Annotated in this window: 48 protein-coding genes (2 of these 48 only partly in view); 39 read left to right on the plus strand and 9 right to left on the minus strand. The window is 39.6% G+C overall.

Features of this window, described 5'->3' with window-relative positions; translation table 11 throughout:
• On the minus strand, window positions 1-392 hold the start of the coding sequence (locus tag J1899_RS10745; RefSeq protein WP_214478626.1) for a hypothetical protein. Its footprint begins 415 nt before the window's first position; only the first 392 of its 807 coding nucleotides appear in the window; the start codon lies at window positions 390-392; the stop codon falls past the left edge of the window.
• Between the two features lie 108 nt (window positions 393-500).
• Entirely contained in the window at window positions 501-941 is a 441-nt protein-coding gene (locus J1899_RS10750) for an ASCH domain-containing protein (protein ID WP_214478627.1), read from the minus strand.
• Between the two features lie 128 nt (window positions 942-1,069).
• Between J1899_RS10750 and J1899_RS10755 the strand changes: the two genes are divergently transcribed.
• The 7 genes from J1899_RS10755 to J1899_RS10785 all read left to right on the plus strand — a co-directional run bounded on the left by J1899_RS10755 (window position 1,070) and on the right by J1899_RS10785 (window position 10,849).
• Window positions 1,070-1,600, plus strand: a complete 531-nt coding sequence (locus J1899_RS10755; protein WP_214478628.1) for an STM3941 family protein — start codon at window positions 1,070-1,072, stop codon at window positions 1,598-1,600.
• Between the two features lie 29 nt (window positions 1,601-1,629).
• Window positions 1,630-2,484 carry an SDR family oxidoreductase gene (locus J1899_RS10760; RefSeq protein WP_214478811.1) on the plus strand — a complete coding sequence of 285 codons (855 nt, stop codon included), beginning with the start codon at window positions 1,630-1,632 and terminating at the stop codon, window positions 2,482-2,484.
• Between the two features lie 126 nt (window positions 2,485-2,610).
• Window positions 2,611-3,627, plus strand: coding sequence for a Wadjet anti-phage system protein JetD domain-containing protein (locus J1899_RS10765; protein ID WP_214478629.1), 1,017 nt, complete (start codon window positions 2,611-2,613; stop codon window positions 3,625-3,627).
• Window positions 3,618-5,129, plus strand: coding sequence for a replicative DNA helicase (locus J1899_RS10770; protein ID WP_214478630.1), 1,512 nt, complete (start codon window positions 3,618-3,620; stop codon window positions 5,127-5,129). The genes J1899_RS10765 and J1899_RS10770 overlap by 10 nt, the downstream gene beginning before the upstream one ends.
• The gene (locus J1899_RS10775; RefSeq protein WP_214478631.1) at window positions 5,119-5,859 is read left to right on the plus strand and encodes a DUF6063 family protein; all 741 of its coding nucleotides are present in this window, start codon (window positions 5,119-5,121) and stop codon (window positions 5,857-5,859) included. The genes J1899_RS10770 and J1899_RS10775 overlap by 11 nt, the downstream gene beginning before the upstream one ends.
• Window positions 5,843-10,252: a coiled-coil domain-containing protein gene (locus J1899_RS10780; RefSeq protein WP_214478632.1), complete on the plus strand. Its 4,410-nt coding sequence runs from the start codon at window positions 5,843-5,845 to the stop codon at window positions 10,250-10,252. Before J1899_RS10775 ends, J1899_RS10780 begins: the two co-directional genes overlap by 17 nt.
• Before the next feature lie 399 nt (window positions 10,253-10,651).
• Window positions 10,652-10,849, plus strand: a complete 198-nt coding sequence (locus J1899_RS10785; RefSeq protein ID WP_066445992.1) for a DUF2187 family protein — start codon at window positions 10,652-10,654, stop codon at window positions 10,847-10,849.
• Between the two features lie 457 nt (window positions 10,850-11,306).
• Here J1899_RS10785 and J1899_RS10790 read toward each other — a convergent pair whose 3' ends face one another.
• On the minus strand, window positions 11,307-12,221 hold the full coding sequence (locus J1899_RS10790) for a nuclease-related domain-containing protein (RefSeq protein ID WP_214478633.1): 915 nt from the start codon (window positions 12,219-12,221) through the stop codon (window positions 11,307-11,309).
• Window positions 12,222-12,296: 75 nt separating this feature from the next.
• On the opposite strand from J1899_RS10790, the gene J1899_RS10795 reads away from it, so the two are divergent.
• From J1899_RS10795 to J1899_RS10835, 9 genes are all read left to right on the plus strand, one after another.
• Window positions 12,297-12,644 carry a hypothetical protein gene (locus tag J1899_RS10795; RefSeq protein WP_214478634.1) on the plus strand — a complete coding sequence of 116 codons (348 nt, stop codon included), beginning with the start codon at window positions 12,297-12,299 and terminating at the stop codon, window positions 12,642-12,644.
• 110 nt (window positions 12,645-12,754) lie between these two features.
• Complete coding sequence (locus J1899_RS10800) at window positions 12,755-13,624, plus strand: pirin family protein (protein WP_214478635.1); 870 nt, start codon at window positions 12,755-12,757, stop codon at window positions 13,622-13,624.
• Window positions 13,625-13,650: 26 nt separating this feature from the next.
• Window positions 13,651-14,700 (plus strand): LLM class flavin-dependent oxidoreductase, encoded by a 1,050-nt coding sequence (locus J1899_RS10805; RefSeq protein ID WP_214478812.1) that lies wholly within the window; start codon window positions 13,651-13,653, stop codon window positions 14,698-14,700.
• 112 nt (window positions 14,701-14,812) lie between these two features.
• The gene (locus J1899_RS10810; protein WP_214478636.1) at window positions 14,813-15,286 is read left to right on the plus strand and encodes a PaaI family thioesterase; all 474 of its coding nucleotides are present in this window, start codon (window positions 14,813-14,815) and stop codon (window positions 15,284-15,286) included.
• 199 nt (window positions 15,287-15,485) lie between these two features.
• On the plus strand, window positions 15,486-16,034 hold the full coding sequence (locus J1899_RS10815; protein ID WP_214478637.1) for a cysteine hydrolase family protein: 549 nt from the start codon (window positions 15,486-15,488) through the stop codon (window positions 16,032-16,034).
• Between the two features lie 14 nt (window positions 16,035-16,048).
• Complete coding sequence (locus J1899_RS10820; RefSeq protein ID WP_214478638.1) at window positions 16,049-16,819, plus strand: class I SAM-dependent DNA methyltransferase; 771 nt, start codon at window positions 16,049-16,051, stop codon at window positions 16,817-16,819.
• 78 nt (window positions 16,820-16,897) lie between these two features.
• A complete protein-coding gene (locus tag J1899_RS10825; RefSeq protein ID WP_214478639.1) occupies window positions 16,898-20,032 on the plus strand; it encodes a DEAD/DEAH box helicase in 3,135 nt (1,044 codons plus the stop codon).
• A 135-nt stretch (window positions 20,033-20,167) separates the two neighbouring features.
• Window positions 20,168-21,037 carry a proline iminopeptidase-family hydrolase gene (locus J1899_RS10830; RefSeq protein WP_214478640.1) on the plus strand — a complete coding sequence of 290 codons (870 nt, stop codon included), beginning with the start codon at window positions 20,168-20,170 and terminating at the stop codon, window positions 21,035-21,037.
• Between the two features lie 11 nt (window positions 21,038-21,048).
• Complete coding sequence (locus J1899_RS10835; protein ID WP_214478641.1) at window positions 21,049-21,483, plus strand: NUDIX hydrolase; 435 nt, start codon at window positions 21,049-21,051, stop codon at window positions 21,481-21,483.
• A 144-nt stretch (window positions 21,484-21,627) separates the two neighbouring features.
• Here J1899_RS10835 and J1899_RS10840 read toward each other — a convergent pair whose 3' ends face one another.
• The 3 genes from J1899_RS10840 to J1899_RS10850 form a co-directional block, all read right to left on the minus strand.
• On the minus strand, window positions 21,628-22,695 hold the full coding sequence (locus J1899_RS10840; RefSeq protein ID WP_066445960.1) for a hypothetical protein: 1,068 nt from the start codon (window positions 22,693-22,695) through the stop codon (window positions 21,628-21,630).
• A 2-nt stretch (window positions 22,696-22,697) separates the two neighbouring features.
• Window positions 22,698-23,153: a hypothetical protein gene (locus J1899_RS10845; protein ID WP_214478642.1), complete on the minus strand. Its 456-nt coding sequence runs from the start codon at window positions 23,151-23,153 to the stop codon at window positions 22,698-22,700.
• A gap of 163 nt (window positions 23,154-23,316) precedes the next feature.
• Window positions 23,317-24,228, minus strand: coding sequence for a Ppx/GppA phosphatase family protein (locus tag J1899_RS10850; protein WP_246586639.1), 912 nt, complete (start codon window positions 24,226-24,228; stop codon window positions 23,317-23,319).
• Window positions 24,229-24,442: 214 nt separating this feature from the next.
• Here J1899_RS10850 and J1899_RS10855 point away from each other — a divergent pair, with 214 nt between their 5' ends.
• The 6 genes from J1899_RS10855 to J1899_RS10880 all read left to right on the plus strand — a co-directional run bounded on the left by J1899_RS10855 (window position 24,443) and on the right by J1899_RS10880 (window position 32,321).
• On the plus strand, window positions 24,443-26,620 hold the full coding sequence (locus tag J1899_RS10855; protein WP_214478643.1) for an RNA degradosome polyphosphate kinase: 2,178 nt from the start codon (window positions 24,443-24,445) through the stop codon (window positions 26,618-26,620).
• 122 nt (window positions 26,621-26,742) lie between these two features.
• Window positions 26,743-27,192, plus strand: a complete 450-nt coding sequence (locus J1899_RS10860) for an HIT family protein (protein WP_156495783.1) — start codon at window positions 26,743-26,745, stop codon at window positions 27,190-27,192.
• A complete protein-coding gene (locus tag J1899_RS10865; RefSeq protein WP_066445948.1) occupies window positions 27,185-27,991 on the plus strand; it encodes a PP2C family serine/threonine-protein phosphatase in 807 nt (268 codons plus the stop codon). The genes J1899_RS10860 and J1899_RS10865 overlap by 8 nt, the downstream gene beginning before the upstream one ends.
• Before the next feature lie 31 nt (window positions 27,992-28,022).
• The gene (locus tag J1899_RS10870) at window positions 28,023-28,904 is read left to right on the plus strand and encodes an aminoglycoside 6-adenylyltransferase (protein WP_214478644.1); all 882 of its coding nucleotides are present in this window, start codon (window positions 28,023-28,025) and stop codon (window positions 28,902-28,904) included.
• Window positions 28,905-29,326: 422 nt separating this feature from the next.
• Window positions 29,327-31,072, plus strand: coding sequence for a polysaccharide deacetylase family protein (locus J1899_RS10875; protein ID WP_214478645.1), 1,746 nt, complete (start codon window positions 29,327-29,329; stop codon window positions 31,070-31,072).
• Complete coding sequence (locus tag J1899_RS10880; RefSeq protein ID WP_214478646.1) at window positions 31,065-32,321, plus strand: glycosyltransferase family 2 protein; 1,257 nt, start codon at window positions 31,065-31,067, stop codon at window positions 32,319-32,321. The genes J1899_RS10875 and J1899_RS10880 overlap by 8 nt, the downstream gene beginning before the upstream one ends.
• Window positions 32,322-32,499: 178 nt before the next feature.
• On the opposite strand, the gene J1899_RS10885 is transcribed toward J1899_RS10880, so the two are convergent.
• Window positions 32,500-33,516, minus strand: coding sequence for a YeiH family protein (locus tag J1899_RS10885; RefSeq protein ID WP_214478647.1), 1,017 nt, complete (start codon window positions 33,514-33,516; stop codon window positions 32,500-32,502).
• Between the two features lie 210 nt (window positions 33,517-33,726).
• Between J1899_RS10885 and J1899_RS10890 the strand changes: the two genes are divergently transcribed.
• A complete protein-coding gene (locus J1899_RS10890) occupies window positions 33,727-35,076 on the plus strand; it encodes a DUF4026 domain-containing protein (RefSeq protein WP_214478648.1) in 1,350 nt (449 codons plus the stop codon).
• 117 nt (window positions 35,077-35,193) lie between these two features.
• Window positions 35,194-36,372, plus strand: coding sequence for an RtcB family protein (locus J1899_RS10895; protein WP_214478649.1), 1,179 nt, complete (start codon window positions 35,194-35,196; stop codon window positions 36,370-36,372).
• A 386-nt stretch (window positions 36,373-36,758) separates the two neighbouring features.
• Here the strand turns inward: J1899_RS10895 and J1899_RS10900 are convergent, their stop codons facing one another.
• Window positions 36,759-37,901, minus strand: coding sequence for a GntR family transcriptional regulator (locus tag J1899_RS10900; RefSeq protein ID WP_214478650.1), 1,143 nt, complete (start codon window positions 37,899-37,901; stop codon window positions 36,759-36,761).
• Window positions 37,902-38,137: 236 nt separating this feature from the next.
• Between J1899_RS10900 and araB the strand changes: the two genes are divergently transcribed.
• The 15 genes from araB (at window position 38,138) to J1899_RS10975 (ending at window position 56,180) form a co-directional block, all read left to right on the plus strand.
• Complete coding sequence (araB, locus tag J1899_RS10905; protein WP_214478651.1) at window positions 38,138-39,832, plus strand: ribulokinase; 1,695 nt, start codon at window positions 38,138-38,140, stop codon at window positions 39,830-39,832.
• Window positions 39,826-40,521 carry an L-ribulose-5-phosphate 4-epimerase gene (gene araD, locus J1899_RS10910; protein ID WP_214478652.1) on the plus strand — a complete coding sequence of 232 codons (696 nt, stop codon included), beginning with the start codon at window positions 39,826-39,828 and terminating at the stop codon, window positions 40,519-40,521. Before araB ends, araD begins: the two co-directional genes overlap by 7 nt.
• Before the next feature lie 70 nt (window positions 40,522-40,591).
• Entirely contained in the window at window positions 40,592-42,076 is a 1,485-nt protein-coding gene (gene araA, locus J1899_RS10915) for an L-arabinose isomerase (protein WP_214478653.1), read from the plus strand.
• 471 nt (window positions 42,077-42,547) lie between these two features.
• Window positions 42,548-44,053: an arabinosylfuranosidase ArfA gene (gene arfA / locus J1899_RS10920; RefSeq protein ID WP_214478654.1), complete on the plus strand. Its 1,506-nt coding sequence runs from the start codon at window positions 42,548-42,550 to the stop codon at window positions 44,051-44,053.
• Window positions 44,054-44,129: 76 nt separating this feature from the next.
• Window positions 44,130-45,494, plus strand: coding sequence for an ABC transporter substrate-binding protein (locus J1899_RS10925; RefSeq protein WP_214478655.1), 1,365 nt, complete (start codon window positions 44,130-44,132; stop codon window positions 45,492-45,494).
• 68 nt (window positions 45,495-45,562) lie between these two features.
• A complete protein-coding gene (locus J1899_RS10930) occupies window positions 45,563-46,516 on the plus strand; it encodes a carbohydrate ABC transporter permease (protein ID WP_246586640.1) in 954 nt (317 codons plus the stop codon).
• Window positions 46,516-47,352: a carbohydrate ABC transporter permease gene (locus J1899_RS10935; protein ID WP_214478656.1), complete on the plus strand. Its 837-nt coding sequence runs from the start codon at window positions 46,516-46,518 to the stop codon at window positions 47,350-47,352. Before J1899_RS10930 ends, J1899_RS10935 begins: the two co-directional genes overlap by 1 nt.
• Before the next feature lie 39 nt (window positions 47,353-47,391).
• Entirely contained in the window at window positions 47,392-48,036 is a 645-nt protein-coding gene (locus J1899_RS10940) for a YesL family protein (protein ID WP_214478657.1), read from the plus strand.
• A gap of 24 nt (window positions 48,037-48,060) precedes the next feature.
• Window positions 48,061-49,236, plus strand: coding sequence for a family 43 glycosylhydrolase (locus J1899_RS10945; protein WP_214478658.1), 1,176 nt, complete (start codon window positions 48,061-48,063; stop codon window positions 49,234-49,236).
• A gap of 82 nt (window positions 49,237-49,318) precedes the next feature.
• The gene (locus tag J1899_RS10950; protein WP_214478659.1) at window positions 49,319-50,524 is read left to right on the plus strand and encodes a sn-glycerol-1-phosphate dehydrogenase; all 1,206 of its coding nucleotides are present in this window, start codon (window positions 49,319-49,321) and stop codon (window positions 50,522-50,524) included.
• A 248-nt stretch (window positions 50,525-50,772) separates the two neighbouring features.
• Window positions 50,773-50,955: a hypothetical protein gene (locus tag J1899_RS10955; RefSeq protein WP_080846200.1), complete on the plus strand. Its 183-nt coding sequence runs from the start codon at window positions 50,773-50,775 to the stop codon at window positions 50,953-50,955.
• Window positions 50,956-50,957: 2 nt separating this feature from the next.
• Window positions 50,958-52,433, plus strand: coding sequence for a sodium:solute symporter family protein (locus J1899_RS10960; RefSeq protein ID WP_214478660.1), 1,476 nt, complete (start codon window positions 50,958-50,960; stop codon window positions 52,431-52,433).
• Window positions 52,434-52,796: 363 nt separating this feature from the next.
• Window positions 52,797-54,104, plus strand: coding sequence for an alkaline phosphatase family protein (locus J1899_RS10965; protein WP_214478661.1), 1,308 nt, complete (start codon window positions 52,797-52,799; stop codon window positions 54,102-54,104).
• A gap of 91 nt (window positions 54,105-54,195) precedes the next feature.
• Complete coding sequence (locus J1899_RS10970; RefSeq protein WP_214478662.1) at window positions 54,196-54,687, plus strand: PH domain-containing protein; 492 nt, start codon at window positions 54,196-54,198, stop codon at window positions 54,685-54,687.
• Window positions 54,687-56,180, plus strand: a complete 1,494-nt coding sequence (locus J1899_RS10975; protein ID WP_214478663.1) for a PH domain-containing protein — start codon at window positions 54,687-54,689, stop codon at window positions 56,178-56,180. Before J1899_RS10970 ends, J1899_RS10975 begins: the two co-directional genes overlap by 1 nt.
• A 280-nt stretch (window positions 56,181-56,460) precedes the next feature.
• Here J1899_RS10975 and J1899_RS10980 read toward each other — a convergent pair whose 3' ends face one another.
• Window positions 56,461-57,671: the 3' portion of an amino acid permease gene (locus J1899_RS10980; RefSeq protein WP_214478664.1), read on the minus strand. The gene runs 154 nt beyond the window's last position; only the last 1,211 of its 1,365 coding nucleotides appear in the window; the start codon falls outside the window, past its right edge; it ends in the stop codon at window positions 56,461-56,463.

Genomic DNA, 57,671 nt, shown 5'->3' on the forward strand with positions numbered 1-57,671 from the left:
ATTTTTTCTCTTTTGGGTGGTTCAGGGCTGGCAAAACGCTGAAAGATGTATAAGTTACTTGATTGTGAGCCATTTTTCCGTTCTGTTTCGTTGACGGTAAGAATGCCGATTTCGATTGCTTTTTGGATCATTCGTTTAAAGGTGGAGCGAGATATGCCGTTGCCCTCGAATTCTTCGTGAATTGCTTTTAACATGGTCGCGATCTTCGCGTTTGCTATTCCAGGCACCTTTGCAGCGAAGCGGGTAAGGCGCTTCAATCCAACAAGCTCGCTTCTCGTAAACTTCTCTTTCGCCACCGCCAGCCACATTTCTAAGTGAACATTATATTCATGTATATCTTTAAATTGTGAAAACCGCTTAAATTGTTCAATACTGCCAGATTTTAAACTCATCCCTTTACACACCCTTTCACAATCTATTTACAAAAATAGAGTGAAAAGAGACAGGGGAATAATAAAAAACGGTTTCGGTTTTAGGCCGAAAACGCTTTTTCTGAAAGGTTATTTTGAGAAAACTTTTGTAAAACGCTCACAAACGACTACCATATTTGGTGTAAATTCGAGATTATATGTTTTTAATTCATTTTTAAAAAAGTTCTCATGCGCTTCCCACCAAAATCCATAATCCCCTTCACCTTCAGCTAAGGCAAATTCTTCAGACACTTCGTCCATTGGCAGCACCTCAACGGAATCAATTTTAATAATCGCGACAGGCTCGTCGCTGCTATTTAAAACAATTGAGTATTCGCCTGCTTGTGGCAGAGGCTCGTTTTCAAGTTCATAAAAAACATGACCTGAGGTTGTAGCTGTCTTCTTGCCCTCCACAACTAAATCTGCCAGACAATCGGGCTCTGCACCAAATTGAAAAGCATCTTTATAAGTGACATTCTCAAGCTGATGCAAGCTGCAGTATTCATTCCAAAATACATCTGTTTTCTTCATATTAAATACCTCCAATGATTTCTTTATTATGGAGGAAAAATAGAAAAAAAGGCAATCTTTTCTGACAAATTCCAATCTATAATTCAATGTTTCTGTTAAACTATTGATATAAAAGGAGAGGTTTGAACATGGAAAATAAATATTTTTACAGCAAATATACTGAAGTGCTGATCATCGGCATTCTTACTGGCATAGCTGGGATCATCACATTATTGATTTTTACAGCAGCAGGAGATCAAATGTCCACATTTTCTCGTACACTTACAATTATTTTATGTGTTTTCTTTTTGGCAACCTCTTTATTATTACTTTTAACGAGAAAAGCACGGCAAAAACGGCCCGCGATCACTTTAAATGAGCAAGGAATAACGGTTCATATTAATCCAGGCTACGGGTTTATTGGCTTTGAAAACATTGATGGCGTGATGATTTATAAAAGACAGTTGAATAAGATGATTGGCATTGTTCTACATAATGAAGAAAAGTTTATTGAAAGCTATGCTGGAATGAGAAAGATGAACTTAATCAATAATCGCAAACAAGGATACCCAGCTGTTGAATTGATGAGGTATACGATTGCTGACAGTCAGGCATTGATTGATGCTTTGCAGCAAAAAGGTTGTAAAGTTTATCAGCATTCCAAAGGTGGAAATGGTTAAAAATGCACAAATAAGAGAAGAGGGAATGTATTTTGAAAAAAATAGCGATTGTCACTGGCGCCAATTCTGGCATGGGTTTAGCAACAACGATTGCACTTGCCAAACAGAATATCCATGTCATTATGGTGTGCAGAAATCCAGAAAAGGGAGAACAGGCACTTCATGAGGCCCAAAAAGCTAGCGGCTCTGAGGATATCGAGTTAATGCTATGCGATTTAAGCTCTCTATCAAATATTCGCCAATTTTGTGATGAGTTTAAAAGCAAATACCCCAAATTGGATATTTTAATAAATAACGCTGGTGTGGTTTCTTTAAAACGGCAGGAAACAGAGGATGGTTTTGAAGCGATGCTTGGCGTCAATCACCTTGGTCATTTCCTGTTAACGAATTTACTGCTTGATCACTTGAAGGCAGCAGCAAAAGGCAGAATCGTCGTTGTTTCTTCTGGCGCACATAAATGGGGCAAGATGGACTTTGAAGATCCATATTTTAAAAAGGGCTACAATGTCGTTGTAGGATATGGACGTTCAAAGCTTGCGAATGTTTTGTTTACACGCGGATTGGCACAGCGTCTTGAAGGTACAAACGTAACAGTCAACAGCCTGCACCCTGGTGCCGTTGCAACAAATCTTGGCGTGGATCGAACAACCGGATTTGGAAAAAACATTATAAAACTGCTTGTCCCGTTTTTCAGAACAGCTGAGGAAGGTGCGAAAACGGCCATTTTCCTTGCCACCAGCCCGACTGTTGAGAAAACAAACGGTCACTATTTTTACAATGAAAAAGAAGCTTCTATTGCTAAAACAGCAAAAGACGATGAATTGGTAGAGCGGTTTTGGAGGTGGAGTGAGGGCGAGGTTGGGTTGAGTAGAACAAATAGGTAAGGAAAAAAACCAGCTATGTGGATGCAGCTGGTTTTATTTTTTGCCTTGCCCCCATCCCCATACTGACTTCTCCCTCCAAATCTAGTAAAATAGATGCAAAAGCTGTTGTAATAGAGGTGTTTGAAAATGAAAGAATGGATCACCAAGGAGCTGCTGTCTTATTCCAAGAAGACGATTGTCGTCGAGGAGTTGGAAAGATGGGTTCCTAGTGGATTGACATATGAACAGTTTGCTGAGCAGGTTCTACTGCTAGAAAACGAAGGAATATTGGAAATGGTGAAGGCGAAAGGGAGAAATAGCAGGACGCCTTCATTAGCATTCTCCTACCGAATACATACCATTCACTTAAAAAAGGATTATCATGAGCAGCTGAAAACGTATCGGCTAAAGCTGCATCCTTCCATTTCATTAGATTCTTATTATCGTCTGCAGCCTGCACAATGGAATATGGATCTGCCCTTTCTACTATCCATTCATCAATACCTAGAATCTTTTGGTCTGCCAATCTATGAGGTGCCAGCGCCTGAGCGCAGCGTGGAATTGGTTGGAGACGAAAAATGGATCACAGATAAACAGGGAAAAGAGCTGTTGGAAAGAGTTGGGTTATGGGATTCTATGAAAGTGATCCCCGTTTCAGATCCGCTTATGTTTGCTCTGAATCCAAAAATGTTCATGCAAGAGGAACATAAGCATTTAATTGTGGAGAATAAAACGACCTATCAGGGGCTCTTGGTTGCACTGCCGCATACCTCTTTTACCACTTTAATTTACGGGTGCGGCAATAAGATCCTGAATAGCATGGACCAATTTGAGCGGCAGCTGCCATTAGAAGGGGCTAAGCATCGTTTTTATTATTTTGGGGACCTTGACCGCTCAGGGATTTTTATTTGGCACCGCCTGCAGTCAAAAGTCGATGCGGAACCCGCCATGCCATTTTACGAAGCATGTCTGGCAAAAGAGCATCTTCAAGGTAAAACGAATCAGCGTTTGGATGAGGAGGCAGTCGCAGCCTTTTCTGCCTTTTTAAAAAAAGAACAGAGAGAGCAGCTGCATTCTCTTTTGGATTCGGGCTGTTATTTTCCGCAAGAAGTGCTGAAGACAGAAGAGCTGCAAACCATTTGGAGGCAAACAAGATGGAGCTAAACTCGTTTACAGACATTACGAGCGGATATAAGGAGCGGATGCGGAGATTGGCTCTTTTCGACCCTTTATACGAGCTGGACCGCAAGAAAACCAAAGACAAAAAAGGGGATCATATCGATTTAAAAGGCTTGGGTCTGCTGTCGCTTTTATTCTTTTTTGAACAAAAGATCATTCGCAATCATAAGAGCGGAAAGCGGGAATTAGCTGTTTTTTTACAAAAAATGTCGAGCGGGCTATATGTGTTAGAGCAAAATTCATATGAAATCATCGCCAGTTTAATCATTGAAACGTTCCGGCCGGCCCACGGAAAAAAGAGAGCCTACTCTTTTTATAACTGGGAGAGCTTTGCGGAAGAAGAGCTGTCTTATTCGTTATTAAAAGCCAATACCTTTGATTCAAAAACAAACACCCAATATTACACCTTGGACGACGATGGACTGGAATTGATTTTTGCCACTAAGGAATTTTACAGTGAATTTCAATTATCCATCAATCAGCTCATGCTTCGCAAACAGCTGGAAAAAGGGGAATTTAAAGGAGCACTGCGGCAAATCAACGAAATGCGCATTGATGTGGAAACCTTAAACGAGCGGATGATCAAGCTGCGCCATGAAATTCAGCGTAGTATTGTTTCAGAAGAAACGTTTGAACGCTATAAACAGCTGCTCGAGGATATTCATGCCAGATTGGCACGGGAAAATGAAGAATTTAGAGAGCTTCGGGAATTTGTAAAGGAGACAAAAGAGCGTTTGTTTGAGCAGGATTTTCACCAAAAAGAGCAAAAAACATATGGCTATGTCATTCAGCTGACCAATCAGCTTGAGGAGGTTCATTATGAGCATTCCAAGCTCTTGGATCAGAGCATTGAATTAAAAAATCATACGCTAAAGGCTGCTCAGGAATCTCTTTACTATACCGGAATTGATGCGTTTAACTTCGAGCAGGACATCAACGCTCGCGTCTTTGGAACACCTCTGCCACTGGAAGCCATGAAGGGGCTTCTTCATCCCTTTTTGCGATTAGATCAACATCAAGCATGGTCACCGCTTACGATCTTTGCTCAGCAAAATATCCGGGAAGATCGCGAAGAAAGACCCGATTATAGTTTTATGGAGTTGGGTGCAGAACAAGAGAAGCACGACCAAATCACTCTCAAACAAAATTATGCTTATTGCATGAAGCAATTCTTATTGGCGGCGGAGGAAGGCTGCAGTAGTCTCGCGGAAATCATTCAATACATACGCAAAAAAGATGCAAATCTTGTCTCCCAGCGTTTCTTTTATGATTTCTGGGTCGTTCTCCATCAGCGTTCTCCAATCATTCCTGGAATCACAAAAACAGAAGAAGAAGAGCAGACACATACATTTGATGAAGCGATCGCACTGTTAGGCCATCGATCCCTGACGGTAAAAGAGCGCGGAGATATTTTGCACGTAACAGAACGATTTTCCATTCAAAACATGGATATTCACATAGAGGAGGAACCTGAAGATGACTTATAGTGAGGGCAAAGTCATGCTGGCTTTTGAAATCTATTCACTGCTTTCGCGCGACGGGCGTGCAGGTGCAGAGCAAATGGCCTTGTATAAAGCCGATGATAGCGTGCGCGGACTGATTGATCGCTTTGCACATCATGTGGATTGTGTCATCATTTTGGCGGGAGATCAAATGTGTATGATTCCAGAGACGAAATTATCTCCTTTTCATGTCAACAATGATTTTCTCAAAAGAACCTACTTAAAATCCGGCGCAACAAATGCAGACATTTATTTGCTTTATTTTACTGTCATTGTTTTATTCGGCAGTTTTTATGATAGCTATCAAACACTTGAGCCTACAAGAGAATTTATCCGGCTTGACGATTGGACATTGCTTGTGAATGATCGCATTCTGATGTTGATGGAGCATGATGAAGAGAAGCTGCTGCAGCACGAAAAAGAGTTTTCCTACAACTGGAAACAAATCATTGATAAATGGGACGATATGAACGACATTAAAGAATCAGCGAAAAAGCAAAGCGGCAATACGATCAGCCGCCTCAGTTTTATGGATACAGCCAAAAGGTTTGTCATCGATCAGGAGCTGCTGGAGGAGATCGGCAACAACGAACTGATTTTAACGGAAAAAGCAAAAACAATTGTGCAGCGCTTCTTCATGGAGGTCGAATACAACAAAGGGATCTTAGAATTTATTTATCAATGGGAGGAGGATCACGATGCCATCCATCAGTAAAATCCGGTTTACAAACGTAGTTTATGAAGATGGGCTAAAACGCTATAATGATGAAATTTTCCGTTTTGACGGTTACAATGGCGCGATTTTGCTGGAAAACGGCGGCGGTAAGACCGTTTTTATTCAGACCGCCCTGCAGGCCATCATTCCGCATACCAATTTATCTGATCGGAAAATCAAACAAACGCTGCAGCTTGATAACTACCCGGCACATATCGCCATTGAATGGATTCTATCGGAAAACCCCCGGAGATATCTGCTTACCTGTGTCAGTCTATTTTTAACAAAAGACGGCTTAAGCTCTTATCGCTATGTGTATCCCTATATGACAGGTGATCAAAACAGCATTGAAGGAGTGCCTTTTGTCAAAAAAAATTCAAACCGTCCAAGTGACCGCGGCGAAATCGCTGATTATTATCAGTATATGACACAGCAATACATGAATGCCCGGACCTTTCCAACCATTAAAGCCTACCAGGAGCATCTGGAAGAGCAGTATCATATCATCGCAAATGAATGGGAAAGCATCGTCAAAATTAATAGTACAGAAGGCGGTGTCGAAGCTTTTTTTGACGATTGCCGCCAAACGAATCAGCTGTTCGACCGGCTTCTTGTGCCAACGGTTGAAAGTGCGATTGCCGGCCACGAAGAAAACAGCTTCGCCGATACATTTGAAAAGCAGCGTACGAGCTTTAAGCTCTATAAAGAATTGAAGCAGCAAATCGAAGAAAACAAAGCAATTGAAGCTCAGTTGAACGATTATGTCAGCCGTTTTGCTCGTGTTGATGCCGAATGGAAAGCCTATGAGCAAAAGAAGCAGCACGCCAAAGCGGTGTTACACCTCATTTTAGAAAAAGAAACCCAATATGAGCAGTCGCTGAATGATGTGAAGAGAAAAAAGGAAAATTGGCGAGAAGAAGAGCGGCTTCATTTGAAAAAAGATCGCTCCTTGCAGATTGAAAAAGCTGGTAGGATCCTGGCAGGTTTACAGGATCAGTTGCACCATTTAAACCAGGAGCTGAACGAAGAAAAAGATCAATATGAACAAGCAAGCAATCAATACATCGCGTTGAAGTTTGCTGAGTTAAAATTGGCTTGTAAACAAGAAGAAGATCAAATCCAATCTTTGCGGGAACAGCTGGACAGCTTAAATGAAGCGGAGGAAGTACAAGAGTTAGAAGAGCGCATCCTTCAAAATCAGCGAGAGCTGCTCGGGCTATTTTTAAATGAAATGGAAGAAAGCGATCGTCGAAAAGCAGAAATTCAGTACGAAAAACGGCCAATTGAAGAGAAAATAGCTAAATTTGCTCAGGAGCTAAAAGCAGAACATGAAAAACTGAATGCTCTTAACGACAGTTATCATACCCAAAAAGGCAAATGGGAAGCTCTTCAGGAAAGCATGAGAAAACTGCTGAAAAAGCTGCTGGTTCATCCTGAACAGGAAAATATTAAAGAAAACATTTCTGCATGGGAAAAACGTCTCGTCTCGCTTGATGAAGAAATTGTTCAGCTGAAAAACGATAACAAACAGCTCGCACTAGCTTATACAGAACTAGAAAATCAACTGGAAGAAAGCAGACAAGAAAAAGAAAAACAGGAAAAGCTTCAGACACAATTACAAACTGAAATCGTTTATATGGATGAAGAACACAACAAAGTAAAAGCCGTGCTAGGCGGGCTTCAAGTGCCTTGGGCGACGATTGATTCCGTTTATTTAAAGCAAGATTCAATTACACAAAAACTGCATGATTACTTGCACAATATCAATGCCGAGGTGGATCAATGCTTATATAAAGAGCGTTTAGCTTTAAGGCTGATGGATGATTACGGAGAACAAGACCTCTTTTTCGCAGATCCCTATTTGGAAAAACAGCTGCAGGGATGGAAAAATCAATTTCATCTGCTTGAAACCGGGATCATGTATATTCAAAATTTAGAGCCCGTAAATAAGGAATATGCAAAGAAATACCCGCTTTGGCCAAACACATTGATTACAACAGAAAGTGAAACAGCTGCATTGCGGCAAAAAGTCGCTCACATTCGGAGCAAGCTGCAATTTCCCATTGAGGTTCTTTCTTTTGAGCAAGCGCGGGCAATTGTACTGGGCGAAACCATCTATTCGGAGGCCATTGTCCCGGCGCACTGGACGGAAAATGAAGAAATCGCTCATTTTCAGGACTGGAAACAGTCAATGAAAGAAAATGCTGACGTGGCCACGGTAGCTCGCAAAGAGGCCGAAGCAAAACGATCATTATGGAGTCAGGCAGCCGAGAAATTATCAGCCTTTTTACAAACATATCCTTATCCCTTTTATCAAGAAAAGAAAGAACAGGTTTCGAAATCAACAGAAGCCCTTCAAGCATTAAAAGCTCTGCAGAAGGAGCTTCACACACAAATGGCTGATAACAAAGACAAAATGGATGCCATTCAATCGAAGGTCGGCAACCTTGAGGGAGAATATAACGGACTGCAAACCAGGCTGAGTGATGGATATGAATATCTTCGTTTAGAAAAAGACAGCCATGAAATCAGCAAGACACAAAAGGAATACGAACAGCAGATCAATGAGCTGAAGCAAGAAATTCAAAGCAAGGAAAAGACCCAGGATCGCTGGAAAGATCAACTGCAAGAGCTGGAGGAAAAAAGAATCGCTGAGCATTACCACTACCTGTCGATTCTGGATGATGAAATATATAAAGAAGTAAAAGGGCTTCAAGCTTTGTACACTAGTAAAATAAAAGCTGTCCTCCTGAACGAGCGGCAGGAACTGATTTTTGCGAGCCGAGAATTATCGAGTTCCCAGCAAGAGCTGCGATTAAAACTGGATTTTGCTCAGAAAGAAAAAGACCGTTTTACTGATGCAATTGAAGAACTTCTGCAAGAACATGGTCCAGTTCAGGAAGAGGTTTCCTTTGTGCCAAACGGAAAAGAGCGATTGAAGCATTATCGAGAAGAAATGAAAGAAAGTGATAAAGCTGTCAAAGCTGCTGAGGGACGAGCTGCTGCCTGCCGCGAGAGCTTTTTGAAACAGGAAAAAGCCGTTGACATCGCGAAGGAGCAATTCGTGAATGACTTTCCTGGCGATGAATGGCTGGAGTTTGAAGGAGAAGTGACTGAAATCGAGGCTCTTTTAGCCGCAGAAAAAAGACAGCTGTATGAAAAGCAGCGATATCTCGATCAAGAAGAAGAAAGGTTTGCAAGTGAATATGAGGCTGTTAAAAATGCGTTTCATGAGCTAGATCGTTTTGAAGAGGCACATCATTTTAAAGGTCCATCGATTCAAGCAGCTGTGTTAACACAGGAAGAAATCAGAGATTTTGCCTACGAACACAAGGCAATCGTGAAAAAAGCAACGAAGCAGCTGCAGGATGGTAAAGATAAAGTAACAAAAGAAAGAGCAAAGCTGGATCAAGCAAAAGAGCTCTTTAAAGCATTTTGCAAAGATCAAATTACCGATGTAAAAATGCGTGAAATGGCCCGGCAAGGGGTCGACAATAAAAGGACCTATAAAGAAATTATGGAATTCCAAACGAACATGCAAAAACGGATTCAGACAGCGATTCACTATAATGAAACAACGATTATGGGCTATGACCGAGACTTAGAACAATTCGTGACTCGAATTAGCAATCACCTGCACACGGTGGCCGGTGAACTAAGACTAATCCCGAATAAAACAAAAGTAAAGGTCGCCGACAAATGGAAGGAAATTTATAAATTTGTCATTCCAGATTGGTCCGAAGAAGACGGGAAATCGCGGATCCGCAGCCATATTGAATGGATTGTATCGCAGCTGGACTCTGATCGCTTTAGAACTTCAGATGGTAACGAAGATCACGGCAAGGTCCGCAAAGAAATAGAAACTTGGCTGCAGTCCAAACAGCTGCTACGAGTGGTGATGAACAATGAAATGATGAAAGTCTCCTGCCGTAAAGTGACAAACGACAATGAAGTCACGACCAGATCCTACTCATGGGAACAAACCAATGTATGGTCGGGCGGAGAAAAATGGAGCAAGAACATGACACTCTTTTTAGGCTTGCTCAATTATGTAGCCGAAAAGCAGAAACACTTGGACCCAAGTATGAAAAGAAATCGTGTTGTCATTTTAGATAACCCCTTCGGCAAAGCATCAAGCGACCATGTTCTGAACCCGGTCTTTTTCATCGCAGAGCAGCTTGGCTTTCAAATGATTACCTTAACCGCTCATGCTGAAGGCAAATTTTTGCGGAATTACTTTCCTGTTATCTACAGCTGCCGCCTGCGCAAAGCTGCTGATACCAACAAACAAATCATGACAGCAGTAAAGCAGCTTCATCATGCCTACTTTCAAGACCATGAACCACAGGCTTTGGAAAGGCTTGGTGAGGTGGAGCAATTGGAACTGTTTTAAGTTGAATGTGGCATCCGAGCCGCTCTTAGTGGCTCGGTTTTTATTATTTTTTGATGCAAGCAGGTTCTTTTTTGGGGTAAAGGAAAGGTGTGGTTATGCATTGTTTATCTGGTGGGGAACTGATTGTATGGTGTGCTTTGCCTGATTGACATTTGGTGTGGCTAAGCGTTGTTTATGTGAAGGCAATCTGTTGGCAAGGTGTACTTTGCCCGATTGACACTTGGCGTGGCTAAGCATCATTTTAATGGTGGGAATCTGTTCTATCGAAGTGAGGCTAAGCTGATTTGTACTGGTTCGGTGGATGGAGCAACAGGTATCAATGCGAAAATCGATGGTCATACTAAGGAAACAAAACAAACAAAATAAAATAAAATAAACATAATAGTTGGAGGCTCTCAGATGGAAGAACAGAAAAGTAGCGTAAAGACAGCAAATATAGGTGACTGGGTGCAAGTGAATAAAGGAGAAGCCAAAGGACAAAAAGGCAAAGTAGTCGTTCTTCGGGAAAATTCAGTGATAATTGAATATGGTTTGAATGAAAAGAAGGATGAACCGCTGATGACTGTGGTGAATCATCGGAATTATAAGTTGATTTAATTATTTTACTGATTTATTAAGATGTGAATTGAACTTGACTCCATTGGACGAGATATCGTTGATTTTGGGAAGAGGAAATATATTATAGTGCCCGTCATGTGAAATGGTGACGGGCAAAAGGTGTGGGAAAGTGCCCGTAATGTGAGGATACCTGTGCTGGCGGGCATTAATGGTGTGAGAAAATGCCCGTCATGAGGGAAAATCAGAATTGACGGGCGTTAAAGGTGATGCAAAGTGCCCGTCAGAAGAGGAAATAAGAGCTGGCGGGCACTAAAGGTAATGCAAAGTGCCCGTCAGAAGAGGAAATAAGAGCTGGCGGGCACTAAAGGTAATGCAAAGTGCCCGTCAGAAGAGGAAATAAGAGCTGGCGGGCACTAAAGGTGATGCAAAGTGCCCGTCAGAAGAGGAAATAAGAGCTGAAGGGCACTAAAGATGCGGCTCCGATGAGAAACCGAAATCAATCCTTTTTATAGGTAGTAGGCTTCCCAGATCTAACTACAGTAAAATACTTATTCAATACTCTTCTAATAGCCTTTATTGAAAAGATTGAGCACCAATCTAATATTGTAGAAGTTGTTACCAATTCATTCGGAAACAGAAGCATATACTCATCAATACTCCGCAGTATAGATTCATCGTGGTTTTCAGTCTTCCCACATTTTATACATTTCACTTGATTTCTATGATTAATTACAGTTTCTAAAGACCCGCGCCCCAAACAAACAACCCCCTTCCCTAGTTTACCATAATCATATTCTGGTAACCTCCTATATGGCGAATTGTCAATATGCCTCTCCATCAGTTTCTCGGCGAGTTTTTCTTGTTTGGTCGAAATCTGTGCTGGCTGTGACTTCAATTTGCCGATAAACCGATTAATCTGTGTCGGAAAAATAGCCTTTAAACTAGGCGGTGCCTGATATAGGGTGAATTCGGGGTTTACAAAAACGATGTAATAATGGAGCTTTACCGCAGAACCTCCCATATCAGAAAGTAACCGCCGCATTAAGGACTCAGACCTCTTTACTTGTATAATCGGACTCTTCACTTCATTCCCTGATATTGTTCGCAGGATCTCCCCATCCATATAAAAGTCGCCACAATAGTTTTTTACTTCAAACAAATAGACCTCATTGTTCAACAAAAGGGATGCATCAATCTGAAAGAGCGTTTGATTTTGCTCCAGTAACAAGTCAAATAGAAGAGTGCCATTTTCACCAAGCGGCTCTAATAACTCTGAAAAAACAACCTCCCCCTCATAACCTTTTTCCAAATTCCTATACTGCTGAATCTCTTTTTCACTAAGCTCCATACGGCTGTTCAAATGCTGGTGTATTCTCAGTTCTTTTGGTTCATTTAACAATTTTAAGTTCATTTAAAACATCCTATCTATAAATTTTTTACCTCCTCCTCACATATACATCTATAAAAGAGATGAGGGGCGAGACAGATGGACATTCAGATGCAAAAGGCGAATATGCTGGCAGATCAGGTTCGGGATTTTATTCTGCTGGTACAGGAAAAACACAAACAAGATGAAGGGATTTTTCATATAAAATTGCTTATTGAGGATTTTAAGCTGAGGGTTCTTTCCGATGAGCTAAAGAGAATCAATCGATTCGAGTGGGATGGGAAGTATTCGTATTATTTGGTCAAAAGGTTAAAAAAGGGATTTCAAGTAATTGAGGAATATATTCAAGGGCGTGAGGAGCTTTACCTGATTCATGGGAGGCTGTACACGATTAACAAGGGGCTTATGCTTTTAAATAACGGAGAAAACGGGGATCCTTCAGAGTAAGGTTCTCTTTTTTGTTCATTCATTGGGACTTGAGCACTAGCCTTGCTATTACGCATACAGATATGCTGTAATTTGATTATACCTTAAACTAGCAGAAAGGTGTGTCCCTGATGGCGAATCAGCAAGTGTTTGAAAGAGATATTAAAGATCATTGGTCTGTAAAATATGAAGAAGCACAGTTTCCATCTGTTCAAAAAGGCTGGATTTTGCCTGTTGACCGATGGAAGGATTTTGATCCATTTATTTTGATGGCAGAGGACTGGTTCAAGCGCGGAACGTTTTCGGATCATCCGCACCGGGGATTTCAGACGGTTACATATGTGGTGGATGGCAGGCTTGAGCATATTGATAATGCCGGGGGCCGAGATATTTTAGAACCTGGTGATGTGCAATATATGAATGCTGGCTGGGCTGCGCGTCATGCGGAAGAAGCGGTTGGGGAAGACATTGCCCATACACTGCAGCTATGGCTGAACCTGCCGAAAGATCAAAGGAAAACGCCAACCACCTATCAAAATATATACCGTGAAGACGCTCCAACAGCATCATTTGAAGGCGGCTATGTGAAAGTGTTTTCCGGTAATATTGCCGGTGTGCAAGGGCCGCTAAACAGCGTTGTGCCCATCACATTGTCGGAAATCAACTTAGAAAATGGGGCGACATACACGCATCTGCTGCCTGAAACACATAATGCCTTTGTCTATGTTTTATCAGGAGATTTAACCATTGGATCCTCTAATGTAAACTTGAAAAAGCATGGAGTCGCAACGTTAACGTTCAATGAGGCAGGAACTGATGAAAATAAAAGTGAAATAAAAATCAAGGCAAACAGCAGGAGAACAAGACTTCTTGTATACTCCGGAAAGCCTATAAAAGAAGAAATTGTTCCTTATGGTCCGTTTGTGATGAATTCAATGGATGAAATCAAGCAGGCATATCGCGATTATCATAATGGATTATTTGGACCGCCAGCAAAGTAAATTTGTGTTTATTATAGGAGGAAATGATGGAAATTGGAATCAGTACTTTCGTAGAAACAACGCCAGACCCACATACAGGGGAGACGATTAGCCATGCCCAGCGAATTCAAGAGGTAGTGGAAGAAATCGTCTTAGCCGATGAGGTTGGCTTAGATGTATTTGGAGTCGGTGAGCATCATCGTGAAGATTATGCTGCTTCATCTCCTGCCATTATTTTAGCCGCAGCTGCTGCAAGAACGAAACAAATTCGCCTAACAAGCGCTGTAACTGTGCTTTCGTCTGCAGATCCTGTACGTGTTTTTCAGGATTTTGCAACAGTTGACGCCATTTCAAATGGCCGAGCAGAAATTATGGCCGGTCGCGGATCATTTATCGAATCTTTCCCGTTGTTTGGTTATGATCTGCAGGATTATGATGAGTTATTTGATCAAAAGTTAGAATTGCTTTTAAAAATCCGTGCGTCTGAAAAAGTGACATGGCAAGGTGGACATCGCCCTGCCATCAACAACCGTGGGGTATACCCTCGTCCAGTTCAGGATCCACTTCCTGTCTGGATCGGCAGCGGAGGCAACTCTGAGTCTGTCGTTCGGGCGGGTCTGCTCGGTCTGCCGCTTGTACTCGCCATTATCGGTGGACAGCCTGTCCAGTTTGCTCCGCTTGTTGAGCTATACAAAAAGGCAGCAGCACATGCTGGACACGATGGATCGAAGTTAACGGTTGCTTCCCATTCACATGGATTTATTGCTGACACAACAGAACTTGCTGCAGAGCAATTTTTCCCATCCACACAGCAGGCGATGAGCAAACTTGGCCGTGAACGCGGGTGGGCACCATATACAAAAGCTACTTTCGATAATGCTAGAAGCTTTGAAGGTGCATTATATGTGGGTGATTCCGAAACAGTTGCGAAAAAAATCATCCATCTCCGAAAAAATGTAGGCATCACACGTTTTATGCTCCATGTCCCAGTTGGAACCATGCCACACGATCAAGTGATGCGGGCAATCGAGCTTTTAGGAAAAGAAGTCGCTCCAATTGTAAAAAGTGAAGTAGAGAAGTGGGAGCAGGAACAGTAAACGAGAAAAACCATAAGGCACTCAGTCGTTGATAAATGATTGAGTGCTTTTTTACACATTTTCTTAATTTACTAAATTGTCGTATAATTAGGTAAAACTGGAGGTGTCTTGAATGACAAAAATAGCTGTACAAGATGTATATTCAGATGATTATTCCTGGTGCTATGGATGTGGAAAGTTAAATGAAAAGGGTCACCAGTTTAAAACAAGATGGGAAGGGGAGAAGACAGTCACCATTTTTCAGCCGAAAAGTGAACATATGGCGGTTCCTGGTTTTGTTTATGGCGGAGCAATAGCATCATTGATTGATTGTCATGGCACAGGGTCTGCTGCATTGGCACTACACCGACAAAATGGGCATGAACCAGGTGACGGAAAAGAACCGCCTCGCTTTGTAACCGCTTCCCTTCATGTCGATTTTATGAAACCAACTCCGCAACATGTAGAATTAAAAGCGGTAGGTGATGTAGAAGCGATTCACCCTAAAAAGTGGAGAGTGACCGTTGAAGTGTTCGCAGACTCTATTTTATGTGTCAAAGGGGAAGTCATTGCGGTGGTGATGCCAGATACATTTTTGCAAAAATAACATTCCAATCGTTATTTATTTGCTCTTTTTGATTATACGTTTTTTCATTAATAGATAAATAATATGCCAAGCTATAAGTTATGTGATTAATGTAATTACAAGAATCATGTATCTTACATCGTTTATATGTCTTCCTATAAAAACAGAAGGATTTTCTACAAAAAAATAGAACTTATAGAAAAAAAGGAGGAAACCCAACATGCAAGCACTACTAGTCATTGATGTTCAAAACGCGATTGTTGAAGCTGGAGAGTTTTCAAGTGAGCTTGCCCGTATGGAAAAGGTGATTCAGGATTTTAAAGCAAGCGGGCAGCCGGTCATTTTTATCCGGCATTTGGATCAAGTGGAGGAGAGCCCTTTATATAAGGATTCAGAAGGATCTCACCTGCACCCATCTCTAAAGGATTATGCAGAACATGTGGTAGAGAAGACAACGCAGAGTTCATTTTTCAAAACGAATCTTCCACAGCTTTTAGAAGAGTTAGGGGTAGATCATGTCTTTATCGTTGGTTTTAGTACGGAGTTTTGCTGTATGTTTACGGCGATTTCGGCGTTTGACCGCGGGTATAAGGTGACGTTTATCGAGGATGCGACCGGGACGACGAACAATGAAGATACATATGAAATGAAGGGACTGGATATCCGTGATTTTGTCGGAACGGTGCTTCATTGGTCTGAGGTTATTGAAGTTCTTGATTTTGAAGAGTATGTGGAGGAGTACAATTCTCTGCAAAAGACGCTTAACTAGTTATTAGGAGGAAAATGGCTATCAATCATTTTGAAGAATACGATGATCCCATTTTGTATGATCAGGAGAATGAGGCTCATCTACCAGAGCTTCCTTTTCTTTTAAAGTGGGCAGAAAAACAGCAAAGCATAATAGTCGATTTAGCCTGTGGGACTGGACGGCTTACTATCCCATTAGCAAAAAGAGGTTACCATTTAGTTGGTGTGGATATCCATAATGGCATGCTGACTCAAGCAAAACAAAAGTCAGGTCAGCATGGAGTGCGAATTGACTGGCGAGAACAGGATTGCACAGTATTAGATCTACAGATTAAGAGCCGTTTTATTTATTGTGTAGGCAATTCATTTCAGCATTTCCATTCAAACGAGGAACAGGATCGATTTCTTACTTCTGTGCACAAACATTTACATGATGATGGAATTTTGATTTTTGGCACTCGATTTCCCAGTGAGGAAGAGCTGCTGCAGCCAAGTACGGAAGAATATTGGAGATCGTATAAAGATAATGAACAGGTAACAGTCGACGTCTATACCATCAGCCAATATGACTCATTAAGTCAAATCCAGCATTATACCACAATCAGAAAATATAAAAATCAAGACGGCACGATCATAAATGAAAAAATAACTGGAATTCAATTAAGATATGTATTTCCAAAAGAAATGGAAAGACTTCTCCGTTCAAATGGATTTGAAATTCTCCATCATTACAGCGATTGGCAGGAATCCGAAATAACGACCGATAGCTATGAAAGCATTTATGTCTGCCGGAAAAAGAATTCATAGATGGTTAACCCAAACACTTGTCCTCCTTTTATGCTACAATAAATAAATCTAAAGAACAGCGGAAGGGGGGCAATGTTAATGGAGAAGGCAATCACACATAAAATGATCAAGGAACGGTGCGGAACCATCTCCTATAAAAGAGGGGATGCTTTTTTTCGTGCCAATAAAGTCAGTTTTGAAAGTTATGATCAGAAGCAATGTGAAGCGACCGTGGATGGAGCGGAGCCTTTTTACATTAAATTAAAAAGTGATGTGAGCGGTGAACTGCAAGCAGAATGTACATGTCCAAAGCTTGCCTCCTATACAAAGGACTGCCAGCATGTGGCAGCTGTGATGCTTGCAATCCACGAAATCCAGCGACAGGGGATATCGCCAATAGCACCAAAGGGCGGTAAAAGCGATTTAACTGATGGTTTGCTTAGTCTTTTTCAGAAAAAGTCTTTGCCAGCAAGCAGTCAGCAGCGTCATTTTGAAAATCGGATGATGCTAAATGCAGAGTTTTTATGCGAGATAAAAGAAATCGGCAGCAATGATCATTTGCTGTCACTATCAATCAGCATACAATCCATTAGAATACAAAATATTCGAGCGTTTATTAAAGCGGTAAAAAAGCGGCAAACTTGTGTGCTGTCTTTGCAATTTACCTATGATCCTAATGAGCACTGCTTTCATCCAGATGTGGATCGCTTTTTCGAACTGCTCTATCAAATGATTATCGATGAGAGCATGTTTCAAGAAGAGGATAACGGTGAATTAATCATTTCTGCTTCTTTATGGTCTCATTTGAAAGAATATACAGGAAACATTCCGATCAAATTTTCCCAATTTCCATTGCAGGTATCTGAGCAAACGCCGCCGCTTCATTTTACACTAAAAGATGGTGCTCAAGCTGGACAATATGTTATGCATGTTCAAGGACTGCAGAACGCTCTTCTTTTTCATCGGTATTCTGCGATGCTCATTGACAGCATCATGTTTATGCTGCCGAAAGATCAATTCCAGCAGCTATATGAGCTGGATAAAATGCTAAAGCAATCCTCTGCAAATGAAATCCCGATCACAAAAGATCAGCTCGACTTTTTTATAAAGCAGGTTGTTCCAGGACTTCGGAAGATCGGAATTGTTCATATACCAGCTGATATTATGCGGACTCCGCTGCAGGCGAAACTGTATCTGGATCGAATCAATAACCGCTTATTGGCGGGTCTAGAGTTTCATTACGAACAAATTGTTATTCAACCGCTTGAAAATCGCGAGCCTCCTCCTGGGGTAAGAATTGTGCGAGATGTGCAAAAGGAAAATCAGATCCTAGAGCTCATGGAAGAAGGTCAGTTTGCGAAAAGTGATGGCGGCTATATGCTGCAAAATGAAGGACTTGAGTATCAATTTTTATATCACCTGCTGCCAAAGCTGCAAAAGCTTGTACATGTGTATGCGACAACGGCTGTGCGCAATCGGATTTTTAGAGAAAATCCTAAACCGCGTTTTCGGGTTGCTTTTAAAAGAGAACGAACGAATTGGCTTGAATTTAAGTTTGAACTTGACGGTGTTTCGGATCATCATATACGCGAGCTGCTTCAAGCGCTTGAGGAAAAGCGCAAATATTATCGGCTCCGCAATGGATCGCTGCTTTCGCTGGAATCAAAAGAGTTTGAGGAAATTCAGCGGTTCCTGCAAATGGTTCCGAGTCAGGTCAATGAAGAAGAGAGCCTCTACCAAATGCCTGTTTCGAAAGGGTTGCAGGTACTTGAAACGGATGAGAACGGACAGCTCTTTACAATGGAAGAGTCACTAAAAGGCTTTTTAGAAAAGCTGCAAAATCCTAATGAGGCCACATATCCTGTTCCTGATCAGTTAAAATCTATTTTAAGAGACTATCAAAAAGTTGGCTATTACTGGATGAAAACGCTGGCGGCATACGGATTTGGCGGCATATTGGCGGATGATATGGGACTCGGGAAAACGCTGCAGAGCATTGCTTTTATTCTTTCTGAATTAGATGCAGTGCGCGAACAGAGGAAACCGATCTTAATTATCTGTCCTGCATCCGTTACTTATAATTGGCTGCATGAGCTTATGAATTTTGCGCCAGAAATAGAGGCTGCTGTCATAGATGGTGAACAAAAAGAACGGGAAGCGATGATAAGCCGATTTTCAGAATTAGATGTTATGATTACTTCATATCCGCTGCTTTTAAAAGATAGTCGGAATTATGAGTCGTTATCATTTCATACGGTTTTCTTTGACGAAGCACAAGCTTTTAAAAATCCAACAACGCAGACAGCCAAAGCAGTTAAAAAGATTCAGGCTGATCGCCGCTTTGCTTTAACAGGAACACCAGTTGAAAATGCATTAGAAGAGCTGTGGTCGATTTTTCATGTTGTATTTCCGGAATTATTCGGTGGTATAAAAGAATACAGTCATTTAACCCGGGAGAAAATCTCCAAAAGAATTCGGCCATTTTTGCTGCGCAGACTAAAAAAAGATGTGCTTTTGGAGCTGCCTGAGAAGATAGAAATGATCGATTCATCCGAACTGCTTCCAGATCAGAAAAAGCTCTATGCTGCATACTTGGCAAAGCTTCGTCATGATACGCTCAAGCATCTGGATAAACAGACACTGAGGAAAAATCGCATCAAAATCCTCGCTGGCATCACCAGGCTGCGGCAGATTTGCTGTCATCCCGGCTTGTTTGTGGACGGATACAAGGGCGGCTCCGCTAAACTGGAGCAATTGATCCAAATCCTTCAAGAAGCACAGCATGCCGGCAGAAGGATACTGATTTTCTCTCAATTTACGAAAATGCTTGCCATAATTGGACAGGAAGCTGCAAAGCTGGGGATGGATTTTTTCTATTTGGATGGACAAACACCTTCTTCCGAAAGGGTCGAACTATGCACGCGTTTTAATGAGGGGGAACGCGATCTCTTTCTGATTTCGTTAAAAGCCGGTGGAACAGGTCTTAATTTAACAGGTGCAGATACTGTTATTTTATATGATTTATGGTGGAATCCAGCTGTTGAAGAACAAGCAGCAGACCGCGCCCATAGAATGGGGCAAAAACACCATGTGCAAGTGATAAAACTAATTTCAAGAGGCACCGTAGAGGAAAAAATCAATCTTCTTCAGGAGAAAAAGCGCGACTTAATAGATGAAGTATTAACATTTGATGCCAGTTTAACGGAAGAGGATATTGTAGAGCTATTACAATAGAGGACATGCTGCCTGGGGGTGTTTTTTTATAATTCCTGGGCAAGCCGTTTATCTTCATATATCTGTCAGCATGTTTAGTGTTCATTACAATCTTTAAAAACACTTACTAAGCTAGCAAAAAAAGGAGGAGTAACAATGAATGCAACAGAAGGAATGATTGATGTAACAGGCGGTAAAGTATGGTATCAGAAGCATGTGGGAGAGGGGACCGGAACACCGGTCATTATTCTGCATGGCGGACCGGGTTCGTCTCATTACTCTATGCAGGATCTGAAAATACTCGCTAAGGACCGTCCAGTGATTTTTTATGATCAGCTTGGCTGCGGAAAATCCGAGCGGCCAAACGACAAATCACTTTGGCATATAGATCGTTTTGTAGAAGAGCTTGGGCAAGTCCGTGAAGCCCTAAAGTTAGATGAAGTACATATTCTTGGACACTCTTGGGGAACAACTCTTGCGGCAGCCTATTTATTAACAAAGCCAGCTGGCGTAAAAAGTGTGATTTTTTCAAGTCCATGCTTAAGTGCCCCGTTATGGGCAGAGGATCAGGAACGAAACCGCCAGCTTTTGCCGGAAGATGTCCAAGCTATCTTAAAAGAATGTGAAGCAAACGGAACAACCGATTCAGAAGCATATAAAGAGGCAACAGCTGAATTTAATAAAATGTTTGTCTGCAGATTGGATCCAATGCCTGCGTTTTTAAAGGAAGGCGCAAAATACAGAAGTCCTGAAGTATACAATATGATGTGGGGTCCTTCTGAGTTTCATGTAACTGGAAACTTAAAAAGCTTCGATTGTACACAGGAGCTGAAAGAAATCGAAATTCCATCTTTATATACATGCGGCCGCTATGATGAGGCAACACCACAGTCAACACAATCCTTTAGTGAGCTAACTCCTAATTCGGCATTTCATGTTTTCGAAAAAAGTGCCCATATGCCGTATATTGAAGAGCCTGAACAGTATGTAAATGTTATTTCTAATTTTCTTAACCAAAACGATTGAGTCACATATCGATGAGAAAAAATGTACTTGTAGCGAGTGTCGCAATATTTAATGAACAAGAAGAAGTTCTAATTATAAGAGAAGAAAAGAAGGGCTGGAATTTTCCATCGGGCCGTTTAGAAGATGGGGAAGATATTATTGCAGCAGCCACCCGAGAAGTGAGAGAAGAAACGGGACTGCAAGTATCGATTACAGGTACTACAGGTGTATATCAATTCATAAGTGATTCAAACGATCCTGTTATTCTTTTTCAATTTATTGCTTCACATAGCGGAGAGTCACTAAGAATGACAGAGGAAGATATAGTAGAAGCAAAGTGGATACGAATCTCAGATCTTATCCAAACAGAAGAAAGAATGCTGCGAAACGCTGCAAATATGAAGCGTATTGCGAAAAATTTGCTCAAAAATCCGCTATTTAACCTCTCTTTTTTTCATGAAGAGTAAAAAGCAAAAGGGACTGTACCCATCATTGGATACAGTCCCTATTAAAAAGGAGGAAAAGGGTATTGCTTGTCCTAGCTACATTTATAGAATAAAGGATAAATATGACGAGAGTATGAACAAAGAGTGTCAAACATCATAATTCCGTTAAACGATTTTATGACATTCCACCTTTCCGATTGAAAAATAGAATGGAGAAGGAAACGGCGGCCATTTTCCTTCTTTTAGTTTTGTAAAAGTAATACCTGCCCAATTTCTGCGTTCGTTTACTCCTGTGAAAAATATGTACAGAGTATTGCGGTCATGTTCGTTTTCACCATAATAGGCGCAGGGGGCGGCAATTCCGTGTTTATACCACTCTTCTCCAGCTTCACACTCAATCAGCTCATATGGATGAGATGACCAGTTGTTTCGGTCTCCATTTGGCTTCTTTCCTTCCAGCAGCCATAACCCTTGCGGAGGAAATGGCGTTCTTCCATATAAATTGGTGCTGCGGCATACCGTCATTTCAAAAGCTGAGGACGGTGTCTGATGAACAGAGGCATCATAATAGTTTTCATCCTCGTTAAATAGAGAGATAGGCTCAGACCAATCTTCTAAGCCGTTTTGACTTTCAATATATTGAATGGTATAGCGGGGTTCTCCGGTTTTTCCCGTTTCCTGAACAGTTGTCACATACCACATTCTCCATAAACCATTATAATAACGAACTTTTGGTTCAAGCACATTTGGACTGGCGGCAGTACCAGTTATTATTGGCTGCGGATAACGGACCCAGTTGTCCTCTTTCTTTTCGATGACACCAATTGAATATGGAGCTTGATTATCAAGGACTTTTTTTGAAGCCCTCCCAGTATAATAAACTCTCTCTACTCTGCCGCCTTTTTCATCGAATCCGCTTACAAAGCAAGGGGTATGATAGCCAAAATAATCCCAGCTGCCCTTAGCGGAATTAGCAATTAAAGGTTTTGCTTTCGTAGGATTATCTTTATCCGTCATGATTTTCCACTCATTACAATCAAGCCCTTCACCAGCAGGAAGGTAGGCAGAAAAAATATTATTTTTAAAATTAGACTGGAAACCGCCAAAAAACATCCACCATTGGTTTTGGATTTTTGTAACATGGGGGTCGCCAATCCCAAAAATGTTATGAATGGGGCCATACCGTTCTGTCTGATCAAATAGCTTCACAGGGTGTTTAAGTGTGAAATTCATGACTAGGAGTTCACATCTCCTTTTTCAACGAGCTTCTGGAAGCCATAATTGATAAAAGAATAGGCAAATGCTGTATAAAATAGATGCTTTGATTTAAATTTCTTAAGTTTATAGGCTCCGACGTTTTGGAAGAAGATATTTAATCCAAAGGCAAATATTAAATCCATGATTAAATTAATGAAAGTATAGAGTAGAAATCTTCCGTTCGTAAAATGAAAGATCCACATATTTATGGCAAAAAAAGGGCCAAAAATAAAGGAAAAAGCATTATAAACCGTATATTTTACGCCACCTTTCGTCTTCCACCATTTAAATCCTATAGCCATCATCGTTTCTGCCAATAAAACACAAGCTGAAAATAATGTAACCGTTAAGTATTTGCGAAATGAGGATTTGGGGAGAAATATAATGCTAAACCAAGATATAAGCACAATTGAAATTCTAAAAATTAGTGTCAATGGATCATCACCTCATATTTAAGCATTATGGAAAATGCAAAGTATTGTATTAACTTCCTTTTAGGATGGTTTAAAGTAGAAAAATTATACAACTGAGGTGATTCTAAAAATAAAAAAAGCCATCAGTTTGATATGGGACAAAACCAGACTGATGGCATAGTACTTATTGATTTTTTCTAAGAAAATGATCGCATAATATCCCTTCACGAATCGATTGATCAATAGGCATAAAATAAGGCGCTTGAATTTCCTCCATAAGAGCCAGGATAATCATAATCCCTGGAATAATGATATCTTTTCTTTTTTTAGAGAGCCCTTTTATTTTCCCACGATCTTGAACAGGGATGGAGGCAATCTCCATGAGAACACGATTAACTTCTGCATAGCTCATTACAGGCTGTTCAATCTTCTTAGTTGCTTGATGAACACGTCCTACGTTTCGCGCCGTTCCCCCAATTCCAATAATAGGAGCATTTTGATGGGTTAGCCAAGGATGCTTTTTAAACGTTTCAATTAAAAAGGAATGAATCTTTTCTAAATGAGCCACTGTCAATTCCTGATCACAAGGAAAGCGCCGATCCAAGGAGACTGCACCAAATGGGAAACTCACATATTCAATTAATTCTCGATCTTTAAATAGGGTAATCTCTGTGCTGCCTCCGCCAATATCGATCGTAAAGCCATCGTCTAAATCAATTGCATTCACAACACTGACATAGCCGTAATAGGCTTCTTCATATTCACTTAAGAGTCGGAACGGGCAATCTATATGTAATTTCATAGCATTTAAAATGGCTTCTTTATTTGAAGCCTGCCTAATGACAGCAGTAGCAAATCCCATGACCTCTATTTCAGGGTAGGAGGTTAAGATTTCGTTAAATTGATTAAGGGTGGAAAGTAAGATTTGTATTCCTTCTTCTTTTAAATTGCCATCATCCTGTATATAATTGATCAGTCTTGCCGATACTTTTTCATTTTTGATTTCTGTGTAATTGTTGGTATTATCAATCTGATAAATGACCAGCCGAACCGAGTTGGAGCCAATATCTATAATACCGATCAGTCTTTCCTTCAATTCCTGTACACTTCCTTTGCTGGTTGTAGATCCTTTTATAAAGAAATCAGATAAATTTAATAGTAATCTATCGTAAAAAAAATGTAAATGCTATAATGACTTTGAAGACATTATAGTAAAAATATTAACGAAAATTTAACAATTCCTATTGTTTTGATTTACAAAACTTTGGTAAAGTTTAAAGGATTTAAATGATTGAAGGAGTTGGAATGTAATGGATTCAACAAAGAATGAAGCAGTGAACTTGGATGATCCTTCACTTTATAATAATAGAGAGCTAAGCTGGTTGGATTTTAATTACCGTGTTCTGGAAGAGTCACTGGATCCTCGCAATGCCTTGCTCGATCGCTATAAGTTTTTAGCTATTTTCAGTTCAAACCTTGATGAATTTTTCATGGTGCGAGTTGCAGGCTTGCTGGATCAAGTGAAAGCAGATTTCAATAAACCAGAGAACAAGGCGGGACTAACACCGAAAGAACAGCTGACAGCGATACATAAACGCACGCATGATCTTGTCAGAAAACAGGACTATGCTTTTTTACATGAATTATCCCCTTTACTTGAAAAAGAGAATGTGAAGTTTTTATCAATGGATGAGGCTTCTAAGGAGTTTTATTCGTTTTTAGAGAACTTCTTTGATGAAGAAGTGTTTCCTGTACTAACACCTATGGCAATAGATGCATACCGGCCATTTCCTATGCTTTTAAATAAATCCTTGAACCTTGCAGTTGTCGTAGAAGATAAATCAGCCGAAAGCAAGAAACTATTTCCCTTTGACGGCAATCTAGTACTCGTACAAGTCCCTGCAGTGATCAATCGATTTATTGAACTTCCTAAAAAGAATAATGTAAGACAGTTTATTTTATTAGAAGACGTCATCACTTTATTTACTCATAAACTGTTTGCCGGTTATCAGGTGAAGTCTGTAACTCCATTCCGAATTACCCGTAATGCGGACTTAAATATCCATGAAGATGAAGCGGAAGATTTACTTCAGGAAATTGAAGAGGAATTAAAAAACCGCAAATGGGGAGCAGCTGTACGTTTGGAAATTAAGAAAGGCTGTTTTGATCAGCAGGTAATGGACTATTTACTATCTGAGCTGGAGATTCATACTGATGATATCTATACACTTGAAGCACCTCTTGATATGACGTTTCTGTTTGGTTTCTACCGGACAATTGAAGCAACACATGAACATCTGCGCTCGCAATCATTCATACCTCAGCCACCGATCGACCTTGAAGGCGACGGGGACATTTTTACAAAAATACGGCAAAACGACGTGCTTCTTCATCACCCTTACGAATCGTTTGAGCCAGTAATTGATTTTGTATCACAGGCAGCGGATTGTAAATCTGTTCTTGCAATCAAGCAAACTCTTTATCGTGTTAGCGGAGACTCTCCTATTATAAATAGTTTAAAGCGTGCTGCTGCTAATGGAAAACAAGTAACCGTTCTTGTTGAGTTAAAGGCGAGATTTGATGAAGAGAATAATGTTCAGTGGGCTAAGGAATTGGAAAGAGCAGGCTGCCATGTCATTTATGGGCTGAATCATTTAAAAACACATAGTAAAATAACACTAGTAGTCAGACGTGAAAAAGGAAGAATTCAGCGCTATGTCCACTTAGGAACTGGCAACTATAACGATTCCACGGCTAAACTTTATACAGACATGGGCCTCTTAACATATAACGAAAAAATTGGCATAGATGCAACTAACTTTTTTAACTATCTCAGCGGTTATATGGACAAGCCCGATTATCATTACTTATCTGTTGCGCCGTTTGCGATCCGGGATACGTTTATCGAGCTGATTGATCAGGAAATTGCCTTTCATAAAGAGCATGGAAACGGAAAAATCGCTCTTAAGATGAATTCATTAACAGATAAGATTATTATTATGAAACTATATGAAGCTTCAATTGCTGGCATAAAAATTGATCTGATTATTCGAGGGATCTGCTGTTTGCGTCCTGGAATTACAGGGGTCAGTGAAAATATAACAGTGCGCAGTATTGTTGGCACATTCTTGGAGCATACAAGAATCTATTGTTTCCATCACAATGGTGAAAACAAAGTTTTCTTGTCATCCGCAGACTTAATGACCAGAAATATGGAAAATCGAGTAGAAATCCTATTCCCGATTCTAAATATCGAATTGAAGAAACGAATCGACGAAACAATGAACATAATGCTTAGTGACAACTGCAAAGCTCGTGAACAAGCACCTGATGGTTCTTATCATTATGTTAAAAAACAGCCAGGAGAAAGAGATATCAACAGCCAGCTCCTATTATGCGAAAAAGCTGCAACCAAAGTAATCCGCGAAAAGAAATACGAAGACCCGGTTGCACAGTTTAAGCTATTATTTTCAAAACGGAAGAACTAAGTAGAGAAACACCTCCAGGCTGGGGGTGTTTTTTTGTGCTATAAATTACTTTTTAGAAAATTTTAACTATTGTGGTGATTTTTATATTATAATCTTAGCAATATATGAAAGGGGGAGTAATTGTGAGTGCCTGTTTTATTTGCAATAAACATGCTGGTGACTTGCCAGCTTCAAATCTTAAAATCTATGAAGATGAATATGTATATGCTGGGCATATTGATCGAGATGGACAGCCAAACTACCTTGGTCACATCATGATTGATTTAAAAAGACATGCAGCATCTCTAGCTGATATGACAATGGAAGAAGCCAGATCTTTTGGAATGATGATGACTAAATTGAGTAAGGCACTAAAAGATAGTGAGCAGGCTGAACATATTTATGCTTATGTAATGGGTGATGCAGTCCCGCATTTGCATATGCACCTTGTACCAAGATATCCTGGTACACCGAAGGAACATTGGGGTCCAAACGCCGTTTACGATTGGAATGCTGCTCCCATGGGAGAAGAAAATGAAGTTTACAATTTATGTGCCCGGATAAAACAGCACTTGGAAAATTATAATGAGTGATTTTGAAAATTTCATATGGATTGGAAGTCAGGAGACTTTTATTGATGCTCCGAATATACAACGATTTCATTCTATATCAGTGGGAAGATTCGGCGGTAATTCCAGTGCTGGTCAAAATAAGAATGAAGATGGATGTTTAATATGGTGTAATGAAAAAGAGGATTGGGAGTTTATGATCCTTTTGGATGCTCATCATACATCAGAAAGTGCCCAGTTGATTTTAGAGGTTTTTCAAAAAGAGCAAATTCAGATAAAGGACGTGTTATCTGAACCAATTCAAGATGCTTTTAAAAAGCTGGAAAAAAGGATTTTGCAATTGTTTCAATCTGAAGAGTTTTTAGCCTCTTGCCGAAAGGTTACAGGTGAAACAGCATGTTTGATCGTGTTCCGCAAAGGACAATATTTATGGTGGTTTTCCGTAGGTGACTGTGTATTATATCTGTTTCATGAAGAGTTAGCTGCCTTAGGTCAGTTGGAAGTTAATCAAAGACAATTTTATGAATGGATTGGACGAGTGAACACATTTGAACAGCAAGTCCCCTGCTACAGCAGAGGTGTCCGAGAGTTAAGAGAGGGAGAAAACCGGATATTCTTAACAACGGACGGCTTGCTGGAATGTCCTAATAAACCTTACTCAAACCCTACAAACATTTATAATTCTTTTCTCAATTCGGATAATGATAAAACGAATATAATGTCAATGTTAGAGGTCATTCAAAATAACGGTGTTAAAGATAGTACAACCATTATTTCATGGAATGTACATAATTCTATGGAAGCTGTAAGACCAAGCGAATAGGCACGTTAAATCAAGAAAGGATCATTATAAAATGAGAGCCGAAGAAGAAATGATGAACCTTATAATCGGTTACGCCATGAACGATAACCGTATCCGAGCAGTGTATATGAATGGTTCACGGACAAATCCCAATGCCCCAAAAGATCTCTTTCAGGATTTTGATATTGTTTATGTCGTGACAGAAACAGCGAGTTTTATACGTGATGAATCGTGGATCCTTCATTTTGGTGATTTACTGATGATTCAGGAACCAGATAAAAATGATCAGGCATGCGGTGAACGGACAGATTTTGATCGATCCTATAGTTATTTAATGCTTTTTACAGATGGAAACCGAATCGACCTTCATATTGAAACAGAAGAAAGTATGAAAGAAAGATTTGTGTCTGAAAAATTAACATTGCCACTATTAGATAAAGATCAAATTTTACCAGCAATTGATCCGCCTTCAGATGTGGATTATCACGTATGTAAACCGACAGAGGCTATGTATGCAGGCTGCTGTAATAATTTCTGGTGGTGTCTGCAAAATGTAGCAAAAGGGATCTGGCGTGATGAGCTGCCATATGCAAAGCAAATGTTCGAACAGGTCATAAGACAGGAATTAGATAAAATGGTTTCTTGGCGAATTGGCAGCGAACATAATTATAAGGTGTCGACAGGCAAAATGGGCAAATACTTTAAAATATATCTGCCAGCCTCTTATTGGGAACTTTATAAAGAAACATACTGTGACTCTGATAATTATTCATTTTGGGAATCTATTTTTAAGACATGTAAACTCTTTCATATGTTAGCACAAGATGTAGCTGATCATTTATCATTTACATACCTCATCGACGAAGAGCATAATATGATGAAGTATCTTTGTGCAGTAAGAAATTTACCTAAGGATGCCCAGAAGATATTCTAATCAAACTAAATTTTAATGAACCAGCAAGGATACATGATGTATCCTTGTTTTTTTATATTGTGAAACATCGTGTGAAACAAGAAACTTCGAGTTTATTCGAGGGATTTCGGGGCGTCACTGTGACACATTAAAAAATTTAGTACTAAAGCATTAAATCTCTTCATATCTTATTTCTAGTAATACAAGGATATAATGATTCCTTGTATTTTTTGTGTGGAACATTTTGTGAAACAAGAAAATCCGGGGCGTCACTGTGACGGTCCGAACGGCCCGACGGCCCAAACCAAAAAATCCAAATAAATCTGAAAACGATAAGAATCACGAGAAATTTGAAGAAAATGGTATAAAAGGGTAATAATTTGGCGGAATTTTCTTTTTGTGTTCTTTTTATAATAGTTATATATTCTATATAACGAACAAAAATGATTAAGAATGGAAAATCGTTCAAATGCGTATTTTTATCTTTATTACTAATTTTGCTATCATGTTTTGAACAATCAGTTAAAGCAGATTCTGTTTCAGATTCAGATCTGCATGTTGTGATTGTGTATTCATCTGAAACTGGGAAGGTCACAGAAAACATTAAGCTCCTTGATATGCTGATCGGCCATTTTTCTCCTAATATGACATTTTTACCTAGCAGTGAGATTGAAGAAGCAGATCTTCAAGATGCAGACGTTCTTTTTTACTACGGAGAAGTGGTAGAAGTTCTGCCAGCTAAAGTCGGATCATTATTTGATTCTTTTACAAAAACTAAGGTCGCATTAGGATATAATGTGGAGTATTTGGGAGATGATTATGATTTTATCCAGTTCGGTGACAATGTATTAATTAATGAATTAGTGCTGGTGGAAGGAAATAAGAAAAACGAGCTTGGGGATCGGCTTATTTTTCAAATGAAAGACTTAAAAGAAGCCGAGGTGCTAGTTAAAGGGGCAGGAAACGGAAAAGAGTATCCACTTTTTATAAAAAAGAATGAGCTTTACTATCATGCTTCCTATCAGATTGATTCCTTGTTTTCCACCTATTTAGGCGAGGTTTTTCATGAAGTGTTTAAAGCTGATCATCCAGAAGGACATCCTGCTTATCTTCGACTGGAAGATATCCATCCATTAACCGATCATACCATCATGAAGGAAATTGCCGATATATTCATAGAAAAAGAGATACCTTATATTATTTCTGTCATTCCGATTTATCGTAATCCAGAAACAGGTGAAGAGTATCATTTCGGAGACTTTCCAAAACTATTAGAAGTGCTGAAATATATGCAGGAAAATGGAGGGCGAATTATTCTGCATGGATACACACATCAATACAAAGCTGATGAGACAGGAGAGGGATTTGAATTTTGGGATGTGGATGCCAACATGCCAATAACGGTGCCTCCTGATGAAACGCCCGAAAAAAAACAAAGAAGTGACTTTCAGACAGAAGATGAATATTTAGCGTTTTTAGCGAAGCAAAAGGCATTTGAAGTTGACTATATTAAAACGAAAGTGACAAAGGGAATTCAGGATTTAGTCAGTTATGGGCTCATCCCATATGCCTTTGAAGCACCACATTATACGATGAGCCAAAGCGGATATGAAATCCTGTCTGAACACTTCTCGACCTATATAGGTCAGCTGCAGCTAGGAGATCGTGATTGGCAGATCATGGCACCAGCACCATACGCTACGAGTCCGACCTTTTTACATGGGATGAATCTTCTGCCTGAAACAATCGGCTATGTTGAGCCTGATAATCCTCATGCAATTGATGAAATGATGAAAAAGGCAGAGGAGATGACCGTGGTCAGGGATGGTTATATTGCTGGATTTTATCATCCTTATTTAGGGGTGGAAAAATTTAAAGAGCTGATCGGCCGGATGGAGCAGATTCCTAATTTGCAATGGATTGATCTGCAGCAAACAAGCAATGTGGTCCAAGTTGATAACATTACTGTAACTGCTGAAGAAACAGAGGAACTGAGTGTAAACGTAGAATATTTTGAGCTATTAAAAGACTCACCAGAGTTTTATAATCCAAAAGTGAAATCAACCGCTGACAATACAATGTGGTTATTTGCACTAAGTGCCGGCGGGATGGTTGTTCTGTTTGTGCTCTATGCAGTCATTATTAAGATACGGCGCATGCGGACCGAAAAGGGGAAATATTATGGTTAATTTTCTTTTTTATCTCAGCCTGTTTCTGATCTGGTTTATGCTTGTTTATCATATGTTTCTGATGCAAGGCGGATATATGCATTTCTTAAGATATCAGAAAAAAGCAGATTTATGGGAAAAACGGATGGCATATTACCCAAAGGTAAGTATTATTATTCCTGCTCATAATGAAGAAGTGGTGATTGAGAATACGATTGAGGCAATGATTCGTCTTAAATATCCGCGCAAGAGATTAGAGCTTATTATTGTGAATGACAACTCGACTGACAACACAGGGGCAATTATTAATAAGTATGCAAGAGCCTATTCCTTTATTAAAGCCATTCATACAAAGCCGCCCTATGCAGGCAGAGGTAAATCTGGTGCCTTAAATTCAGGGCTTGTGGCGGCAACCGGTGAATATATCGTTGTTTATGATGCTGATAATCAGCCGGAAGAGGATGCCGTTTATTATCTTGCACAAGCGTTGCAAAACGATCAAAAGGCTGGAGCAGTTGTTGGCAAATTTCGAGTTCTCAATGCAAATAAAAATATGCTGACATCCTTTATAAATATTGAGACCATTACGTTTCAGTGGCTCGCTCAGGCTGGAAGATGGTTTTGGTTTAAACTGACAACCATTCCCGGCACTAATTTTGCTATTCGGAGATCTATTTTAGAAGAATTAGGGGGATGGGATGAGCGTGCCTTGTCGGAAGATACAGAATTGAGTATTCGTGTTTACAACCTTGGCTATCATATTCGCTTTTTTCCAGCAGCAATTACGTGGGAACAGGAACCAGAAACCTTTAAGGTATGGTGGAAGCAGAGGACAAGGTGGGCAAGAGGCAACCAATATGTTATTTTGAAATTCCTAATTCAGTTTTTCCAGCTGAAAAACAAAAAAGTCTATCTCGATCTCTTTTATTTTCTCTTTACCTATATGCTTTTTCTAGCAGGAGTACTCGTTTCAAATTTATTGTTTGTGCTCAATCTATTTATGGATTTAGATATTTCAGCAGGCGGGATATCCTTAGTCTTACTAGTTCTGGCTTTCCTTTTGTATATGACTGAGATTATGCTGGCATTGAGTATTGAAAAAGAGCAAGCCACCTTTAAAAATATGCTAGCCGTCATCCTTATGTATTTCACTTATTCGCAAATCTGGCTTGCACTTGTTGTTTATTCTCTATATTTAGAAGCGAAAAGAGTGCTGCTAAAGCAGGATGTCGTTTGGTATAAAACGCAGCGGTATAAACAAACCTCATAAGGATTTGCACTTAAATATTTCTCGGGAAAGCGCAGGATTAGACGTTTTTCGGCTTTATCTGATGAAAAATATTGAAATAAAAAATGCAAGGCTACACAGCGGCAGCCTTGCATTTTTTCTATTATATGGCCAAAAATTGGGCGTGAAACATTTCTGTGAAACAAGATTTTCCGGGGCGTCACTGTGACGCATACAAAACCAGCGCCAAACTAATTCCGCCCATAATTGCAGAAGATACAAGGCCAACGAGGAGCGGACGCAGCCCAGCGGCTTTGATTTTTTTGATATCGGTGCCTAGTCCGACACTGGCCATGACCATGATAATGATAAATTTGGCCATGCTGCTCGTTTGATCTGTCCAGCTTTCAGGCAGTGAGATGAAGGAGTTTAGGGCAGCTGCTCCCGCAAAAAATAAAATAAAAACAGGAAACGATTTTTTTATTGCTGTCCATTTGGTTTCGGCACCGTCATTTTGTTGCGATTTCATTGAAAATAAAAATGATAAACCAATAGCTGCAGGAACAAGCAGCAGCGTACGCATCAGCTTTACAACAACAGAGGTATCACCTGCTTCATTGCTAAAGCTGTATCCAGCAGCAACCACAGAAGAAGTATCATGAATCGCTGCTCCAGCCCAAACACCGAATTCATGATGGGACATGTTCAGCATGTTTCCGATTAAGGGATAAATAAAAACGGCCAGCACATTAAATGCAAAAATGGTATTTACCGCATATAATGTTTCTTCTTCTTTTGCTTTAATGATGGAACTGGATGTGACGATTGCTGTCGCTCCGCAAATTCCTGTTCCAAGACCAATTAATAGGGGGATGTTGCCATGCAATCCTGCAAGCCTGCTAATGAAAAAGGTAAGGAAAACACCTGAAATGACGGAAATAATAACAATAACAAGGGCATCAACACCCACACTGGCAATTTGGCTGAAACTATAGCTGAAGCCGAGCAGAATAATGGCCAGCTTCAGCAGTTTTTTTAACGTATAGCCAACCCCAGGTCCCAAAAAGCTGGGAACACCCAAAAATTGTCTGATCATAAAACCAATTAAAATACTAAAAATAGCTCCGCCAACAACTGGAAACATACTGCCTAAATAGTTTGCCAGAAGAGCAATCAAAAGAACAAATAAGATTCCGGGAAAAAATGTTTTCATCCATCCATAAAATATAGCAACCATTCGATGTACCTCACTTCCAAAAATAAATCTAAGTAACAGTTTATCTTGTATTATAGAAAATAACATCCAAATTGCCGTTTTTTCTTTACATTAATTGAATTTCCACTATGAAGATTGAATTATCTAAAAAACACAGCTACAATGATAGTGGAAAACTATGGTTACGGCTAAGATCCTAGATTTTAAATCAAATAGTGAGGAGTGATTCCGATGGAACAGCAAACGGACATTTACCGCGCAGCAAAAGAAGGAACACTAGAGCGCGCTTTTTCTGATATGATCGCCGTTTTGCCAGGTGTAATCACACTTGAGCAAATGAAGGAGCGAATATTTGCATTAAACAGTGATGAACTAAACTGTAATATTGTACATGAAGACGAAGCGGGAATGATGATTGAATTACAGTACGGAGACATCATTCTTCCCTATGAAATTGAAGTAAACCAAGCACCAGAAGGCATCGAATATAAAGATTTTTTTCGTCAAGGCACATTATTAGAAGAATCAGTTTATGAAGAAGCCAAAAATGGAACAGAAGTTTTTATTCGTACTCTTTTTCAAGGTGACGCACTAATTGCATATTATAACCAGCTGGAATTTATATGGCGGGCAGCTCCAGATTTATTATTTGTATTAGATCATAGTGCAGCCATGAAGGTTATTACAAAAGAATATATATCCTATTATGTAGGGAACGACTTGCTGCCAGATATACAAGATTTATATATTATTCATTCGATCTATGAAGATGGAGGAGAAGAAAGGGATTCACAGTACTGGTTCCACACACATGGCCTTCTTCGAACGGGTCTTACGGAAGTGGAACTGATTATTCCTAGCAGACTATCTTCTTATTATGGGATTCCTGACCTTTTTAGCACGTTTGTTCATAATTGTTTTGAGCATGGATATGTGCCGTTAAATGAGCCAGCGATTATTGCACATAGCCAAGAAGGGGACATACGAGTGATTGCTGTACCTTGGGAAGAAGCTCTTTCGTATGTCGGAAAAAAAACGAAGGTTACAAACTTAAAAGACATCGAACATGAAGAAGTTCGATTGCAGCCGCTGGATGCATCATTTGAGTTTTTAGGTAATATGGACGATCGGGATGATATACACCAGCAGCCATCCTGCCTATTATTTCAATACGACGGGAATGATGACAGTATAGTCTGCTTTGATGTCGAATTTACATTAAATGAAGGTTTAATGTTTTTCAAAACGACAAGCGAAACGGAACGAATGGCATACAACGCCAAACAAAGCTTTGGTTATTTTGCTAATATTCGTGATACATATGGAGATGAAGATGAGTTTCAATTTCTAGTAAAAATCGGTATTCCATATGCAGAGGAAGAACATGAACATATGTGGTTTGAAGTAACACACATAACTGATCAAGAAGTATCAGGCATCTTATTGAATGAACCTTATTTTTTGCCTGATATGAAAAAAGACCATGAATATACACTGAATTTTAATCAATTAACAGATTGGGTCATATACAGAGAAGAAGATATGATTAATCCAACTAATTTATATCAATTTCTTAAATAATTTTATTCAATGAAAGGTGGCGTTTCCAATGACAGTACAAAACAAAGAGGTTCTAACCGTTTAAAGAAGCGGGAAATGATCTCATTTCTCGCTGACAAAAAGTGAGGAGAAATGCAGATGTTAACGTTAAAAGGAAAATACAATGAAGCAATTTGCTATACAGACATGGTGGATGACGCCACGATCGGGCAAATTATTACTCTATGTAACCAGGAATTTGTGAAGGAAAGCACCATTCGCATAATGCCTGATACGCATTCCGTAAAAGGGAGCGTTATTGGAACAACCATGACGGTGTCCAATAAGGTTGTGCCTAGCCTAGTTGGCGTTGATATTGGCTGTGGTTTATATGTAGCTAAAATAAAAAAAGGCCGCATCAAAATGAATTTTGAAAAACTGGATCAATTGATCCGTGCAAGAATTCCGAGCGGGCATCAAACATTTGATCAGCCGCAAGCAGCCTTTGACCTAAGTGGTGTACATGCGTCCATTCATCAGGGGTGGGCACAGAGAAGCCTTGGCACACTTGGGGGAGGCAACCATTTTATCGAAATAAATGAAGGAAAAAACGCCATTTATCTTGTCATTCATAGCGGCAGCAGAATTTTAGGCAAAGAGATCGCCGAATATCACCAAGAGACAGCATATCAAAAACTATCTGTTGAAAGAAAAGAGTTAAAAATTCAGATGAAAGATCTGAAAGAGCATGGTGATTTAGAAGCTGCTGAGCAAACAGAAGACTTGCGTAATGACCGCAAAATTCCTTACGAGTTATCCTATGTACAGGGTGAGGACCTTCAGCATTATTTACACGATATGAACATTGCCCAAAACTTTGCAGCTGCCAACCGTGCGCAGATGGCAAATACGATTCTAAAAGGAATGAAATGGCATAAGGACATAATCGAAACTTTTGATTGTCCGCATAATTATATTGATTTGGATGAAATGATTCTGCGTAAAGGTGCTGCTTCTGCAAAAAGTAAGCAGCAGCTCATCATTCCACTAAATATGAGAGACGGCAGTATTTTAGCTGTCGGCAAAGGAAATGGCGCATGGAATTTTTCTGCTCCACATGGGGCTGGCAGAATGCTGAGCCGCTCAAAAGCAAAGGCGCAAATTAGTTTAGAGAGCTTTCAGAAATCAATGAAGAATGTATGGACTACATCTGTGTCAAAGAAGACATTGGATGAGGCACCTCAAGCCTATAAACCAGCAAAAGAGATCGAAAAAAGCATTCAAGATACAGTGGACATCATTGAGGTGATTAAGCCTTTGTATAATTTTAAAGGGTAACTTAATAATGTTTATGTCCGAAGGTAAACAAGAAGAGGTTGGCATAAAACGAGTATATTATTTCTAAAACACGGATGTTCAATGATCATCGTTTGGATATTAAACCAAGCCCGTTCCATTGCGCTGCGGACACTCGCTTTCCGTGGGGAGGAAGCTGAGCCTCCTCGTCGCTGTCGCTCCTGCGGGGTCTCACCCTTTCCTCTATTGCCCACAGGAGTCGAGTGTCCTCCGCTTCATTTCACTCACGTTGAAAGAGAAATACTTTATATTAACCAAATAAAGAACCGAATGATTGGAAAAATTAATTTCCTAACCATTCGGTTCTATTGTTATGTTAGAACCTGTATTCTAGCCTTTTATTTAGTTTATGGTATTCGGTACTTATTTCAGTCAATTTTATATTGTTTGTTTTCAGAGTTAGATTTTGCAATTCCGGTAGAGCTTCTCTCAATCAGGACAGGGTTATAAATAATGGAATCCTGTCTTAATTTAGGTGAATTTTTGTTCTCTACAGCGGAAACAATCCATTTTGCTGCATCCAATCCCATTTGCGTTTTTGGGTGGGTAATCGAAGTAAGCTTGATTTCAGACGCTTCTGCCAAATAGGAGTCATCGTAACCGACTATTGAAATATCTTCAGGAATTTTTATTCCTAAAGTTCTAAGTAAATCTAAGATTTTCAAGGCAAGGGTATCGTTATAACAGATGATTCCTGTAGGTGCCGTATCAGTAGGTATTAATCTATTTTTCATTTTGTTTAAGAGCTCTTCATTATCATCTTCTGTTGTATAAGTGATAATCATCTCTGGAAATAATGAAATATTATTTTCTCTGAATGCCCTAATAAAGCCCTTCATCCGATTAATTCCCTGAAGATCATCCGTTTTAAAAAAACCAACGATATTAACGTGACCTTGTTTGATCAGATGCTCCGTAGCAAGAAATCCGCCTTTCTCATCATCAAGGATGAGATGTGGTGGGTTTAATTGCGAGTAGAATTGATTAATCATTAAATAGGGAATTTGGTTTTGTTCGAGCTGTAAATAATAGTTGATATTTGGGTTAAAGCTGCTACTTTTGGTAGGTTCAATAATAAGTCCATCAATATTCCTGTTTAGCATCATTTCAAGACATTGTTTTTCTTTCTCTAAGTCATTATCCGTACATGCGAGGATTAATGAGAAACCATGATTAGTTAAATAAGATTCAATCCCTTTAATGATCGAAGGAAAAATATAATCTGATATATAAGTTGTAATTACACCGATACTTTTCCCGGATGATTTTGAATGACTGTTAGGGTCTTCGTGGATTTGATTGGAGCAAAAGGTTCCTGCTCCTTGTTCACTATACAGCCAGCCCTCATGAATTAGGTCTCCTATTGCTTTACGAATTGTATGTCTGCTGACCTCAAACCTCTTTATTAGTTCATTTTCAGACTGTATTTTTTCTCCTGGTTTTACATCTCCTTTTATGATTGACTCCTTAATTTCTTCTTTTACTATCATGTATTTTTTTGATTGTGCCATATCATCACCGCTTCCAAGCTGCTACGCTTACTTATACGTATATATTATTATTCAATTTTAAACAAAAGAGCGACCTAAGTCAAAAGAAGTTCATTTTTTATGAATTATTAAAATATTTATCTTTTCATTTATGGTAATAGATGTTAATATAACGGTAAAGTTGTACGTATAAGTTTAGAGGTGATATTAATCTCATGAACTTGTACGAATAAAAATGACTAAATGAGGTGAATCTATTGACTAAATTTGCAATAGGCATTGATTTTGGGACTCAATCAGGAAGAGCCGTTCTTGTTGAGGTTTCTTCTGGAAAAGAAGTAGCTTCCTCGGTTAAAGAATATACCCATGGAGTTATGGATGAATGGCTTCCAGATGGAATCACAAGATTAGAAGATGATTGGGCCCTGCAGCATCCTGCAGATTATTTAGAAGTTTTACAGGTTACGATACCGGAAGTTTTACAGAAAGCAGAAGTATCTGCAGACGATGTGATTGGTTTAGGCATTGACTTTACCGCATGTACAATTCTTCCGATCGACAAGCATGGGCAACCGCTTTGTATGTTAGATGAATATGCGAGCCATCCTCATAGCTATGTAAAGCTATGGAAGCACCATGCGGCCCAGGAAGAGGCCAATATTCTAAATGAAATAGCAGAAAAACGCGGAGAAAGCTTTTTAAACCGATACGGAGGAAAAATTTCATCAGAATGGATGATTCCTAAGATATGGCAAATTCTTAATGAGGCACCAGACATTTATGAACTTGCAGATCAAATTGTTGAAGCATCTGACTGGGTCATCTATCAGCTTACCGGTGAGTTAAAACGAAATAGCTGCACAGCTGGTTACAAAGCAATTTGGAATAAAAAGTTAGGCTATCCTTCTAAAGATTTTTTCAAATCATTGGACCCGCGGCTTGAAAACGTAGTAGAAGAAAAATTATCAGATAAAGTTTATTCAATAGGAAAAAAAGCTGGTGAAATTACTTTAAATATGGCAAACCTAATAGGATTAAATCCTGGAACGGCTGTTGCCATTGCAAATGTAGATGCCCATGTTTCAGTTCCAGCAGTGGGAATTACGGAACCGGGGAAATTATTGATGATAATGGGTACATCCACTTGTCATATTTTGTTAGGAGAAGAAGAAAGAGTAGTACCAGGTATTTGTGGGGTCGTTGAAGATGGGGTGCTTCCAGGATTAATGGGCTATGAAGCAGGTCAGTCATGTGTAGGGGATCATTTTGAATGGTTTACTGAAAACTGTGTTCCGGCAAGCTACCATTTAGAGGCAGAGGAAAGAGGAATCAATATCCATCAGTTGTTAACAGAAAAAGCAAATTCTTTGGCGGTTGGTGAAAGCGGTATCATTGCGCTGGATTGGTGGAATGGAAATCGATCTACACTTGTAGATGCTGATTTAACTGGATTATTGATCGGGGCAACATTATTAACCAAACCTGAAGAAATCTATCGGGCTTTAATTGAAGCAACCGCTTATGGTACTCGCATGATTGTTGAAACATTTCGTACACACGGTGTTCCGGTCAATGATATTTATGCATGCGGGGGAATTGCCGAGAAAAATTCAATGATGATGCAGATCTACGCAGATGTTTTAAAGATGGAAATTCGCATCTCGTCATCGTCCCAGACACCAGCTCTTGGCTCAGCTATGTTTGGCTCTGTGGCTGCTGGTAAGGAACAGGGAGGATATGAAACGATTTTTGATGCAGCAGCGGTCATGGGAGGAGTTAAAGATCAAACTTACGTTTCAAATAAAAAAAATGCTGACGTGTATGATCAGCTTTTTGAAGAATATCAGAAATTATACGATTACTTTGGCAGAGGGCAGAACAATATCATGAAAAGGCTAAAGAAGATTAAGAAAGATAGTCTTCAGGTGAAAGATGGGGGAGTAGTATGCTAGAAAAACTGAAGCAGGAAGTGCTTGAGGCTAATCTGCAGCTTCCAAAACATAATTTAGTAACCTTTACATGGGGAAATGTAAGCGGTATCGAACGAAATCTAGGCTTAGTAGTTATTAAACCAAGTGGTGTGCCTTATGAAAGTTTAAAGCTTGAGGATCTAGTTGTGGTTGACCTGGAAGGTAATGTTGTAGAAGGAAGCCTGCGCCCTTCTTCAGACACACCGACACATTTGGAGCTTTATAAGGAATTTACTCAAATCGGCGGGATTGTTCATACCCATTCACCATGGGCGACAACCTGGGCACAAGCCTGCAGGTCCATACCGCCACTCGGAACCACACATGCAGATTACTTTTATGGTGAAATTCCTTGTACCCGTAAGTTAACGGAAGAAGAAATTGGCCGGGCGTATGAAGTGGAAACAGGTAAAGTGATCGTTGAAAAGTTTCAAAATGATGGACTTGATCCTGCTGCAATGCCTGGTGTGCTTGTTTCAAACCACGCACCATTTTGCTGGGGAAAAAGTCCTCAACAAGCAGTGCACAACGCGGTTGTTCTAGAAGAAGTGGCCAAAATGGCTCTTCAAACATATCAGCTTAATCTGCAGCAGCAGCCAATTAATCAATACCTGCTTGATAAGCATTACCTCCGTAAGCATGGAGTTCATGCCTATTATGGTCAAAAATAGGTTTAGACTTATAACAAACTATAGAAATAACATTCTTAAAAACTTTGTAAAGAGTAAAGGAGAGTTAAAGATGCTAAAGACAAGAGAATACGAATTCTGGTTTGTAACTGGGAGTCAAATGTTATATGGAGAAGATGTTATTCAACAGGTTGAGAAAAACTCAATTGAAATCGCCAAAGCATTAGACATCCATCCATCGATCCCCTATAAAATCATTTTTAAGTCAATTGTTAAGGATGCAGACTCCATACGCAGGTTAGTTCTAGAAGCAAATGCTGATGAGAACTGTGCAGGAATTTTGACATGGATGCATACGTTCTCACCTGCTAAAATGTGGATTTCAGGTCTAGGATTACTTCAAAAGCCGATGTTACATTTTCATACACAATATAACCGTGATATTCCATGGAATGAAATAGATATGGATTTCATGAATTTAAACCAGTCCGCCCATGGTGATCGTGAATATGGATTTATTAGCAGCAGATTAAATGTAAAACGCAAGGTAGTTGCTGGGCACTGGGAAAATAATCATGTCCGCGAACGAATCGCCAGCTGGATGAAAACGGCGGTGGCATTCAATGAAGGCCGCACTTTAAAAGTCGCTAGATTTGGTGATAATATGCGCCAAGTGGCTGTTACGGAAGGTGACAAGATCGAAGCACAAATTAAGTTCGGCTGGACTGTGAATGGCTATGGAATTGGCGACCTTGTGCAAAGAATGAATGATATATCTGAAACAGAGGTAAGCCAGTTGCTGGATGAGTATTCAGAACTTTACGATATCTCACCTGAAGCACTAAAAGAAGGGGGGATCAAGGACTCTATTCGTGAACAAGCCAGAATTGAACTAGGATTAAAAGCATTCCTTCAAGATGGAAATTATTCTGCATTTTCGACTACATTTGAAGACCTTCACGGTATGAAGCAGCTCCCTGGTCTTGCTGTTCAGCGTTTAATGGCAGAAGGCTATGGTTTTGCAGGGGAAGGTGACTGGAAAACGGCTGCCCTTGTACGAATGATGAAAATCATTGCAGAAGGAAAAGGGACCTCTTTTATGGAAGATTACACGTATCACTTTGAACCTGGCAATGAACTTGTTCTGGGATCTCATATGCTTGAAGTATGTCCGAGTATCGCTGCAACCAAACCAAGAATAGAGGTTCATCCACTTGGTATTGGAGGAAAAAATCCACCTGCTCGAATGATATTTGATGGAGTCAGCGGTCATGCTGTAAACGCAACCATTGTAGATATGGGAAATCGCTTTAGAATGATTATTAATGAGGTAGACGCAATTAAACCAGCAAATGAATTGCCGAATTTACCGGTGGCCAGAGTATTGTGGAAGCCGCAGCCATCTTTAAGCGAATCGGCAGAAAATTGGATTTTGGCTGGGGGATCTCATCATACCTGCTTCTCGTTTAATGTAACAACGGAGCAATTGCAGGATTGGGCTGAGTTGACGGGGATTGAATGCCTGCTGATTAATAAGGATACAAATTCGTATAATCTAAGAAATGAATTACGCTGGAATGAAGCGCTCTATCGATAAACTCATTTAAGATTCTAGCTGTACTCTTTGTAAAATAAGCCTATTACAATGTCAGGTAATATATAAGTTAAAAATTTTAAAAATTTAGTTAATTATATTGTATTTCAAAATATAGTTATTTATAATCAACTTATACGTACAAATTAGTGTCATCTTGAGTTCATGAATCTCTGGATGTATAATTTTTATAAATACATAGAGAGATTCTTTGAATGTGACGTGCAAATATTCTCTAAAGACCCATAATAACTCTGCAATGGCTAAGAAATACAATTTTTCGAGTATCTAATAAAAGAGCTTCATTAACTTATACGTACAAATACAGGCGATATTTTATAGTTTGCTATACTTAAACTCATTTTAATTGATCAAAATGAAAACGGATACAGATAGAGGGAGTAGGATTCAAAAGAACTCAGTTCATGATTTGTTTAATAAACCTAACTAGATTAAAAGGATAGGGGTGTATACATGTCTAGTCAATTGAAGGCAAAAGTAGTGCTGGATCGGAATTATAAAATTGCACCTGTGGATAAAAGAATTTATGGATCGTTTATTGAGCACCTTGGTCGAGCAGTTTACGGAGGGATTTACGACCCTCATCATGAGCAAGCTGATGAACAGGGCTTTAGAAAAGATGTGATCCATCTAGTAAAAGAGCTGCAAGTGCCCATTATCCGTTACCCTGGCGGAAATTTTGTATCCGGTTACAACTGGGAGGATGGGGTCGGACCAGTGGGTGATCGGCCAAGACGATTAGAGCTGGCCTGGCGTACGATAGAGACAAATGAAATAGGTACAAATGAATTTGCTGATTGGGCAAATAAGGTAAATGCAGATGTAATGATGGCGGTTAACTTGGGTACAAGAGGCATCGACGCAGCCAGAAACTTGCTAGAATACACCAATCATCCTGGCGGAACATACTGGAGTGATCTTAGAAAATCGCATGGCTATGAAAAGCCGCATAAATTTAAAACTTGGTGTCTGGGGAATGAGATGGACGGACCGTGGCAAATTGGACACAAAACGGCACATGAGTATGGGCGAATAGCCAAGGAAACAGCAAAAGCTATGAGACTCGTTGACCCTGAAATAGAACTTGTAGCATGCGGCAGTTCTAATACTGGAATGGCGACATTCCCCGAATGGGAAGCCATCACATTAGATCATACCTATGAAGAAGTGGATTATATATCCCTTCATCAATATTACGGTAATTCTGAAAATGATCCAGCAAACTATTTAGCGAAAAATGTGGATATGGATCATTTTATAAAAACAGTCACTTCAACCTGCGATTATATCAAAGCCAAACACAGAAGCAAAAAAACGATGCACCTTAGCTTTGATGAATGGAATGTATGGTATCACTCGAGGGAAGCTGACAAAAAGATTGATCCTTGGACCATTTCGCCGCCACAGCTTGAAGATCATTATAATTTTGAAGATGCATTGCTGGTTGGCAGCATGTTAATCACATTTTTACTTCATGCTGATCGCGTGAAAATGGCGTGTCTAGCTCAATTAGTGAATGTGATTGCACCAATCATGACAGAGAATAATGGCCGTGCTTGGAAACAAACGATCTTTTATCCTTATATGCACACATCTTTGTATGGCAGAGGGATCTCAATAAAACCCATTTTATCTGCTCCAAAATATGACAGCAAAGACTTCACAGATGTACCGTATATAGATTGTGCAGCTGTATTTAATGAAGAAAATGAAGAACTAACGTTATTTTTGGTGAATAAGCACTTGTCAGAAACCATTAATCTGACTGCTGATATTAGAAGTTTTGAAGAATATCAGGTAGTTGAGCACTTAGTGTTAGAGAATGATCATTTGAAAGCCGCAAATACAGCAGAATCCCAAAATGTAGTACCGCATTCCAATGGTGAATCTACCAAAGAAGGCGGACAATTACAGATTATTGTACCGAAAACATCGTGGAATGTGATCCGATTAAAATAATTCATGATGTGAAACTGGGTAAATCCTAGTTTTATATAAAGTATTTCTTGTATGTTCAAAAAGGGGAGGAAAGAAGATGAAAAAGCTTTGGGTTGTAGGTATTAGTCTATTTATTTTACTGGTGCTTGCTGCGTGCTCTGGGGACAAAGAAGCTGGAGGAGATAGCGGCAACGAAAATGCTCCAGATGAAAATGCAACTGCCACAGTAGGAGATGATTTAGAAAATGCAACAGAATTAACTTTCTGGACATTCAATGAATTGCATATGCAAATTTATGAAGATGCTACTGAAAGATGGAATGAAGAGTTTCCTGACCGTCCGATTAAATTAGTGGCTGAAACGTATCCATATGATCAAATGCATAACAACTTGCTGATGGCGTTTCAATCAGGATCGGGTGCGCCAGATCTTGTTGATATCGAAGTGGGACGGTTTTCAAGCTTTTTACAAGGTGAGATTCAGCTTGAGCCAATGAATGAATATACCGAGCCGTTAAAAGATGTCATTATCGATACACGCTTTGATTTGTATGGAAAAGACGGTAAGCATTATGCTATTCCAACACATCTGGGTGCAACGGTCGTGTATTATAATCAGGAAATAATGGATGAAGCTGGTGTGGATATTGATGCAATCGAAACATGGGAAGATTATGTAGAAGCAGGGAAGACTGTTTTAGAAGTAACAGGGAAACCGATGACAACTGTTGAAACAGATGAGCATTGGAGCTTCTGGCCGCTCGTCAGCCAAAGCGGCTCAAGTTTCTTTGATGAGAACGAAGAACTTACATTAGACAATGAAAAAAATATTGAAGCTCTCCAATTCCTGCGTGATATGGTTCATGAACATAAAATTGCTGTTCCGACGCCAGGCGGTTTCCATCACTCAGAAGAGTATTATGGATTTATGAACGATGGCGGTGCAGCTTCCTTAACAATGCCACTGTGGTATATGGGAAGATTTATCGATTATATGCCAGATCTAAAAGGGAAGATGGTTATGAAACCGATGCCATTATGGCCGGGCTCTGACGCCAGAACGACTGGTATGGGAGGTACTGGTACATCCGTTACTTCTCAATCAGAAAACGTGGATCTAGCGAAAGAATTCTTAGCTTACGCGAAACTTTCTGAAGAAGGAAGCATCCAATTGTGGAAACTTTTAGGATTTGATCCAGTGCGTACAGATGTTTGGGAATCACCAGAATTACAGGAAGACAATCCATATTTCGATTATTTCGGTGATTACATCTGGGATATGTTAGGTGAAATAAAAGATCAAGTAAATGGTGTGGAATTAACAGAATTTACGACAGAGGTTATTACCGAATTACAGACAAACGTGATGCACAGTGTGATCAGAGAAGATTCTCAGACACCTGAAGAAGCGCTTAAACAAGCGGCTGACACGATTAGAGCAAAAATGGAATCTACGAAATAAAAGAACTACAAGGGCAGGGAAAACTACTGTCCTTGTAGTATTAAAATTACATGCAGGGAGGGTAACATATGCTGGAAACACCTATGGATGCCAATAAGGAAATAAAAACTCCTAAAACACCTAAACAACAGAACAAGTTTATGAAGTTTATGAATTCGAAGAAAGTAGCGCCATTTGTTTTTGTGTCTCCTTTCATCATCTCTTTCTTATTATTAACTTTATATCCAGCTATTCAAGCAGTCGTCATGAGCTTTCAGAGAGTGCTGCCTGGTGAAAGACAGTTCATTGGCTGGAGCAATTATGAACGAATTTTTAATCCGACATTTTATCGTGCTTTAGAAAATACGACTATTTATGTCATATTAACTGTTCTGGTCCTTACCGTTCTTCCCATTATTTTTGCTGTATTACTAGATTCAAAAATTGTCAGGTTCAAAACCTTATTTAGAGCTTCATTATTTATTCCGTCTTTAACATCCGTTATCGTTGCAGGTACGATCTTTCGAATGATGTTTGGTGAATCAGATGCAGCTGTTGCCAACCAAGTCCTTGGTTTCTTAGGATTAGAGGCGGTTGATTGGAGATATAATTCATGGTCTGCGATGTTCCTAATGGTGATTTTATGTTCTTGGCGCTGGATGGGTGTGAATATTCTATATTTCTTAGCTGCACTTCAGAATGTACCAAAGGAGCTATATGAAGCAGCAGAAATTGATGGTGCAAATGTATTTCAGAAGTTCTATTATGTAACACTGCCATTCTTGAAACCTATTACTATTTTTGTCGTCACAATTAGTATTATTAATGGGTTCCGGATGTTTGAGGAAAGCTTTGTATTCTGGGAAACGAGTTCACCAGGCAATATTGGAACAACAGTTGTCGGCTATATTTATCAGCAGGGCATCCAAATGAATGATATGGGATTTAGCGCTGCCATTGGCGTTGTTTTGATGCTCATTATTTTTGTTGTGAGTTTTGTTCAGCTGCTGATAACAGGTGCATTTAAAAGAGGTGACGAGTAATGATAAAAAATTACAAAACAGCAACCGTGATCGGAACGATTTTTTTCGCGATTATATCTTTTATAGCCCTATTTCCCATTTTAGGGCTAATCATCTCATCCTTCAGGCCTTCATCTGACTTAATGAGAAATGGGATGAGCTTAACGTTTAATTTGGGCGAATTGAATATTGATAACTATATCTATATTTTTACTGAAGCTGGTGAGTATTGGCAATGGTATGGGAATAGTTTAATCATTTCAACACTAACCATATTTTTGTCTTTGTTTTTTTCTTCAATGGTTGGATATGCATTAGCCATGTATGATTTTAAAGGGCGAAATTTTATTTTTATACTTGTACTATTTATCATCATGGTGCCGTTTGAGATATTAATGCTGCCGCTTTACGACTTAATGATCGATCTGAATTTAATTGACAGCTACTTCTCCGTGATGCTGCCGTTAATTGTAGCACCAATTGCTGTATTTTTCTTTAGACAATATGCTTTAGGACTGCCAAAAGCACTAATGGATGCGGCAAGAATTGATGGTGCGACCGAGTATGGAATTTACTATAGAATTATGATGCCATTAATGCTTCCTTCTTTTGCCGCAATGGCCATTTTACAAGGATTAAACAGCTGGAACAACTTCTTATGGCCTTTATTAGTTCTAAGATCAAATGATATGTTTACGCTGCCAATTGGGTTAGCTACTTTATTAACACCATATGGAAACAATTATGACGTGTTAATTGCCGGATCCGTTATGACAATTATTCCGATTGTTATATTGTTTCTATTTTTCCAGCGCTATTTTGTATCGGGGCTGACAGTTGGCGGCGTCAAAGGATAATTTAGCAGTAAAGAATCCTTCAAAAGGAGGTAACAAACCATGAATGGCAATGAAATCGTTTCGTCACTCGACAAGTTGTTTGGCTGGATTACACGTGCAGTTGTCCTAAATCTATTATGGATTTTTTACACATTAAAGGGACTAATCATTGGCGGAATGTTTCCAGCAACCGCTGCTGCATTAGGGGTGACTCGGAAATGGGTCATGGGTGATGTGGATATTTCCATTAGAAAAACGTTTAAGGACAAGTATAAACAGGAGTTTGTAAATGCCAACATAATGGGCTGGGTGCTTACTTTCATTGGAGGGATTCTTTATTATAATTATCAATTATTATTGAATACAAAAGAAGAGGTTTGGATCATAGTGCCGTTTTCTTTTTATATACTTGTGTTTTTTTTCGCCATAATCGCTGTTTGGAGTTTTCCATTACTGAGTCATTTTCATAATAACTGGTTTGAATATATGAAAATAGCGTTTATTATCGGCCTGACAAAGATTCATTATACGTTAGCGATTGGACTATCCATATTTGCTTCCGTTTATTTATCTTTAAGCTTTCCGGGGGTAATACCGTTTTTCTCCTTCAGTGTACCTTCGCTAATCTCCATTTGGCTGGCACTGCAGGTTTTTAAGAAAATGTCTGATGAACCATTTCATAAAGAAACAGAGCAAGTTAACTAATTGGGCAGAAGAGGAGATGATCACTTGCTTAAGGTAGGTAAATTAGAAAATGTAGAGATTCAAACAGCTGTCGGACAGCAGCCAGAGCTCCCCGGCAAAATAGAAGTGGAATTGAACAACGGGATCAATGTGCTAGTAGATGTGATTTGGGAGGAAACGGATGAAGACGCAGTCAATCAAGCAGGCTATTTTGAGATAAAAGGAAAAATTGAGTTTAAACAATACCCCAATCCATTAATTGAACAAAGAGCAGATCCGTATATTGTTCGGCACACTGATGGCTATTATTATTTTACCGGTTCATATCCGTTATACGACAGAATTGTTTTACGGAGAGCAAAAACAATTGAAGGTTTACAAACGGCTGAAGAAGTTGTGGTTTGGGAAGCACATGAAACGGGCGTCATGTCTGAGCATATTTGGGCACCTGAATTACACTACATAGACGGAAAATGGTATATCCATTTTGCAGCAGGAGAAAAGGAAGATGTCTGGGGAATTCGCCCATATGTGATCGAAACTGCGGAAAACAATCCATTAGAAGGAACATGGACCGAAAAAGGGCAAGTGAACACGAATTTTCAAAGCTTTTCTTTAGATGCAACAACATTTGAACACGGAGGCAAGAGGTTTTTGGTTTGGGCTCAAAAGGTTGAGAATGATACTATTTCTAATCTTTATATCGCAGAAATGGAAAATCCATGGAGAATTAAGGGAGAACAAGTACTGTTATCAACACCTGAATTGGAATGGGAGCAGATTGGGTTTCACGTAAACGAAGGGGCGGCAATGATTAAACGGAATGGAAAAGTGTTTATTGCTTATTCTGCCAGTGAAACGAATCATCATTATGCAATGGGGCTGCTTTCAGCAGATGAAGACAGTGATTTATTAGACCCAAAATCCTGGATGAAAACGGATGAACCGGTATTTTCCTCGAGTGAAATTACAAGTGAATACGGTCCTGGCCATAATAGTTTTACGGTTGCCGAAGATGGAAAGACAGATTTGCTCGTCTATCATGCTCGTCCCTATAAAGAAATCGCAGGAAATCCTCTCTATGACCATAACCGTCACGCCCGAGTACAGCAGTTGTTATGGAAGACCGATGGAACTCCTTATTTTGGGATTCCCGGCCAGACATTCGATGAACGAATAATAGAAGTAACGGCGAGGATTACCGTCAAGGATAACAGCTGAAGATGTTGAATTCGTTATTTAAGTTCACAGGACGAAAAAAGCCTTTATTTCAAATGAAGAAACGATTGAAAGGAGCATTGTAATGGAAGACTTATATCAATTGGCAGACGAAGTCAGTTCGACTAGGATCAGTCTGCCTCATATTGAACTAAGTAATCATGCTTTGAATTTAGTGCCTTCGTTTTTAACAGCAAAAAAATGGAGAAATATTACCTTAGTTTGTGATGAACAGACATGGAAGGCAGCTGGAAATCAGTTAGCTGATCTTTTGTCTCCCGAGGGTTTTGAAATAAATATAGTAAAACTAAAACCTAACAAACACAACCAAGTGATTGCAGATGAAAGCGCTATAGTTCAACTGCTTCTGCAATCATCTGATAAAACGGACATCATGTTAGCTGTTGGAGCTGGTACCATTCATGATATTGTTCGCTTTGTCAGCTGTAAAATGCAAAAATCGTTTATATCTGTCCCAACCGCTGCTTCTGTGGATGGCTTTACTTCAAAAGGAGCCCCGCTCATCATAGATGGATTTAAGCAAACCATACAATCAATATCTCCCATTGCCATTTTTGCAGATATAGAGATCATTAAAAGAGCGCCACGTGAATTGACTGCTGCAGGACTTGGCGATATGTTAGGAAAATATACTTCTTTACTTGATTGGCAAATATCCAATCTAATAGGGAATGAGCCTTATCAGCCTTTGGCAGCAAAAATAGTGCGTAACTCACTAGAGCGGTGTATTTACAATGTAGATGGCATCGCTCATCACGATGATGACGCTATAAAAGGTTTAATGACAGCTTTAATTGATTCAGGAATCGTCATGTTCATACTGGATCACTCAAGACCAGCATCAGGCGGTGAGCATCATTTATCTCATTATTGGGAGATGGAGCTTTTAAAAGAAGATAAGAAACAAATCCTGCATGGAGCAAAAGTGGGCGTTGCCACAGCCGTTCTGATTGAATTATACAAGGAATGCGCTGCGAATTTAAATATTGATCACATTTCGGGAAGCGATGACGAAAAGCAAGCATTAAAGAAACATTGGGAAGACATAAAAAATGCAATCTATCATCTTCCTAATCCAGAATATGTGAAAGATCTGCTGAAAGCTGCTGGCGGTCCTTCTGTTCCGTTAGATATTGGAATCTCTAATGAATTAGTAGAAAGAAGTTTGAATGAGGCATACCAATTAAGAGATCGATGTACATTTTTAAAGCTGATCAATAGACAAACAAACTCACATATAAAATACCCGATAAAAATGAATGTAGTATAAGATTCGTTGCTGCTATATTCTTGTATAATTTAATTTTAATTAGGAATAACTAAGTTAGGCTCTAACACGAATGTGTTAGGGTCTTTTACACTTTCAAAAAGGATGAGAGAGACGAAACCATTGTCTTCACCTTTTAAGCTTGTCAGTTGATCTGTTTTCTTTTGAGCTTTTTTTGATAAGTGTCTTTACACCTGTCTATTCTGATGTATAATGTAATAGGATTGATTGATAAAAATCGGGGTGATGAAATGAAATCAAGAGAATTAAAGTGGGCTTTAGCGATCCTTGTCATTGTTTTATTAGGCTATTTCCTTCCTTATACAGTACTGACAAATGTGCAAGCATGGTATGGAAGTTTCTTGTTATGGACGGTTTTGGCCGTGATCATTATTGTGATCAATTATTTTTTATCAAAGAATTGGGGTGAATAGGCATGAGTACGAATTTAGTTTGGTGGACCATTGGCATTTATATTATTATTTCTCTTATTATTGCGTATTTATCACGAAGCGGAAAACAAGTCAATATGACCAGTTATTTTTTAGGAGATCGCAAGCTAAACGGCTTTGTTTCTGCGTTAAGTTATAGCGCGACAACCTATAGTGCTTTTATGCTTGTTGGTTTGGCAGGTCTTACATATACAGGCGGTGTAGGGGCTTATGGGTTTGAAATCATTTATTTTATGGGTGTTTCACTAGTTGCCTTTTTTGGTCCGAGATTTTGGCTTGTCGGGAAAAAATATGGCTATGTGACGCCATCCGAAATGCTCGGGGATCGTTACAATAGTAAAAAAGTCGCTTTTGTCGTCTCATTGTTTAGCTGTTTATTTTTAATTCCTTATAGTGCAGTCCAACTGGCCGGGGTAGGGTATTTATTGCAGGGAATGACCAATAATGCGATCCCTTTTACAACGGGTGTGATCATCGCAACCGTGCTGGCAGTGGTATTTTCCTATATTGCAGGTATTCGTTCTGTTGCATGGACAGATTCACTGCAGGCGTTAATGATGATTATTACATCAACGATTGTCGTGCTGCTCATTATTCGCGGATTAGGTGGAGTAGGAGAATTCTTTGATACGTTAAAAACGAATGAACCGCAGGCATTATCGGTTCCAGGGAATGGCTACTTCAGCTTTTTAACGTTTCTGGGATTGACGGTGCCATGGTTTTTCTTCAGTCTTTCCAACCCGCAAGTCAGCCAACGATTATTTATGCCGGCTTCGTTAAAGAGCTTACGCACGATGCTAATGGGATTTTTAATCTTTGGATTTATTTACACAATCGTTTCGGTTGTATGGGGATTTTCAGCATCTGTCATGTTTCCGGATTTGGAAAATGCCGATCTTGCAACACCAAGAATATTGTCATCTGAATTAGTTCCGCCTATTTTAGGTGCAATTGTTATGGTTGGTATTATGGCCGCGGCGATCTCAACCATTGATTCCATCCTATTGACTTTATCTTCGTTGTTTGCCAGAGATGTTTATGGAAATATTAAGAAAGACAGTGATGATCGCAAGCAGCTTTTAGTAGGGAAAATTGTCATTCCGGTGATTGCGATCTTAGCCTATTTGTTCGCACAATCCAATGTCAGTTTGATTGCAGTCTTATCCGTCGCATCGTCTGCAGGGCTGCTTGTTGCGGTACCAGGGATCATCGGTGCATTCTTCTGGAAAAGAGGAACAGCTGCCGGGGTCATTACGAGTGTTACCGTAAGTGGTGTGGTCGTCATTGTGCTTGAACTCTTGAAATTCAAGCCATTCGGGCTTGCCTCCGGTTTATGGGGAATCACACTTTCTACGGTCCTTTATATCGTGGTTAGCTTAATGACCAAAGCCCCAGTAGAAAAAGCCAATGAGTTTCTAACATACTTAAAAACAGAATTGAAACGCAATAAAATTGTGTAGAATGTTCTGATGAATAACAGCTAAGCCGCTTATGCAAAATGGGCGGCTTTTTTTATTTTTGTTTTGATTATTGACTTAAAAACAAATTGCATTCATTCAGCAAAGTTTAAATGGATCACCTTCCATTTTCTCATTTTCCAAAAACTTGCTATTATAATCAAAAAGTATAAAAAATTAAAGCACGTAAAATTAGCTAGGCTCCAGATATAACCGAAAATAAGAATCATGTTATCTACTTAAAGAACCTTTAACAACCTATGAATTTGATCGTGTTGATCTAACATCCTTCTTCACAAATATCTTGGAAAGATAGATAAATAAAGGTAAAATTTAACCTATAAAAAGGGTTCGAAAGGAGGATGTATGATGAATGCCTTAAGCAAAAAGCTGGTTGTGATTTCGTTTGATTGCCTCGCTGCTGAAGATTTCAGTCAATTTTCAGCTCTGCCTAATTTTCAGCGGATTTTAAAGAGTGCTTCATATGCCGAGCATGTAGAATCGATTTATCCGTCGGTCACCTATCCTTGTCATACATCGATTGTCACTGGAAATTATCCAAATCGGCACGGTATTATGAATAATACGCTGCTGCAGCCTGGCTGGATTTCACCTGATTGGCATTGGTATCGAAAAGATATCAAAGGTACAACGCTTTATGATGAAGCGTACAAAGCAGGTTTAACGACTGCGGCGCTATTATGGCCGGTGACTGGCAGAGCGAAGCATATTCAGTACAATTTACCGGAGATTTTTCCGAACCGCCCGTGGCAAAATCAAGTGCTTGTCTCGCTCTTTAGCGGCAGTCCTATGTATCAGCTGGAATTAAATAGACGATTTGGATCTATTCGAAATGGATTAAATCAGCCGCAACTAGATGATTTTGTCCTGGAATCAGCCGTTTTTACATTAAAAGAAAAGCAGCCAGATATCATGCTCGTTCACTTTACAGATTTAGATACGCAGAGGCATGTTCATGGCGTACACTCGGAGGATGCAGCCTCTGCCATTGAACGTCATGACAAAAGACTTGGTGCTCTATTAGATGCGATCAGCGAATGCAGATCTGAAGAGGAAACGACTGTTGTATTGCTCGGGGACCATAGTGCGATTGATGTAAATAGAAAAATACATCTAAATGTGCTACTTCGTGAACATAATTTAATAGAAGTTGACAGCAAAGGGAAAGTAGTCAATTGGAAAGCCTATTGTCACAGCTGTGATGGGTCTGCGTATATTTATTTAAAGGATGTTCATGATCATGAAACAGCACGATTGGTGAAAAAGATCGTAGATGAACAGCAGCTGGAAGGCATTGAGTTTATTTTAACAGGAGCGGAGGCTGGAGAAAGAGGAGCAGACCCTCGCTGCGCCTTTATGCTGGAAGCGAAAAAGGGATATTATTTTGCTGAGAGCATTCATGGCCGTTACATAGAAGAAGTCACCACAGAAAATCTCAATGATCATCCAAAGAATATGCTGGCATGCCATGGTTTTTCACCGACTAAACCAAACTACACCACCTTTTTTCTTGCAGCAGGAAAGGGAATATCACCCAATCAGAAAATTCCCTATATGCGTCTTGTAGACATTGGCCCCACACTGGCACGCTTGCTTGGATTGGATTTAGTTGAAACCGATGGCGTTGTATTGGAGGATTTTTTAGAGATTTAGAAAATAATTTTGGCAGAAAAATAGAATTCAAGAAACCTTTTCAGCAGATAGCCGTATATAAATAAGAAGAAATATAGAAAAGGTGAGTATATTGTCAAACGAAATACATAATCCAACCACTACACTTCCAGCGAACGCAAAGAAAGTGTGGAGAATTACTGGTCTGATTGAAGATGCGATTGGACTTGTGGTTATAGCCGTATTACTATTTTTAGATCATTATTTTCAGTGGGTGGAATGGCTCGGCTGGATCTTTATTGGTTTAGCTGTCCTTTCCATCCCATCCATCATCTGGACATTTGTGCGCCCGCATCTGTTATATAAGGCGTGGCGCTATAATGCGGACGAAGAGTTTCTTCATTTAAAATTTGGCACCATTACCGAAAAGCATGAGCTGATTCCGATGACGAAGATCCAGGCTGTAACAACCAATAAGGGACCCATCCTGAAAAAATACGGACTGATGAGCATCTCAGTTGAAACGATGGGCTCTTCTCATACTATTCCATGTTTGCAGGAAGATGTGGCATTAGCATTAAGAGATGAAATTGCGCAGTACGCCAAGCTAAAGGAAGTGGAATAATGTCTGCGAAAAGATATCATCCACTGATCATGATTTTGGAGGTTTTGGGTCTTGTAAAGAGCTTTGGCTTTATCGCTCTGTATTTATTTGTTATCCAATTTGGCTCAGATTCTAGCTTTGTTTTTTATGGAAGAATTGTTTTTCTATGCGTTTTGGCATTTAGTATTGTGACGATCTTTTTAAAATGGCAGACAGATCGGTATGAAGTTGAGGATGAGACTTTTCATCTCTATTCTGGTATTTTCACAAAATCGAAACAAACGATTCCTTTTTCACGCATACAAAACGTTAATCGCCGCACGACCTTTATTCATAAGCTTTTTAAAATGACTTCTCTGCAGTTTGAAACAAGCATGTCAGGGGATGACGCATCGATTGAGTTTAAAATGATCACCAAGTCAGAAGCTGAACTGCTTGAAGATATGGTGAAAAAACGGCCAGCTGTTTCGAACGAAGTCGAGGAAACAGAAGGTTTGGAAGAAGTGCCTGAAGCCAAAGCCGTGGACAATCGAATTATTCACTTTACACCAACTAGAAAAGATCTGATCCGTGCATCGTTTACGTCTTTAAGCTTTCTTTTACTCATCCCGGTGGTAGGTTCATTGTTATCTAACTTTAATGAGGTGTTTTCGATTGAAGAAGAAGCACAAGGACTGCTTTCTGCTCTGCCGCAAACATGGTGGTTCTATGCCTTAGCAGCTGCCATCATTATCATTGCATCCGTTCTCTTTGGCGTTGTCAGGACATTTTTAAAATACGGGAATTATGTTATTGCTTCTGATGAAGAGAGGATCTATATTACAAAGGGAGTCCTGGATGAAACGGCTTTCTCAATATCCAAAAGCCGGGTCCAGGCAATTGAAATGATCCAAACACCATTAAAAAGAATACTAGGCTTGGCAGAAGTAAAGCTAACGAGTGCGGGTGGTGTGGGAATCGGTGAGGAGAATTTAGAAATAAATTCTTTATATCCATTTCTTCCTGTTCAGCGTGCCAATGAGATTATTGAAGAATTACTGCCAGCCTACAGTGTGACAAAAAATATGAAGAAGCTGCCAAGAAAATCATTTTGGATTCGACTCCTGCGGCCAAGCTGGATATGGATCATTGCCACAATCGCACTCTTTATTTTCAAGCCAGAGCCATTCGACATGGACTTTGCGTGGTGGCTGATATCCATCCTATTATTAGTGATCATTGCAGGATTACGGGTTTTGGATTATTTAAATAGTCAATATGTGATTAATGATCATTTTATTCAAATGAAATCAGGGAGTTTGAGTACAACCTTGTTTGTAACAAAGCGTGATAAAATCATTGAGATTAACGTAACAAGAGGATTTTTGCAAAAGAAATTTGGTCTGGCTACAATCGGCACCGTCAATCGCTCAAAGCCGGTACATCATTCTGGAATTGACGATATTCCAGATGAATTAGCCGCACGGTTTATGAATTGGTATCGAGAAAGAAGACAAGAGATTACGATTAAATAAATGGAAGTGGCTGGGACACGAACAATCACAATATTAGTTAACCTATTTTAAAATGTTCCGTTCCATTGCGCTGCAGAAACTCGCTTTCCGCGGGGAGGAAGCTGAGCCTCCTCGTCGCTGCCGCTCCTGCGGGTTCTCACCCTTTCCTCTACAGCCCGCAGGAGTCGAGTTTCCTCCGCTTCATTTCACTCGTGTTTAAAATAAAATGCTATATTTACAAAATAAAAACCGAATGATTAGAATAGTTTTTATCTTATCATCCGGTTCCATGTTTTTGTTCCTAACAGTTGCCGTTGCCTTCCTTCCAGCCTTTCTTTTGCATAATTATCGCTGCAATGGCGATTAGTAAGACAAACAGGAGGCTTACATACAGTCCTGGCCTTATGCTTTTTTCCAGCAATGTTCCGCTCACCGCTAATAAAATGAGCAGAATACCCATCCACGATAACAATTTTCCCCAAATTTTCAGCTCCAGATTTTTAAATGCAGAAATAATAATAAAAGCCCAGTTAAAAAGAATTAAAATTCCTGCTGCGGTTGTAATGTATTCGTATATTTTCCCAGGGAGCAATAGTGCAGTAATAATGGAAGCCGTGAGACCAATCGTAGCCAATCCAAGAGAAGGAAGAGGCAGGTCCTTCATTTTCTTTATCTTCTTCGAAAAGAAAGCTGGTGCATCTCCGCCTTGAGCCATTGTTACAAGCAGGGAAGTGACGCCAAAAAGCGAGGCAGTCATGGTTGAAAATCCTGCAATAATAATGGCAGCATTAAACACATGAGGGAAGAAGGCCAAATCGTAATCTTTTAAAGCAGTAACAAATGGACTTTCCTTTTCATGAAAATCACCATGAGCTGCCATATATACAGCAAGTCCTAATGAAATAACATAAATGATGACAAGCAATAAAAGCATAATAATGCCGGCTTTTGGGGCATCCTCTTTTTTCTTTAATCTCATAGCCATTAAGCCGATGACTTCAATCCCGCCATAGGCATAAAATGCGTAAATTAACGAAGTCCAAAAGCCTTTATAGCCTTCAGGAAACAGTTCACCCATACCATTTGGGAAACCAGGGTGTTTCACATCTCCGCCAATCCAGCCAAAAAGCGCTGCAAAGGCGATAATGATAAACATGATGATGGCGGCTGTTTTAATGATCGCAAAGAGATTTTCAGCTTTATCAAAACCTTTGTTTCCTGTTAGTACAACAATAATAGATAAACATGCATAACCAATGGCAAATAGCCAAAGCGGCACATTTGGAAACCAGAAGCGCGAAAGAATAGATAATGCGGTTAACTGGCTTCCCATAATTAAAATATTTGAACTCCAGTAGTTCCAGCCGCAGCTAAATCCAGCCCAGCGGCCATATGCTTGATCGGCATAATAACAAAAAGAGCCGTCATGCGGATCTTTTGCCGTCATTTTTGCTAATAAGTTATATACGATGTATGTACCAAAAGCCGCTAATATAAATGAAAAAACAATAG

It is taken from the genome of Cytobacillus gottheilii, from assembly GCF_018582665.1.
Classification (GTDB): Bacteria; Bacillota; Bacilli; order Bacillales; family Cytobacillaceae; genus Cytobacillus; species Cytobacillus gottheilii.

What these genes read in the sequence shown, in the direction of transcription:
- J1899_RS10750 (WP_214478627.1), bottom strand. Translation starts at nt 941, where the DNA reads ATGAAGAAAACAGATGTATTTTGGAATGAATACTGCAGCTTGCATCAG.
- J1899_RS10755 (WP_214478628.1), top strand. Translation starts at nt 1,070, where the DNA reads ATGGAAAATAAATATTTTTACAGCAAATATACTGAAGTGCTGATCATC.
- J1899_RS10765 (WP_214478629.1), top strand. Translation starts at nt 2,611, where the DNA reads ATGAAAGAATGGATCACCAAGGAGCTGCTGTCTTATTCCAAGAAGACG.
- J1899_RS10770 (WP_214478630.1), top strand. Translation starts at nt 3,618, where the DNA reads ATGGAGCTAAACTCGTTTACAGACATTACGAGCGGATATAAGGAGCGG.
- J1899_RS10775 (WP_214478631.1), top strand. Translation starts at nt 5,119, where the DNA reads ATGACTTATAGTGAGGGCAAAGTCATGCTGGCTTTTGAAATCTATTCA.
- J1899_RS10780 (WP_214478632.1), top strand. Translation starts at nt 5,843, where the DNA reads ATGCCATCCATCAGTAAAATCCGGTTTACAAACGTAGTTTATGAAGAT.
- J1899_RS10785 (WP_066445992.1), top strand. Translation starts at nt 10,652, where the DNA reads ATGGAAGAACAGAAAAGTAGCGTAAAGACAGCAAATATAGGTGACTGG.
- J1899_RS10790 (WP_214478633.1), bottom strand. Translation starts at nt 12,221, where the DNA reads ATGAACTTAAAATTGTTAAATGAACCAAAAGAACTGAGAATACACCAG.
- J1899_RS10795 (WP_214478634.1), top strand. Translation starts at nt 12,297, where the DNA reads ATGGACATTCAGATGCAAAAGGCGAATATGCTGGCAGATCAGGTTCGG.
- J1899_RS10800 (WP_214478635.1), top strand. Translation starts at nt 12,755, where the DNA reads ATGGCGAATCAGCAAGTGTTTGAAAGAGATATTAAAGATCATTGGTCT.
- J1899_RS10805 (WP_214478812.1), top strand. Translation starts at nt 13,651, where the DNA reads ATGGAAATTGGAATCAGTACTTTCGTAGAAACAACGCCAGACCCACAT.
- J1899_RS10810 (WP_214478636.1), top strand. Translation starts at nt 14,813, where the DNA reads ATGACAAAAATAGCTGTACAAGATGTATATTCAGATGATTATTCCTGG.
- J1899_RS10815 (WP_214478637.1), top strand. Translation starts at nt 15,486, where the DNA reads ATGCAAGCACTACTAGTCATTGATGTTCAAAACGCGATTGTTGAAGCT.
- J1899_RS10820 (WP_214478638.1), top strand. Translation starts at nt 16,049, where the DNA reads ATGGCTATCAATCATTTTGAAGAATACGATGATCCCATTTTGTATGAT.
- J1899_RS10825 (WP_214478639.1), top strand. Translation starts at nt 16,898, where the DNA reads ATGGAGAAGGCAATCACACATAAAATGATCAAGGAACGGTGCGGAACC.
- J1899_RS10830 (WP_214478640.1), top strand. Translation starts at nt 20,168, where the DNA reads ATGAATGCAACAGAAGGAATGATTGATGTAACAGGCGGTAAAGTATGG.
- J1899_RS10835 (WP_214478641.1), top strand. Translation starts at nt 21,049, where the DNA reads ATGAGAAAAAATGTACTTGTAGCGAGTGTCGCAATATTTAATGAACAA.
- J1899_RS10840 (WP_066445960.1), bottom strand. Translation starts at nt 22,695, where the DNA reads ATGAATTTCACACTTAAACACCCTGTGAAGCTATTTGATCAGACAGAA.
- J1899_RS10855 (WP_214478643.1), top strand. Translation starts at nt 24,443, where the DNA reads ATGGATTCAACAAAGAATGAAGCAGTGAACTTGGATGATCCTTCACTT.
- J1899_RS10865 (WP_066445948.1), top strand. Translation starts at nt 27,185, where the DNA reads ATGAGTGATTTTGAAAATTTCATATGGATTGGAAGTCAGGAGACTTTT.
- J1899_RS10870 (WP_214478644.1), top strand. Translation starts at nt 28,023, where the DNA reads ATGAGAGCCGAAGAAGAAATGATGAACCTTATAATCGGTTACGCCATG.
- J1899_RS10875 (WP_214478645.1), top strand. Translation starts at nt 29,327, where the DNA reads ATGATTAAGAATGGAAAATCGTTCAAATGCGTATTTTTATCTTTATTA.
- J1899_RS10880 (WP_214478646.1), top strand. Translation starts at nt 31,065, where the DNA reads ATGGTTAATTTTCTTTTTTATCTCAGCCTGTTTCTGATCTGGTTTATG.
- J1899_RS10885 (WP_214478647.1), bottom strand. Translation starts at nt 33,516, where the DNA reads ATGGTTGCTATATTTTATGGATGGATGAAAACATTTTTTCCCGGAATC.
- J1899_RS10890 (WP_214478648.1), top strand. Translation starts at nt 33,727, where the DNA reads ATGGAACAGCAAACGGACATTTACCGCGCAGCAAAAGAAGGAACACTA.
- J1899_RS10895 (WP_214478649.1), top strand. Translation starts at nt 35,194, where the DNA reads ATGTTAACGTTAAAAGGAAAATACAATGAAGCAATTTGCTATACAGAC.
- J1899_RS10900 (WP_214478650.1), bottom strand. Translation starts at nt 37,901, where the DNA reads ATGGCACAATCAAAAAAATACATGATAGTAAAAGAAGAAATTAAGGAG.
- araD (WP_214478652.1), top strand. Translation starts at nt 39,826, where the DNA reads ATGCTAGAAAAACTGAAGCAGGAAGTGCTTGAGGCTAATCTGCAGCTT.
- araA (WP_214478653.1), top strand. Translation starts at nt 40,592, where the DNA reads ATGCTAAAGACAAGAGAATACGAATTCTGGTTTGTAACTGGGAGTCAA.
- arfA (WP_214478654.1), top strand. Translation starts at nt 42,548, where the DNA reads ATGTCTAGTCAATTGAAGGCAAAAGTAGTGCTGGATCGGAATTATAAA.
- J1899_RS10925 (WP_214478655.1), top strand. Translation starts at nt 44,130, where the DNA reads ATGAAAAAGCTTTGGGTTGTAGGTATTAGTCTATTTATTTTACTGGTG.
- J1899_RS10930 (WP_246586640.1), top strand. Translation starts at nt 45,563, where the DNA reads ATGCTGGAAACACCTATGGATGCCAATAAGGAAATAAAAACTCCTAAA.
- J1899_RS10935 (WP_214478656.1), top strand. Translation starts at nt 46,516, where the DNA reads ATGATAAAAAATTACAAAACAGCAACCGTGATCGGAACGATTTTTTTC.
- J1899_RS10940 (WP_214478657.1), top strand. Translation starts at nt 47,392, where the DNA reads ATGAATGGCAATGAAATCGTTTCGTCACTCGACAAGTTGTTTGGCTGG.
- J1899_RS10950 (WP_214478659.1), top strand. Translation starts at nt 49,319, where the DNA reads ATGGAAGACTTATATCAATTGGCAGACGAAGTCAGTTCGACTAGGATC.
- J1899_RS10955 (WP_080846200.1), top strand. Translation starts at nt 50,773, where the DNA reads ATGAAATCAAGAGAATTAAAGTGGGCTTTAGCGATCCTTGTCATTGTT.
- J1899_RS10960 (WP_214478660.1), top strand. Translation starts at nt 50,958, where the DNA reads ATGAGTACGAATTTAGTTTGGTGGACCATTGGCATTTATATTATTATT.
- J1899_RS10965 (WP_214478661.1), top strand. Translation starts at nt 52,797, where the DNA reads ATGATGAATGCCTTAAGCAAAAAGCTGGTTGTGATTTCGTTTGATTGC.
- J1899_RS10975 (WP_214478663.1), top strand. Translation starts at nt 54,687, where the DNA reads ATGTCTGCGAAAAGATATCATCCACTGATCATGATTTTGGAGGTTTTG.